The 56,484-nt window shown below is 74.8% G+C and carries 50 protein-coding genes, 1 tRNA gene and 2 pseudogenes (1 of these 53 cut by a window edge); 22 read left to right on the top strand and 31 right to left on the bottom strand.

All coding sequences use genetic code 11. The features are described from left to right. Positions 1-23 precede the first annotated feature (23 nt). Both C5N14_RS03760 and C5N14_RS03755 read left to right on the top strand, forming a co-directional pair. Entirely contained in the window at positions 24-713 is a 690-nt protein-coding gene (locus C5N14_RS03760) for a winged helix-turn-helix domain-containing protein (RefSeq protein ID WP_117665481.1), read from the top strand. A 104-nt stretch (positions 714-817) separates the two neighbouring features. Further along, a tRNA-Arg gene (locus C5N14_RS03755) sits at positions 818-892 on the top strand. A gap of 100 nt (positions 893-992) precedes the next feature. Here the strand turns inward: C5N14_RS03755 and C5N14_RS03750 are convergent. Then, positions 993-1,709, bottom strand: a complete 717-nt coding sequence (locus tag C5N14_RS03750; RefSeq protein WP_117665479.1) for a TetR/AcrR family transcriptional regulator — start codon at positions 1,707-1,709, stop codon at positions 993-995. Between the two features lie 110 nt (positions 1,710-1,819). Between C5N14_RS03750 and C5N14_RS03745 the strand changes: the two genes are divergently transcribed. Then, on the top strand, positions 1,820-2,803 hold the full coding sequence (locus C5N14_RS03745) for an NAD(P)-dependent alcohol dehydrogenase (RefSeq protein WP_117665477.1): 984 nt from the start codon (positions 1,820-1,822) through the stop codon (positions 2,801-2,803). A gap of 148 nt (positions 2,804-2,951) precedes the next feature. Continuing rightward, positions 2,952-3,668, top strand: a complete 717-nt coding sequence (locus tag C5N14_RS03740; RefSeq protein ID WP_117665475.1) for a DUF2306 domain-containing protein — start codon at positions 2,952-2,954, stop codon at positions 3,666-3,668. Positions 3,669-3,714: 46 nt separating this feature from the next. Here the strand turns inward: C5N14_RS03740 and C5N14_RS03735 are convergent, their stop codons facing one another. The 5 genes and pseudogenes from C5N14_RS03735 to C5N14_RS03715 form a co-directional block, all read right to left on the bottom strand. After that, a complete protein-coding gene (locus C5N14_RS03735; protein WP_207892600.1) occupies positions 3,715-6,102 on the bottom strand; it encodes an excinuclease ABC subunit UvrA in 2,388 nt (795 codons plus the stop codon). 360 nt (positions 6,103-6,462) lie between these two features. Further along, the gene (locus C5N14_RS03730) at positions 6,463-6,873 is read right to left on the bottom strand and encodes a VOC family protein (RefSeq protein ID WP_117665553.1); all 411 of its coding nucleotides are present in this window, start codon (positions 6,871-6,873) and stop codon (positions 6,463-6,465) included. A 10-nt stretch (positions 6,874-6,883) separates the two neighbouring features. After that, positions 6,884-7,327 (bottom strand): helix-turn-helix transcriptional regulator, encoded by a 444-nt coding sequence (locus C5N14_RS03725; protein ID WP_243639117.1) that lies wholly within the window; start codon positions 7,325-7,327, stop codon positions 6,884-6,886. A gap of 192 nt (positions 7,328-7,519) precedes the next feature. Continuing rightward, positions 7,520-8,473, bottom strand: a pseudogene (ligD, locus tag C5N14_RS03720) (non-homologous end-joining DNA ligase); the annotation flags it as partial. A gap of 69 nt (positions 8,474-8,542) precedes the next feature. Beyond that, positions 8,543-9,337 carry an isocitrate lyase/phosphoenolpyruvate mutase family protein gene (locus C5N14_RS03715; RefSeq protein ID WP_117665467.1) on the bottom strand — a complete coding sequence of 265 codons (795 nt, stop codon included), beginning with the start codon at positions 9,335-9,337 and terminating at the stop codon, positions 8,543-8,545. A gap of 165 nt (positions 9,338-9,502) precedes the next feature. On the opposite strand from C5N14_RS03715, the gene C5N14_RS03710 reads away from it, so the two are divergent. From C5N14_RS03710 to C5N14_RS03700, 3 genes are all read left to right on the top strand, one after another. Then, a complete protein-coding gene (locus C5N14_RS03710; RefSeq protein WP_117665465.1) occupies positions 9,503-9,895 on the top strand; it encodes a helix-turn-helix domain-containing protein in 393 nt (130 codons plus the stop codon). Between the two features lie 94 nt (positions 9,896-9,989). Beyond that, on the top strand, positions 9,990-10,535 hold the full coding sequence (locus tag C5N14_RS03705) for a TetR/AcrR family transcriptional regulator (RefSeq protein ID WP_117665551.1): 546 nt from the start codon (positions 9,990-9,992) through the stop codon (positions 10,533-10,535). Between the two features lie 43 nt (positions 10,536-10,578). Further along, on the top strand, positions 10,579-12,780 hold the full coding sequence (locus tag C5N14_RS03700) for an MMPL family transporter (RefSeq protein WP_117665463.1): 2,202 nt from the start codon (positions 10,579-10,581) through the stop codon (positions 12,778-12,780). Positions 12,781-12,838: 58 nt separating this feature from the next. Here the strand turns inward: C5N14_RS03700 and C5N14_RS03695 are convergent, their stop codons facing one another. After that, positions 12,839-14,095, bottom strand: coding sequence for an erythromycin esterase family protein (locus C5N14_RS03695; RefSeq protein ID WP_117665461.1), 1,257 nt, complete (start codon positions 14,093-14,095; stop codon positions 12,839-12,841). 96 nt (positions 14,096-14,191) lie between these two features. On the opposite strand from C5N14_RS03695, the gene C5N14_RS03690 reads away from it, so the two are divergent. Further along, entirely contained in the window at positions 14,192-14,383 is a 192-nt protein-coding gene (locus tag C5N14_RS03690) for a DUF2795 domain-containing protein (RefSeq protein ID WP_117665549.1), read from the top strand. Positions 14,384-14,558: 175 nt separating this feature from the next. Here the strand turns inward: C5N14_RS03690 and C5N14_RS03685 are convergent, their stop codons facing one another. After that, positions 14,559-15,464, bottom strand: a complete 906-nt coding sequence (locus C5N14_RS03685; protein ID WP_207892599.1) for a Gfo/Idh/MocA family protein — start codon at positions 15,462-15,464, stop codon at positions 14,559-14,561. Between the two features lie 219 nt (positions 15,465-15,683). Here C5N14_RS03685 and C5N14_RS03680 point away from each other — a divergent pair, with 219 nt between their 5' ends. Together C5N14_RS03680 and C5N14_RS03675 are read left to right on the top strand one after the other, a co-directional pair. Next, entirely contained in the window at positions 15,684-16,079 is a 396-nt protein-coding gene (locus tag C5N14_RS03680) for a hypothetical protein (RefSeq protein ID WP_117665545.1), read from the top strand. After that, entirely contained in the window at positions 16,072-16,488 is a 417-nt protein-coding gene (locus C5N14_RS03675; protein ID WP_117665459.1) for a hypothetical protein, read from the top strand. Before C5N14_RS03680 ends, C5N14_RS03675 begins: the two co-directional genes overlap by 8 nt. A 132-nt stretch (positions 16,489-16,620) precedes the next feature. Here the strand turns inward: C5N14_RS03675 and fabG are convergent, their stop codons facing one another. Further along, entirely contained in the window at positions 16,621-17,379 is a 759-nt protein-coding gene (gene fabG, locus C5N14_RS03670; protein WP_117665457.1) for a 3-oxoacyl-ACP reductase FabG, read from the bottom strand. A 53-nt stretch (positions 17,380-17,432) separates the two neighbouring features. Next, positions 17,433-19,085: an alpha-amylase family protein gene (locus C5N14_RS03665; protein WP_117665455.1), complete on the bottom strand. Its 1,653-nt coding sequence runs from the start codon at positions 19,083-19,085 to the stop codon at positions 17,433-17,435. Positions 19,086-19,205: 120 nt separating this feature from the next. Between C5N14_RS03665 and C5N14_RS03660 the strand changes: the two genes are divergently transcribed. After that, positions 19,206-19,820 (top strand): DUF1349 domain-containing protein, encoded by a 615-nt coding sequence (locus C5N14_RS03660; protein ID WP_117665543.1) that lies wholly within the window; start codon positions 19,206-19,208, stop codon positions 19,818-19,820. 95 nt (positions 19,821-19,915) lie between these two features. Continuing rightward, entirely contained in the window at positions 19,916-20,587 is a 672-nt protein-coding gene (locus tag C5N14_RS03655) for a DedA family protein (RefSeq protein ID WP_117665453.1), read from the top strand. Positions 20,588-20,603: 16 nt separating this feature from the next. Here the strand turns inward: C5N14_RS03655 and C5N14_RS03650 are convergent, their stop codons facing one another. The 7 genes from C5N14_RS03650 to lysX form a co-directional block, all read right to left on the bottom strand. Next, positions 20,604-22,166, bottom strand: a complete 1,563-nt coding sequence (locus C5N14_RS03650) for a cellulose binding domain-containing protein (RefSeq protein WP_117665451.1) — start codon at positions 22,164-22,166, stop codon at positions 20,604-20,606. A gap of 156 nt (positions 22,167-22,322) precedes the next feature. Continuing rightward, positions 22,323-23,753 (bottom strand): chitinase, encoded by a 1,431-nt coding sequence (locus C5N14_RS03645; RefSeq protein ID WP_117665449.1) that lies wholly within the window; start codon positions 23,751-23,753, stop codon positions 22,323-22,325. Between the two features lie 158 nt (positions 23,754-23,911). Then, positions 23,912-24,658, bottom strand: a complete 747-nt coding sequence (locus C5N14_RS03640; protein ID WP_117665447.1) for a membrane protein insertase YidC — start codon at positions 24,656-24,658, stop codon at positions 23,912-23,914. 168 nt (positions 24,659-24,826) lie between these two features. Next, positions 24,827-25,126: a DUF6412 domain-containing protein gene (locus tag C5N14_RS03635; RefSeq protein ID WP_243639115.1), complete on the bottom strand. Its 300-nt coding sequence runs from the start codon at positions 25,124-25,126 to the stop codon at positions 24,827-24,829. Positions 25,127-25,136: 10 nt separating this feature from the next. Further along, entirely contained in the window at positions 25,137-26,063 is a 927-nt protein-coding gene (locus tag C5N14_RS03630) for an alpha/beta fold hydrolase (protein WP_117665443.1), read from the bottom strand. Then, a complete protein-coding gene (locus C5N14_RS03625; protein WP_117665441.1) occupies positions 26,060-26,764 on the bottom strand; it encodes a DUF998 domain-containing protein in 705 nt (234 codons plus the stop codon). Before C5N14_RS03625 ends, C5N14_RS03630 begins: the two co-directional genes overlap by 4 nt. A gap of 67 nt (positions 26,765-26,831) precedes the next feature. Next, positions 26,832-30,152: a bifunctional lysylphosphatidylglycerol synthetase/lysine--tRNA ligase LysX gene (gene lysX, locus C5N14_RS03620; protein ID WP_117665541.1), complete on the bottom strand. Its 3,321-nt coding sequence runs from the start codon at positions 30,150-30,152 to the stop codon at positions 26,832-26,834. 179 nt (positions 30,153-30,331) lie between these two features. Here lysX and C5N14_RS03615 point away from each other — a divergent pair, with 179 nt between their 5' ends. From C5N14_RS03615 to C5N14_RS03600, 4 genes are all read left to right on the top strand, one after another. Beyond that, positions 30,332-31,480 (top strand): glutamate--cysteine ligase, encoded by a 1,149-nt coding sequence (locus C5N14_RS03615; protein ID WP_117665439.1) that lies wholly within the window; start codon positions 30,332-30,334, stop codon positions 31,478-31,480. A gap of 72 nt (positions 31,481-31,552) precedes the next feature. Continuing rightward, positions 31,553-32,932 carry an FAD-dependent oxidoreductase gene (locus tag C5N14_RS03610; protein ID WP_117665539.1) on the top strand — a complete coding sequence of 460 codons (1,380 nt, stop codon included), beginning with the start codon at positions 31,553-31,555 and terminating at the stop codon, positions 32,930-32,932. A gap of 86 nt (positions 32,933-33,018) precedes the next feature. Next, on the top strand, positions 33,019-34,440 hold the full coding sequence (locus C5N14_RS03605; RefSeq protein ID WP_117665437.1) for a WGR domain-containing protein: 1,422 nt from the start codon (positions 33,019-33,021) through the stop codon (positions 34,438-34,440). A gap of 67 nt (positions 34,441-34,507) precedes the next feature. Then, entirely contained in the window at positions 34,508-35,386 is an 879-nt protein-coding gene (locus C5N14_RS03600) for an aminoglycoside phosphotransferase family protein (protein ID WP_117665435.1), read from the top strand. An 18-nt stretch (positions 35,387-35,404) separates the two neighbouring features. On the opposite strand, the gene C5N14_RS03595 is transcribed toward C5N14_RS03600, so the two are convergent. The 3 genes from C5N14_RS03595 to C5N14_RS03585 form a co-directional block, all read right to left on the bottom strand. Beyond that, the gene (locus C5N14_RS03595; RefSeq protein WP_117665433.1) at positions 35,405-36,211 is read right to left on the bottom strand and encodes an Fpg/Nei family DNA glycosylase; all 807 of its coding nucleotides are present in this window, start codon (positions 36,209-36,211) and stop codon (positions 35,405-35,407) included. A 66-nt stretch (positions 36,212-36,277) separates the two neighbouring features. After that, the gene (locus tag C5N14_RS03590) at positions 36,278-36,466 is read right to left on the bottom strand and encodes a DUF397 domain-containing protein (RefSeq protein ID WP_117665431.1); all 189 of its coding nucleotides are present in this window, start codon (positions 36,464-36,466) and stop codon (positions 36,278-36,280) included. Positions 36,467-36,512: 46 nt separating this feature from the next. After that, positions 36,513-36,839: a Scr1 family TA system antitoxin-like transcriptional regulator gene (locus tag C5N14_RS03585; RefSeq protein WP_117665429.1), complete on the bottom strand. Its 327-nt coding sequence runs from the start codon at positions 36,837-36,839 to the stop codon at positions 36,513-36,515. Positions 36,840-37,098: 259 nt separating this feature from the next. Between C5N14_RS03585 and C5N14_RS03580 the strand changes: the two genes are divergently transcribed. The 3 genes from C5N14_RS03580 to rocD all read left to right on the top strand — a co-directional run bounded on the left by C5N14_RS03580 (position 37,099) and on the right by rocD (position 40,019). After that, positions 37,099-37,746, top strand: a complete 648-nt coding sequence (locus C5N14_RS03580) for a DUF308 domain-containing protein (RefSeq protein ID WP_243639112.1) — start codon at positions 37,099-37,101, stop codon at positions 37,744-37,746. 243 nt (positions 37,747-37,989) lie between these two features. Continuing rightward, positions 37,990-38,805 (top strand): dimethylargininase, encoded by an 816-nt coding sequence (ddaH, locus tag C5N14_RS03575; protein ID WP_207892606.1) that lies wholly within the window; start codon positions 37,990-37,992, stop codon positions 38,803-38,805. Next, on the top strand, positions 38,805-40,019 hold the full coding sequence (gene rocD / locus C5N14_RS03570; RefSeq protein ID WP_207892605.1) for an ornithine--oxo-acid transaminase: 1,215 nt from the start codon (positions 38,805-38,807) through the stop codon (positions 40,017-40,019). The genes ddaH and rocD overlap by 1 nt, the downstream gene beginning before the upstream one ends. 80 nt (positions 40,020-40,099) lie before the next feature. On the opposite strand, the gene C5N14_RS03565 is transcribed toward rocD, so the two are convergent. After that, the gene (locus C5N14_RS03565) at positions 40,100-41,251 is read right to left on the bottom strand and encodes an FHA domain-containing protein (protein ID WP_117665425.1); all 1,152 of its coding nucleotides are present in this window, start codon (positions 41,249-41,251) and stop codon (positions 40,100-40,102) included. Further along, the gene (locus tag C5N14_RS03560; protein ID WP_117665423.1) at positions 41,248-41,541 is read right to left on the bottom strand and encodes a 4a-hydroxytetrahydrobiopterin dehydratase; all 294 of its coding nucleotides are present in this window, start codon (positions 41,539-41,541) and stop codon (positions 41,248-41,250) included. The genes C5N14_RS03565 and C5N14_RS03560 overlap by 4 nt, the downstream gene beginning before the upstream one ends. A gap of 216 nt (positions 41,542-41,757) precedes the next feature. On the opposite strand from C5N14_RS03560, the gene C5N14_RS03555 reads away from it, so the two are divergent. Further along, entirely contained in the window at positions 41,758-42,177 is a 420-nt protein-coding gene (locus C5N14_RS03555; protein ID WP_117665421.1) for a hypothetical protein, read from the top strand. Beyond that, the gene (locus C5N14_RS03550; RefSeq protein ID WP_117665419.1) at positions 42,141-42,533 is read left to right on the top strand and encodes a hypothetical protein; all 393 of its coding nucleotides are present in this window, start codon (positions 42,141-42,143) and stop codon (positions 42,531-42,533) included. The genes C5N14_RS03555 and C5N14_RS03550 overlap by 37 nt, the downstream gene beginning before the upstream one ends. 59 nt (positions 42,534-42,592) lie before the next feature. Here C5N14_RS03550 and C5N14_RS03545 read toward each other — a convergent pair whose 3' ends face one another. The 5 genes from C5N14_RS03545 to C5N14_RS03525 all read right to left on the bottom strand — a co-directional run bounded on the left by C5N14_RS03545 (position 42,593) and on the right by C5N14_RS03525 (position 50,018). After that, entirely contained in the window at positions 42,593-43,642 is a 1,050-nt protein-coding gene (locus C5N14_RS03545; RefSeq protein WP_117665417.1) for an acyl-CoA desaturase, read from the bottom strand. 345 nt (positions 43,643-43,987) lie between these two features. Continuing rightward, positions 43,988-47,785, bottom strand: a complete 3,798-nt coding sequence (locus tag C5N14_RS31980; protein WP_165878024.1) for an SCO7613 C-terminal domain-containing membrane protein — start codon at positions 47,783-47,785, stop codon at positions 43,988-43,990. Positions 47,786-47,832: 47 nt separating this feature from the next. Next, a complete protein-coding gene (cutA, locus tag C5N14_RS03535) occupies positions 47,833-48,153 on the bottom strand; it encodes a divalent-cation tolerance protein CutA (RefSeq protein ID WP_117665415.1) in 321 nt (106 codons plus the stop codon). Positions 48,154-48,162: 9 nt separating this feature from the next. Continuing rightward, entirely contained in the window at positions 48,163-49,185 is a 1,023-nt protein-coding gene (locus C5N14_RS03530; protein WP_117665413.1) for a 1-acyl-sn-glycerol-3-phosphate acyltransferase, read from the bottom strand. Next, entirely contained in the window at positions 49,185-50,018 is an 834-nt protein-coding gene (locus C5N14_RS03525) for a patatin-like phospholipase family protein (protein WP_117665534.1), read from the bottom strand. Before C5N14_RS03525 ends, C5N14_RS03530 begins: the two co-directional genes overlap by 1 nt. Positions 50,019-50,172: 154 nt before the next feature. Here C5N14_RS03525 and C5N14_RS03520 point away from each other — a divergent pair, with 154 nt between their 5' ends. Then, positions 50,173-51,711, top strand: coding sequence for a serine/threonine-protein kinase (locus C5N14_RS03520; RefSeq protein ID WP_117665411.1), 1,539 nt, complete (start codon positions 50,173-50,175; stop codon positions 51,709-51,711). Between the two features lie 15 nt (positions 51,712-51,726). On the opposite strand, the gene C5N14_RS03515 is transcribed toward C5N14_RS03520, so the two are convergent. The 4 genes and pseudogenes from C5N14_RS03515 to C5N14_RS03500 all read right to left on the bottom strand — a co-directional run. Beyond that, a complete protein-coding gene (locus C5N14_RS03515) occupies positions 51,727-52,785 on the bottom strand; it encodes a glycosyltransferase family 4 protein (protein WP_117665532.1) in 1,059 nt (352 codons plus the stop codon). A gap of 192 nt (positions 52,786-52,977) precedes the next feature. Further along, complete coding sequence (locus C5N14_RS03510; protein WP_117665409.1) at positions 52,978-53,646, bottom strand: BON domain-containing protein; 669 nt, start codon at positions 53,644-53,646, stop codon at positions 52,978-52,980. 217 nt (positions 53,647-53,863) lie between these two features. Beyond that, positions 53,864-55,420 carry a trypsin-like peptidase domain-containing protein gene (locus C5N14_RS03505; RefSeq protein ID WP_117665407.1) on the bottom strand — a complete coding sequence of 519 codons (1,557 nt, stop codon included), beginning with the start codon at positions 55,418-55,420 and terminating at the stop codon, positions 53,864-53,866. A gap of 62 nt (positions 55,421-55,482) precedes the next feature. Continuing rightward, positions 55,483-56,484 (bottom strand): annotated as a pseudogene (locus tag C5N14_RS03500) (sensor histidine kinase); its annotated part runs 243 nt beyond the window's last position; the annotation flags it as partial.

Below are 56,484 nucleotides of genomic sequence, written 5' to 3'. Positions count from 1 at the left end.
GATTCGGGCTCGTTGCGCAGGACGTGGGGGTTGCACTCAGAGACGCAGGGCGTTCGGTCACCAGCTGGTGCCGGCGCCACACGATCGGCGGTGACGGAACGGTGGCAGCCGTCCGTCGCGGACAGCGGCAGGGCGAGCCGGGAACGCTCAGCCGCGAACAGGAGCTGGAACTGATCGACGTCCTGCGGGGCGTCCACCCCGACGAGTTCGGCCTGGACGAGGAACTGTGGACGCGGCAGAGCCTCGCCACGCTCGTCCAGCGGCGGTTCGACCCGACCATGGACGCCAGCGCCGTCGGGGCGTACCTGCGGGCCTGGGGGCTGGGGCCGCGCGAACCGCGCGAGCGCGCCTGCGGCCTCTGCGTCGGCGCGGTCGAGCGCTGGGTACGGCTGGAGTACCCGGCGATCACCCGGGCCGCCCAGGAGCACCTGGCCGAGGTCTACTGGATCGGCCGGGTGCGGCTGCGCGGGACGATGCCGGCGGCCGACGTGGTCTCCGCCGTCTCGTCCCGGGGCCGGGTCCGGTTCATGGTGACCACGCCGTCGGTCGACCCGCCGCTGCCCCGGGACTTCGTGCTGCGGCTCAGCGGGGCCGAGGAGCGGCCCGTGCACCTCATCGTCGACGGCTCCTGGCCGAAGAACGAGTGGCCGCGCCGGCTGCCCCGGCGGATCGCGCTGCACCCGCTGCCGAGCTGCGGGCGCGCCGCCGCCTGACGGCCGGGCGGCCCGACACCGCCCACGCCGGCAACACGAAGGCGGTCACCGGATACCGATTCGGCGATCGCCGGGGGCGTTTGCTAGTCTTCTCCAGTCGCTGAGCCCCCGTAGCTCAGGGGATAGAGCACCGCCCTCCGGAGGCGGGGGCGCAGGTTCGAATCCTGCCGGGGGCACCAGAGCAGACCAGCACGAAAAGGCCCTTGACCAGGGGAAGCCCGGTCAGGGGCCTTAGTCGTGTGTCCGGCCACCCGCCCTGACGCGCGTCAGGGCACCGTCTCACCTGGCTGGGCGCGACGACGTCCAGCCCTGTTGGCGCAGCCGTTCGATGCCGTCCAGCATCAGGTCCAGAGCGAACTCGAACTCGAACTGGTCGTCGCAGCCCTGGCCAACGACCGACGTGTCGTCGTGTGACGCCGCGGTGGCGATCGCCGCGAGGTGCGGGAACTGGGCGGCGGCCTCCGCCGGAAACGCCGCCGGCGGGTCGGGCTCGGCCGTGCCGGACCGACCGGCGCGCCGGGAGGCGTCGAACAACTCCTGGCTGAAGCCCAGTATGCGACTGCCCATCGCGTGCATCACGTGGTGGGCGAGGTCCGTGGAGAAGCCGCCCTCCCGGAGCGTCCCGACCATCGAGTCGAGGTAGCCGAGGAGGGCCGGCGTCGCCTCGTTCCGCGACTCGATCGCGAGCGCTGCCCAGGGGTGGCGCAGCAGCACCTGCCGCGCCGAGAGGATGCGCTCGCGGATCACGCGCTTCCAGTCGGCGTCGGGCACCGGCGGATCGATCTCGCCGACGACCACGTCGATCATGCCGTCGAGCAGTTCGTCCTTGTTCGCCACGTGCTTGTAGAGGGCCATCGGGACGACGCCCAGATCCTGGGCGAGGTTGCGCATGCTGAGGGACTCGATCCCAGCCTCGTCGGCGAGCGTGACGGCGGCGCGCAGGACGCGCTCTCTGCTCAGCGGCGCCCGGCGCAGCGTCTCAGCCTGCTCAGCCATCACGGTCCTCAACCTCCTACGGCGATCAACCCTAGCCACCTTGACAGGTGTACGGCGTACACCTACCTTGTTCGTAGGAGGTGTACGGCGTACACCTGGGGAGGGGAGAGATGAAAGCGATCGTCCAGGATCGGTACGGCCCGCCGGAGACGCTCACGCTCGCGGACGTCGACGCCCCGGTGCCGGCGGCCGACGAGGTGCTCGTGCGGGTCGAGGCCGCCGCGCTCAACGCGTACGACTGGCATGTCATGCGCGGCGATCCACGGCTGGCGCGGCTGTCGCTGGGCCGGTCGGGGCCGCGGGCGCGAATCCGTGGCCGCGACTTCGCCGGCCGGGTCGAAGCCGTCGGCCCCGACGTCCGGCAGGTGCGACCGGGCGACGCCGTCTTCGGCGACCTGGGCGACGCCAACGGCGCGTTCGCCGAGTACGCATGCGTGCCCGAGACCCTGGTCGCGCGCAAGCCCGGGAACCTGACGCCGCAGCAGGCGGCCGTCCTGCCGCTGGCCGGCGTCACCGCACTCATGGGACTGTGCGACGTCGGGCAGGTCGAGCCCGGCCACCGCGTCCTCGTCAACGGCGCGTCCGGCGGCGTCGGCACCCTGGCCGTCCAGCTGGCCAAGGCGCTCGGCGCGAGCGTGACGGGGGTGTGCAGCACCCGCAACGTCGACCTGGTGCGCTCCCTCGGCGCCGATCACGTCGTCGACTACACCCGCGACGACTTCACCCACGACGTCGGCCGCCACGACGTCGTGTTCGACCTGGTCGGCAACCGTTCCCTCACCGCGCTCCGGCGAGCGCTGACCCCGACCGGGACGCTCGTGCTCTCCGGCGGCGGCGTCTACCGCGGTGGCAGTCTCGTCGGGCCGGTCTGGCTCATCGCACGCGGGCGCCTGCTGGCGCCCTTCGTGCGGCAGCGCATCGCCATTCTCACCACCGCGCCCAGCCGGCAACACCTCGACACGCTCCGCACCCACGCCGAGGCCGGCCGCCTCACCCCGGTCATCGACCGGACGTATCAGCTGCCCGAGGTTCCCGAAGCCATCCGGTACCTGGAAGGCGAACACGCGCGGGCAAAAGTGGTCATCACCATCTGACTCCGACTGATGCACGCCTGCTGCCCTTCCTGGTCCTACCGAAAGGCATCGCCATGATCGGACTCGCCCGTTCGCTCTCGCGCACCGCACCTACCGGCTGCACGGCCCCGCTCGACGGTCCGCGCGTGGCCACGACGGCGGGTGTCGAATGACCAGGCACACCGTCCCGGTCACCCGACCGGCAGCACGGCGCCCGCCGGTCGACCGGGACGGGTCGGGCTGGCACCTCCCCGTAGCGCTGGTGGTCCTCAGCCTCGTCCCGGTCGTCGCCGGTTCACTGCGGCTTCTCGAACTCGCCGGTGGCCCGCAACTGCTACCCGCCAACCCGCGCATCGACGCCTCCCCGGCGCCCGTCGTGGTGCACGTGCTCACCGCGGCCCTCTACGCCTTCCTCGGCGCGTTCCAGTTCTCCGCCCGGCTGCGTCGCCGCCATCCAGGCTGGCACCGGCGGTCCGGCCGGATACTGATCGCGGCCGGCCTGATCGTGGCCGCCTCCGGGACCTGGATGACGCTGTTCTACCCCGACGCCCCGGGCGGTGACCTGCTGTGGGGCATCCGGCTCCTGGTCGGGTCGGCAATGGCCGCCAGCATCGTTCTGGGGTTCACCGCGATTCGGCGTCGCCGTATCGCCGCCCACCGCGCCTGGATGATCCGTGCCTACGCCCTCGCCGTCAGCGCCGGCACCCAGGCACTCACCCAACCCATCGGTGAGACCCTGTTCGGCACGAGCGACCTGAGCACCGCCCTCTCCGTAGGGTCCGGCTGGATCATCAACGTGGCCGTCGCCGAATGGGTCATCCGACGCCCGGCTGGCCTCTGGGCCCGGCGCCGCCGGGCCCCCGCGACTTCGGTCCGACCGCTGTGAACCCCGCCCGGCCGCACGAGACTGCCGCCTTCGGGCCGTTCGTCGGTCAGGTGCCGACGTAGGCCGAGAGGTGCTCGCCGGTGAGGGTACGGCGGGCGGCGACGAGGTCGGCGGGGGTGCCCTCGAAGACGATCCGCCCGCCGTCGTGACCGGCGCCGGGGCCGAGGTCGATGATCCAGTCGGCGTGCGCCATGACCGCCTGGTGGTGCTCGATGACGATGACCGACTTGCCGGAGTCGACGAGCCGGTCGAGCAGGCCGAGCAGATGCTCGACGTCGGCGAGGTGGAGGCCGGTGGTCGGCTCGTCGAGGACGTAGACGCCGCCCTTCTCGGCCATGTGGGTGGCCAGCTTGAGCCGCTGCCGCTCGCCGCCGGACAGCGTGGTGAGCGGCTGGCCGAGGCTGAGGTAGCCGAGCCCGACGTCGGCGAGCCGGTCGAGGATGGCGTGCGCGGCCGGCGTACGCGCCTCGCCGGCGCCGAAGAACTCCTCGGCCTCGGCCACCGACATCGCGAGCACCTCGCTGATGTCGCGGCCACCGAGGTGGTATTCCAGCACCGCTGCCTGGAACCGCTTCCCCTCGCACTCCTCGCAGGTGGTGGCTACGCCGGCCATCATCGCCAGGTCGGTGTAGATGACGCCGGCGCCGTTGCAGTTGGGGCAGGCGCCCTCGGAGTTGGCGCTGAACAGCGCCGGCTTCACGCCGTTGGCCTTCGCGAACGCCCTGCGGATCGGGTCGAGCAGTCCGGTGTACGTCGCCGGGTTGCTCCGTCGCGAGCCGCGGATCGCGGTCTGGTCGACCGACACCACCCCGTCCCGTCCCGCCACCGAGCCGTGGATCAGTGAGCTCTTTCCCGACCCGGCCACGCCGGTCACCACGACCAGCACGCCGAGCGGTATGTCGACATCGACGTCCCGCAGGTTGTGGGTGCTGGCGCCGCGCACCTCCAGCAGTCCCGACGGCGTCCGCACCGACGGCTTCAGGGAGGCCCGGTCGTCCAGGTGCCGCCCGGTCAGCGTGCCACTGGCCCGCAGCCCCTCGACGGTCCCCTCGAACACCACCTCGCCGCCCTCGGTGCCGGCGCCCGGGCCGAGGTCGACGACGTGGTCGGCGATCGCGATCGCCTCCGGCTTGTGCTCCACGACCAGCACGGTGTTGCCCTTGTCCCGCAGCCGCAGCAGCAGGGTGTTCATCCGCTGGATGTCGTGGGGGTGCAGCCCGATCGTCGGCTCGTCGAACACGTAGGTGACGTCGGTGAGCGACGACCCGAGGTGGCGGATCATCTTGGTCCGCTGGGCCTCGCCGCCCGACAGCGTCCCGGACGACCGGTCGAGGCTGAGATAGCCCAGCCCGATCTCCACGAACGAGTCGAGGGTGTGCCGCAGCTTCGCCAGCAGCGGCGCGACGGCCGGCTTGTCCAGACCGCGCACCCACTCGGCGAGGTCGCTGATCTGCATCGCGCACGCGTCGGCGATGTTGATCCTGTCGATCTTCGACGATCGCGCCGCCTCGCTGAGCCGGGTGCCGTCGCACTCGGGGCAGGTGGTGAACGTCACCGCCCGCTCCACGAAGGCGCGGATGTGCGGCTGTAGCGTGTCGACGTCCTTGGCCAGGAACGACTTCTGGATCTTCGGGATCAGGCCCTCGTAGGTGAGGTTCACGCCCTCGACCTTCACCTTGGTCGGCTCCCGGTAGAGGAAGTCGTGCATCTCCTTCTTGGTGAACCTGCGGATCGGCTTGTTCGGGTCGAGGAAGCCCGACTCGGCGTAGGTCCGCACCGTCCACCAGCTGTCCGACTTCCAGCCGGGGATGGTGAACGCGCCCTCGGCGATCGACTTGGAGTCGTCGTAGAGCTGGGTGAGGTCGATGTCGGAGACCGCGCCCCGGCCTTCGCAGCGGGGACACATTCCGCCGGTGATGCTGAAGTTGCGACGCTCCTTCACGGTCCGCCCGGCGCGCTCCAGGGTGACCGCACCCGCTCCGCTGATCGAGGCGACGTTGAAGGAGAATGCCTGGGGCGAGCCGATGTGCGGCTTCCCGAGCCGGCTGAAGAGGATGCGCAGCATGGCGTTGGCGTCGGTGGCGGTGCCGACCGTGGAGCGGGTATCGGCACCCATCCGCTGCTGGTCGACGATGATCGCGGTGGTCAGCCCGTCGAGCACGTCGACCTCGGGCCGCGCCAGCGTCGGCATGAAACCCTGCACGAAGGCGCTGTAGGTCTCGTTGATCATCCGCTGCGACTCCGCGGCGATCGTGCCGAACACCAGCGAACTCTTGCCCGAGCCGGAGACGCCGGTGAACACCGTCAGCCGGCGCTTCGGGAGCTCGACGCTGACGTCCTTGAGGTTGTTCACGCGCGCGCCGTGCACCCGGATCAGGTCGTGGCTGTCCGCAAGGTGTGCCGCAGGCGACTGCGGGGCCGTCCTCGTGGCCATGATCATCGTGTCTCCATCTGTTGGGCGGGGCTGCCTTCGCGGTCTCCGCCGGCGTCGCCTGGCTCGATCTGCCAGCTTCGAGCGGTACGTCTGGTTCTGCTACGTCGGTGCGGTCGCGGCAACGGTCCGCTGTTCACCTGATCGGCGGTGTCGGCCGGGGCGGCCCGACGCCCGTCCGGCCAGCGCTGGCCGGGTCGCGCTCGGCGCAAGATCCGCGCCGCTTCGGCCCGTGGGGCCTCGGGCTCCGGCCGGGCGGTGCGCCCGGCCGGGGCGTCAGTGCAACCGGCGGCCGTCGCCGGCATCGTGCGCGGGCTCCTCCACGGTGTGGTCTCGTCAGGTCTCGGCTGGATCGCCGGACGGCTAGCGCAGCTCCTGGATGCGGATCAGGTTGCCGGCCGGATCGCGGAAGGCGCAGTCGCGTACCCCGTACGGCTGCTCGGTCGGCTCCTGGACGACCTCGGCGTCGCCGGCCTGGAGCCGCTCGAAGGTGCCGTCGAGGTCGGGGGTGGCCAGCATGATCCAGCCGTACGTGCCCTTGGCCATCATCTCGACGATGGTGCGACGCTCCTCGTCGGTGACGCCCGGGTCGGCGGCCGGCGGTGCCAGGAGGATGGACGTGTCGGGCTGGCCGGCGGGACCGACGGTGATCCAGCGCATCTTGCCGCTACCGACGTCGTTGCGGACCTCGAAGCCGAGGGTGTCGCGGTAGAAGGCCAGCGAGGCGTCCGGGTTGTCATGCGGAAGGAAGCTCGTGTGAATGGTGATGTCCATACCGGCCACGCTAGGTGCGCCCCGGGGCCGGCGCTTCTCGATTCCTGATCGGTCTGCTCACCTGTTTCGCCAGGCAGGACGGCATCTCCGCCGCCGCGCGAGCGGTCCGGTCCCGATAGGTGCTGGGCGGCACACCGACCAACTCGGTGAAGCGCGTGCTGAAGGTACCCAGCGACGCGCAGCCGACCGCGAAACAGACCTCGGTGACGCTGAGGTCGCCACGACGCAGCAGCGCCATCGCGCGCTCGATGCGCCGCGTCATCAGATAGGCGTACGGCGACTCACCGTAGGCACGCCGGAACTCGCGGCCGAGGTGCCCGGCCGACATGTGCACGCCACGGGCGAGCGCCTCGACGTTCAGCGGCTGCGCGTACTCCCGGTCGATCCGGTCGCGGACGCGGCGCAGCCGCGCCAGGTCGCGCAGGTGCTGCGCGGCGGCGGATCTGCTGGTCACCCGCGAAATCGTGCCACGTCGCGCCGGAGTTGCCCAGTGCCTCGGCGCCCGTGCCGAGCTCGCCGGCATCCCAGGAGAACCCGCCGGAGGGAACAGACCATGCCATCGCCGCCGTACCGCCGGTCAGCCCGCCCCGCCGCCCGTGGCCGGATCGGCGGGGCGGCCGGGCGGGCCGGACACGGCATCCTGCTCGGCGGCGCGCCGGACGCGGGCCCGGCGCTTGCCCTCGTGCATGGCCTGCACCCGGGCGACCGGGATGCCCCGGCCCTGCTCCACCAGGTCGGCGGGAAGACGCTGGGGCGGCGGCATCGACCCGGCCCACGGATCATCGTCGGCGACCAGGGCGGGGACGGTCCGCACGGTGAAGTCGGCCGGCGCGACCGCGTCGAGGTCGTCCCAGCCGACCGGGAAGGACACCGGCAGTCCCGGGCGCAGCCGGGGGCTGTACGCGGCCACCACGGTCGCCCCGCCCGCCCGGGTGGAGTCGACGAAGACCCTCCCGGCCCGGTCCTCGCGGATGAAGGCGGTGGTGGCGAGCGCCGGGTCCAGCCGTTCGGCCCGGACGGCCAGGGCCCGGGTGGCAGCGGCCAGGTCCTCGGCGCTCGCGCCCGGCTCGACCGGGACGAACACGTGCAGCCCCTTCGCCCCGCTGGTCTTGACCGCCCCGGCGAGCCCGGCGTCGACGAGCGCCTGCCGGACCAGCCGGGCGGCGGCCACGACCGTGCCGAAGGCGGCCCCCTCCGGCGGGTCGAGGTCCAGCACCAGGTGGGTCGGGTGGCCCGGGCGGTCCACCGTGGCCAGGGTCGGGTGGTACTCCACCGCCCGCTGGTTGGCGAACCACAGCAGCGTGCGCCGGTCGTCGCAGAGGGCGTACGACACCTCGCGGTGCGACGCCTCGGCCCAGACCGACACCCGGCGCACCCAGGCCGGGGTGTACCTCGGCAGGTTCTTCTGCATGAACGGGGGCTGCCCGCGCAGCACCCGCACCACCGACAGCGGCCGGTCCCGCAGGTGCGGGACCAGCCGCCCGTGCACCGCGTCGAGGTAGTCCACCAGCTCCCGCTTGGTGGCTCCGGTCTCCGGGGCCAGCGGTTGGTCGAGGTTGGTCAGCGACACCCCGCCCCGGTTCTGCTCCGCGTCGCTCATCACCCCACCCTGGCGGTCCGGCCGCCCGGAGGCAACCGGAACCACGGAGGCGACGTCGACCGGACGTCCCTACGCCGAGGGCGGGGCGTACGGGTTCCCGCCCGCCCGGAGCGCGTCGAGCAGCGCCACGGTCCGCCCCTTGCTGACGTGGTACGGGCCGGGACCGAAGCTGACCCGGGCGGCGCCCAGCCGGGCCAACTCGGCCAGGCTCGACACGCCGGGCTTGAAGCCCAGGTTCACCGGGGCTTCCGCGCCGGCCACGAGCTCCGCGATCTGCCCCGGGTCGGCCAGGGCGATCGGGTAGACGCAGTCCGCCCCCGCCTCTCGGTAGCGCCGGGCCCGGCGGACCGCGTCGGCGGTGCGGTGGGCCGGATCGCCGGCCCCGCGGAGGTACAGGTCGATCCGGGCGTTGAGCACCAGCGGCACGCCGGCCGCGCCGGCGGCGGCCCGGACGGCGGCGAGCAGTTCGGCCTGCTCCTCGGCGTCGTACAGCGCGCCGGTGCGCGGGTCGGAGTCCTCCAGGTTGCAGCCGACCACGCCTGCGGCGAGCATCCGCTCGACCAGCTCGGTCGGGCTCAGCCCGTACCCCCGTTCCAGGTCGGCGGTGACCGGGACCGGCACGGCGCGGACGATCCGGGCGACGGCGGCGAACATCTCGTCGGCCGGGGTGTCCTCGCCGTCGGCGTACCCGAGGGAATCGGCGACGGCGGCGCTGCTGGTGGCGACGACCGGAAAGCCGGCCGCGACGACGGCCCGGGCGGACCCGGCGTCCCACGCGTTGGGCAGCACCAGCGGGTCGCCGGTCTTGTGCAGGGCGCGCAGCGCGTCCGCGCGCTCGACGAGAGTCGATGGGGTTTCGGTCATCACCGCATCATGGCAGCCCGCGGGGCGGTGCCTGTTCTTCGAAAGAGCCGTGTCGGCATTTCGACCGCCCGGCGGGCCGGACCCGCCGCCCGCCCCCGCCCCCGCCGCGCTGGTGACCAGGGCCACCGTCTGTGACCATCAGGCGGAACGAAAGGAGGGCGGCCGATGCCCCAGGGGAACAGCGAGATGCCCTGCGCCCCCGGCCAGGTTCGGGCGTGCACGGTCCGGGAGGTGCTGGACCGGGTGGGCGGCAAGTGGAGCATCGGCATCCTGGTGGCCACCGCCCAGGGGCCGGTCCGCTTCACCGAGCTGGAACGGCGGGTCGAGGGGATCAGCCGGCGGATGCTCACCCTCACCCTGCGCAACCTGGAGCGGGACGGGCTGCTGCGCCGCACGGTCCATCCGACGGTGCCGCCGAGAGTCGAGTACGCGGCCACCGGGATGGCCCTGGAGCTGTACGAGTCCCTGGTCGCGCTGACCACCTGGGCCGAGCGGCACCGCACCGCCATCACCGACGCCCGGGCCGAGTACGACCGGGAGCACGGCATCCCGGGCTGAGCCGGGCTGTGGCGAACGCCACCCGACCGCCCTGACCGATCGGTCAGGGTCTGACCGATCGGTCAGGCATGCTGGTGGGCGGGAGGTGGCCGGCATGGCGCGAGTGGCACCGGAGACGCACGCCGAGATCCTGGCGGCGGCGGGACGGCGGTTCGCCGTGACCGGGTACAAGGGCACCTCGTTGCAGGACATCGCCCGCGAGGTCGGCGTCTCGAAGGCGACCGTGCTCTACCACTTCGCCAGCAAGGAGGCCCTGCTCGGCGAGCTGATGGCCCCGGCGATCGCGGTGCTGCACGAACTGGACGACCGGTTCGCCGGGCTGACCGGCGCGGACGCCCAGCGGGTCGCCGGCGAGGGCTTCGTGGGCCTCGCGGTGCGCTTCCGGCGGCAGATCGCGCTGCTCCGTGGGGAGTTTCCCGAGTTGCTCCAGCAGCCGGCGTTCGCGGATGTGCAGCAGATCTCCGAGCGGCTGATCGCGGCGTTCGCCGGCCACTCGGCGCGCCCGGCGGCCCGGATCGCGGCGCTGGTCGTCCTCGCCGGGATCGCCGAGACGTGCGGCGAGTTCGGCGACGTCCCCGACGACGAGCTGCGGGAGGCCCTGCTCGGCCTGGTCCGGCGCGCGCTGGAACCCCTCGACTGACCCACCACCGTCCAGTTCACCAACGACCGAGGACAAGGATCTGATGGCGACCCTGTTGTACCGGCTCGGCCGAGCCTCGCTGCGCCGCCGACGGCTCGTCGCCGTCGTCTGGCTCGTCGTGCTCGTCGGCCTCGGCCTCGCCGCGGCGACGCTGCGCGGCCCGACGGCGAGCAACTTCAGCATGCCCGGCACCGAGTCGCAGCAAGCGCTCGACCTGCTCGCCGAACGCTTCCCGGCCGCCAGCGGGGCCACCGGCACCATCGCCGTGAAGGCTCCGGCGGACGGCCAGCTCGCCACGCCCGAGGGGCAGGCCCTGGTCAAGCAGGTGACCCAGGAGGCGGCCACCCTGCCCGGCGTGGTCGGCGCGGTCGACCCGTACCAGGCCCAGGCGATCTCCCCGAACGGCCGGTACGCGCTGATCCAGGTGCAGTTCGCCGGCCGCGCGGACGACGTCACCGACGCCCAGCGCGACGCGTACGAGGCGGTGGGCGCGCAGGCCGAGGCGCGGGGCTGGCAGGTCGCCCCGGGCGGCGAGGTGCTGGGCGGCGAGCCGGAGATCGGCTCGACCGAGGCGCTGGGCGTCCTGGTGGCGGCGATCGTCCTGGTCATCACCTTCGGCTCGCTGGTCGCGGCCGGGATGACCATGCTCAACGCGCTGATCGGCGTCGGCGTCGGCATGGCCGGCCTGTACGCGCTCAGCGGCGCCATCGAGCTGACCAGCACCGCGCCGATCCTGGCCCTGATGCTCGGCCTGGCGGTCGGCATCGACTACTCGCTGTTCATCACCTCCCGGCACCGGCAGAACCTGCTGGAAGGGCTGTCCCCGGAGGAAGCCGTCGGCCGGGCGGTCGGCACGGCCGGCTCGGCGGTGGTCTTCGCCGGCGCCACGGTGGTCATCGCGCTGGCCGGCCTGGCGGTGGTGCAGATCCCGTTCCTGACCGTGATGGGCCTGGCCGCCGCCGGCACGGTGACCGTCGCCGTGCTGGTCGCGATCACCCTCGCCCCGGCCCTGCTCGGCTTCGCCGGCAGCCGGGTGCTGCCCCGCAAGCTGCGCAAGGCCGCGGCGGTCGCCGCCGGGGCCGGACCCGCCGGGACCCCCGAGCCGGCCGCCGAGGACCGGTCCGGCTTCGGCTTCCGCTGGGCACGCCTGGTCACCCGGCTGCGCGTACCGGTGATCCTGGCCGCCCTGGTCGGCCTGGGCCTGCTCGCGCTGCCCGCCCCCGACATGCGGCTGGCCCTGCCGGACGCCAGCACCGCCACGGCCGGCTCACCGGCCCGGGTGAACAACGAACTGGTCCGGGAGGGCTTCGGCCCGGGCTTCACCGGCCGGCTCGCGGTGCTCGTCACGGCCGACTCGCCGCAGGCCACGGAGGCCGCCGTCCAGCAGGTCGCCCAGCAGGTCCAGCAGGCGGACGGGGTGCTCGCGGTGGCCCCGCCGCAGACCGACCCGACGGGGCGCACCGCGCTGCTCGGGGTCATCCCCAAGGGTGGCCCGACCGACGAGGCCACCGAGAGCCTGGTGCACGACATCCGCCGGCAGGTCTCCGGCGTCACCGGCGCGGACGTGCTGCTGACCGGCGCGACCGCGATCGGCATCGACGTGTCGGAGAAGCTCTCCGACGCGCTGCCGGTCTACCTGCTGCTCGTCGTCGGCCTGTCGATCCTGCTGCTGATGCTGGTGTTCCGGTCGATCCTGGTGCCGGTCAAGGCCGCCCTGGGCTTCCTGCTCACGGTCGCCGCGACGTTCGGCATCACCGTCGCGATCTTCCAGCAGGGGCACCTGGCCGACCTGGTCGGCCTGGACACCCCGGGCCCGCTGGTCAGCTTCCTGCCGATCCTGCTCATCGGCATCCTGTTCGGCCTCGCCATGGACTACGAGGTCTTCCTGGTCTCCCGGATGCGGGAGGACTTCGTGCACGGCGACACGGCGCAGCAGGCCACCATCAACGGCATGGGGCACGGCGCCCGGGTGGTCACCGCCGCCGCACTGATCATGATGTCGGTGTTCGGCGGCTTCGTCTTCCTGGACGACCCGATCATCAAGTCGATGGGCTTCGCGCTGGCCATCGGCGTGGCCATCGACGCCTTCGTGGTCCGGATGACCATCGTCCCGGCGGTGATGTCGCTGCTCGGCAAGGCGGCCTGGTGGATCCCCCGCTGGCTCGACCGGCTGCTGCCCAACGTGGACATCGAGGGCGAGGGGCTGCGTGCCCACCTCGCCGAGAAGGTGCCGGCCGACGCCTGACCGGCCCGGCCCCGGGGCCCCGTCCCGCCGCTCACCCGGCGGGGCGGGGCCCGTCCGCTCAGACCCCCGCCGGGTACGTCTCCATCTCGCCGAACGCGGTGAGCGTGGGCAGCGGGTGCAGCGCGGTGGTGTCGTCGCACCAGACGAAGGCGTCGTAGCGCTCGCCCAGCCGGGTCGGCACGTAGTTGCCCCACGACTCGAAGGTCGGGTCGTACACCACGCCGATCGCCCGGTGGTCGTGCTCGGCGGTGACCCAGCCGGGCTGGTCCGGGCCGCCGAAGACCAGCACCGCCCGCTCCGGCATCAGCTCGTGCAGCCGCCGCTCGACCGATCCGGGCCGGGCCGGCGGCACCACCATCGCCTCGGCGGGCGACCCCCACCGGGGAGCCGCCACCGCCGTCCCCCGGTAGCTGCCGAAGCCGACCAGCACCACGTCGTCCGCCCCGTGCCGCTCCCGGGCGAGCTGGCCGATGTTGACCAGCCCGCCGGCGGCCATGTCGGTGGCCCGGGCGTCGCCGACGTGGGTGTTGTGCGCCCACACGACGCCCCGGGCGTCCGGGCCATAGAAGTCCAGCAGCCGGTCCAGGGTGTCCGCCATGTGGATGTCCCGCACGTTCCACGACTCCGGGCCGCCGGCCACCATCGCCCGGTAGTAGCGCTCCGCGCCGGCCACCACCTCCGCGTTCTGCCAGGCGGAGAAGCGGTCCGGGCCGTCCGAGGCGGCCCGTTCCCGGGTACGCGCCAGCAGCTCGACCACCTCCTCCTCGCAGCGGGCCGAGACGAATCGGCTGGCCGCGCCGTACTCCTCGACCCGCCGCCCGTACGGCTCGAAGCACCGGTACGCCTCCTGCGCGACCTCCAGCGAGGCCGGCTCCTCCTCGCCCAGGTAGTCGAAGATCGCCTGCATGGACTCCCAGAGGCTGTAGACGTCCAGGCCGTGGAAGCCGGCCCGATCCTGGACCGGCCGCTCCAGGTTCCACGCCCGCAGCCAGCGGCAGAACCGGGCCACCTCGGCGTTGGCCCACATCCAGGTCGGCCAGCGCTCGAAACGCTCCAGGGCGGCCTGCGGGTCGGCGAGGCCGCCCGGCGCGGCGGTGACCGACCGGTGCACCCGCTCGCAGTCCGGCCAGTCCCCCTCCACGGCGACGAAGGAGAAGCCCCGCTCGGCGATGAGCCGCCGGGTGAGCTGCTCGCGCAGCCGGTAGTAGTCGTGGGTGCCGTGCGTCGCCTCGCCGATCATGACGATCCGGGCGTCCCGGACCCGCTCCAGCAACGGGTCGAAGTCGCTCGGCGCGCCGAGCCGCTGTACCAGCATGTCCGCGGCTACCCGGCCCCCGCCGCACCAAACCGTCGACCGCCCTCCCCCGGCCCAGGGGTGGTGTGGTTCTTGGGGCAGCGGGTAGCCGGGGGTATGACGGTCGGTGGGGTGGAGTTGCAGGAGTACCTAACCGGGCTCGACTACCCGGTCTCCCGGGAGGACCTGGTCCGCTGGGGGCAGGAGAACGGCGCCAGCACGGAGGTGTTGCAGATGCTCCACGCCCTGCCGGTTGAGGAGTTCACCTCTCCCACCGAGCTGAGCCAGGCGCTGAGCGGTCTCGCCTGAGACCGAGCCGTGGCACCCGGCGGTGCTCCCCCCACGCGTGGCCTGCCGTGGACCCTGGGCCCTGTGAGGCGCAATGTCCGCCGGCGTGGCGAGCCGCCGTCAGCCCGATCGAGGCAACCTTGATCATGACCTCGGCGGGTGCGGGAGACCACGTCGAGGTGTCACCACGCTCTTCTCAGGCGGGGAGGGCGACGGTGCGGCCCTCGGCGCGGGCGGTCTCGGCGGCGGCCAGGACCGCCACCACCTCCCGGCCGAACCGGACGTCGCAGCGGTGGTCCCGGGTGCCGGCGTCGATCTCCTCGACGAGCTGGTCGATCGCGGTGGAGAGCGCGGTCAGCGCGTTGCCGTCGCCGGGCGGGACGGCCTGCACGCCGTTCTCCCCGAAGAAGACGAAGTCGCGGGTGACGGCCTCGGTCGGCGCGTCGAGGGTCAGCGACACGGTGCTGGTCGGTCCGCCGTCGTGGGTGAGCAGCAGGTGGACCAGGCCGCTCGGGCCGTCGGCCGCCGCGACCCGGGTGACCCGGCCGAGCACCGGCAGAATGATCGACAGGGCGTGCGGGCCGATGTCCCACAGCGCGCCCCGGTCCCGCCGCCACTGCGACCCGCTGTACGGGTTGCCGGGCTGGAAGATCGAGGCGAACATCGTCGCCCGGGCGTGCTGCCAGCCGCCGGCCGCCGCCGTCGAGGCGAGGAAACCGGTGATGTTCGGGTGGAACCGCTGGGTGAAGAAGACCACCGAGGCGACGCCGGACTGCCCGGCGGCGGCCACCACCCGGTCGGCGTCGGGGAGGGTGAGCGCCAGCGGCTTGTCCAGCAGCAGGTGCCGGCCGGCCGTGGCGGCCCGGACGGCGATGTCCGCCTGCACGTCCGGGGGCAGGGCCACGGCGACCGCGTCGCAGGCGTCGACCAGGGCGTCGACCTCGGTGAAGGCGGGCACCCCGTGCCGCCGCGCCAGCTCGGCCGCCTTGTCGGGGTTGCGGCCCCAGACCCCGGCCAGCTCGGCGCGGGGGTGCGCGCCGATCGCCGCCGCGTGCGTCTCCGCGGCCCAGTGACCGGTGCCGAACAAGCCGAACCGCAGCACGTGTACTCCCGGTGTCGTCGCTGGCCACGGCGATCCCGCGGCCGTGATCCACGCTAGTCGCCCGGCCGGTCCGACGCAGCCGACGGGGCCGGACCGGCCCCGGGCGGGACCAGCGGTAGGCGTGGCGGCGGTGGGCGTGGCGGCGGACCGGGCCGGGGGCCAGTACTACACGGGTTAGTAGGCTGTCCCGGTGACCGAGACTCCGACGGGGTGCCGTCGATGACCAGCGCAGCCGCGGCCGGCTCGCCGGTGGACGGAATCCTCGCGACGGCGACGATCGTGCTGTCGCTCGTACTCGCGGTGTGGGCGCTGGTGGCGGCGGTGCGCGACCGGCCGCCGGACCGGGTGCAGTTCGCCGGCCTGGCCGTGCTGGAGCTGGGCCTGCTCGCGCTGGCGGTCGCGGCGCTGGTGGCGCTCGGCGGCGGCGAACGGCCGGGCGAGCCCGGCGCGTTCTTCGGGTACCTGGTGACGCTGGTCTGCCTGCCGCCGCTGGCCTGGGTGCTGGCCCGGATGGAGCCGACCCGGTGGGGGTCGGCGATCATCTGCGCGATCTGCCTGGTGACCCCGATCGTGGTGGTCCGGCTGCAACAGACCTGGGCGGTGCTCGGTGGTTGAGACCCAGGTTTCACGGCGGGCCACGAACTCCGGGCCGGGCCGGCTGCTGATCGCCGTGTACCTGCTGTTCGCCATCGCCGCGACCTCCCGGGCGGGGTTGCAGATCGCCACGAGGTTCGACGAGGCGCCGGTGGCGTACCTGCTCTCGGCCCTGGCCGCGCTGATCTACATCGTGGCCGCGGTGGGGCTGGCCCGGGCCGGCCACGCGGGCCGGCGGGTCGCGCTGGCCTGCTGTTCGGTGGAGCTGGTCGGGGTGGTCGGCGTCGGGGTGCTCAGCCTCGTCGACGCCGACCTGTTCCCGGACGAGACGGTCTGGTCGCAGTTCGGCAGCGGGTACGGCTACGTCCCGCTGGTGCTGCCGGTGCTCGGCCTGTTCTGGCTCTGGCGCACCCGCCCCACCGCCCCCTGACACTCCCCCCACACAAGCCGAGCGTCCCCGCACTTTCACGGAAAGAGGGGGGATGGGACGCCGAATAGCCACACTTTCCGTGAAAGTGCGGGGCGGAGTGGCGGGGGTGGGGGCGGCGGGGGTGGGGTGGGGTCAGGCCCTGGGGCCGCCGGCCACGTAGAGGACCTGGCCGGAGACGAAGGATGCGCCCTCGCTGGCCAGGAACGAGATGGTGTGCGCGACGTCCTCCGGGCGGCCCACCCGGCGCACCGGGATCTCCGACTCGGCGTGCTTCTGGAGCGCCTCGAAGTCCACCTTCATCCGGGCGGCGGTCGCGGCGGTCATGTCGGTGACGATGAACCCGGGCGCGACCGCGTTGACGGTGACGCCGAACGGCCCCAGCTCGATGGCGAGGGTCTTGGTGAAGCCCTGCATGCCCGCCTTCGCCGCCGCGTAGTTGGCCTGGCCCCGGTTGCCCAGCGCGGAGGTGCTGGACAGGTTGACGATCCGACCCCACTTCCGCTCGACCATGTGCTTCTGCGCGGCCTGGCTGAACAGGAACGCGCCCCGCAGGTGCACGCCCAGGACCGTGTCCCAGTCGGCGTCGGTCATCTTGAACAGCAGGTTGTCCCGGAGCACCCCGGCGTTGTTGACCAGCACGGTCGGCGCGCCCAGCTCGGCGGCGATTCGCTCGACGGCCGCCTCGACCTGCTCCCGGACGGCGACGTCCGCGCCGACGCCGAGGGCCCGGCCGCCGGCCGCCACGATCGCGTCCACGGTGTCCTTGGTGGCCGACTCCTCGATGTCGACCACGGCGACCGCCAGACCGTCGGCGGCCAGCCGGCGGGCGGTGGCCGCCCCGATCCCCCGCGCGGCCCCCGTGACGATCGCGACCCGCTGCTCCTCGGACATGCCTACCTCCCGGTAACTTATGGCGACCACCGGAGCCTAACCCACCCCGGGGGTCACCAGGCGGCCCCGCGACGGAGGCGGATCCAGCGGTAGCCGTACCCGGCGAGCTTGAGCGAGTCGAGCTTGCCCACCTCGCCGTAGCCGCGGTCGGCGAGGACGTCCGTCGGCAGGTCCGCCTCGCCGGCGAGCGTGCCGAGGTCGACCTCGACGTCCTCGGTGCCGAGGTTGTGCAGGAAGACCATCGTCCCGGTCGGGCCGTCGGCGCGGTGGGCGAGCACCCCGGGCGGCGTCGGCACGTCGATGTGGCTGGTCGAACCGGAACCGATCTCCGGCGCCTCGCGCAGCGTCCGGATCATCCGCTCGAACCAGGACAGCAGCGACTTCTGGTCGCCGCGCTGGGCGGTGACGTTGACCTTCTCGTACGAGAAGTCACCGGAGTCGATCACCGGGCGGACCAGCTTCTCCGGGTCGGCCGTGGAGAAGCCGGCGTTCGGCTTGTACGACCACTGCATCGGGGTACGGATCGCCTCCCGGCCGGGCAGCGAGAGGTCCTCGCCCATCCCGATCTCCTCGCCGTAGCGCAGCACCGGCGTGCCGCGCAGCGAGAACTGGAGCGCGTACGCCAGCTCGACGCGCCGCCGGTCGTTGCCGAGCATCGGGGCGAGCCGGCGGCGGATGCCCCGGTCGTAGATGCGCATGCCCTCGTCGGGGCCGAACTCGGCGTACACCTGGTTGCGCTGCTCGGCGGTGAGCCGGGACAGGTCGATCTCGTCGTGGTTGCGCAGGAAGGTGGCCCACTGCCCGCCGGCGGGCAGGGCCGGGGTGTCCCGCAGCGCCTCGATCACCGGCTCCGGGTCCTGACGGGCCAGGGCGAGCATGAGCCGGCCGTTGAGCATGAAGTCGAACAGCATGTGGATGCGGTTGCCGGAGCCGCTGCCGTCGCCGAAGAAGACGGGAAGCTGGTCGGGCTCCACGTTGGCCTCGGCGAGCAGGACGGCGTCCCCCCGGCGCCACTGCACGTGCTGGCGCAGCTCGGTGAGGAACTCGAAGTCCTTGGGCGAGTTCGGGTTGCCCGGCTCGGTCAGCTCGATGATGAACGGCACGGCGTCCATCCGGAACCCGGAGACGCCGAGCTGGAGCCAGAACGAGACGATCTTCTTGACCTCCTCGCGCACCTTCGGGTTCGCGAAGTTGAGGTCCGGTTGGTACTTGTAGAACCGGTGGTAGTACCAGGCCCTGGCGGTCCGGTCGTAGCTCCACGTCTCCTTCTGCTCGCCCGGGAAGACCATGCCCTGGTGCCGGTCGTCCGGCTCGTGGTCGGACCAGACGAACCAGTCCCGGTACGGCGAGTCGGGCGAGGAGCGGGCGGACTGGAACCAGGGGTGCTCGTCCGAGGTGTGGTTGACCACCAGGTCGATGATCACCCGAATGCCCCGGTTCTGCGCCTGGTGCAGCAGCTCCGCGAAGTCGCCGAGGGTGCCGAAGCGGGGGTCCACGTTGTAGAAGTCGGTGACGTCGTAGCCGTCGTCCCTGTTCGGCGACGGGTGGATCGGGTGCAGCCACAGGCAGGTCACCCCCAGCCGGGCAAGGTAGTCGAGCCGGCCGATGAGGCCCCGGATGTCGCCGACCCCGTCGCCGTCGGAGTCCGCGTACGTGTCGATGTCGAGGCAGTAGACGACCGCCTCCGAGTACCACCTGTCACCCATGCCGGCGTACCTTCTCCGATTCCGGCTCCCGGCAAACGCGAACACCGCCCGCGCCGGGCCGGGGCCGGGGCCGGGGCCGGGAGGACCGGGGCCGGGCCGGCGGGCGGTAGCGTGCCGGTCATGAGCGTGGGATCGGATGCCGGGGACCGGGACGTCGGCTGGGCCGAGGGCGGGTGGCTGCACCAGCCGGTACGGGCCGAACCGACCCCCGACGGCGGGCTGGTCGTCGAGCCGGCCGAGGGCAGCGACTTCTGGCGGCACACCAGCTACGGATTCGTGCACGACGACGGTCCGGCCCTGCTCGCCCCGCTGCCCGCCGGCACCGCCGTGGAGGTCGCCTTCCGGCTCGACTTCGCCGGGCAGTTCGACCAGGCCGGCGTGCTGGTCCGGGTGGACGAGCGGAACTGGGTCAAGGCCGGGGTGGAGTTCAGCGACGGGCAGCCGCAGGTCGGCGCGGTGGTCACCCGCGAGGTCTCCGACTGGTCGGTCGCACCGGTGCCGGAGTGGTTCGGGCGGGAGGTGACGGTCCGGGTCAGCCGGGCCGGGGACGCGCTGACCGTCCGGGCCCGGGCGGGCGACGAGCCGTGGCGGCTGGTCCGGCTGGCCCCGCTCGCCCCGGCCGCCGAGGCGTCGGCCGGGCCGTTCTGCTGCTCGCCGAGCCGGGGCGGGCTGGCCGTCCGGTTCCTCGGCTGGCGGCAGGGCCCGGCGGACGCGGCGCTGCACCCGCAGGACTGACCGCGGGGCCCGGGGTCCGGTCAGGGGCAGGTGTGGTCGCCGCCGGACTGGGTACCACCTTCTGATCCCCCCGGCGGCTCCGCGGAAGGACACCCATGGCCCTCGCCCAGAACGTCGATCCGTCGCGGTTCACCGGGCTGACCGGGTGGGTCGCCAGCGTGATCGACTCGCTCGGCGCGGTGGGGGTGGCCGCGCTGGTCGCCCTGGAGAGCATCATCCCGCCGATCCCGAGCGAGATCGTGCTGGCCATGGCCGGCTACCTCGCGGCCGAGGGCCGGTTCAACCTCGTGCTCATCGTGGTCGCCGCGACGGTCGGCTCGGTGGTCGGCGCGCTGGTGCTCTACTGGCTCGGCGCGGCCGTCGGCGAGGACCGGCTGAAGCGGTGGCTGGACCACATCCCGCTGGTCGACCGGGACGACCTGGAGAAGGCCGACCGGTGGTTCGAGCGGCACGGCCGGTGGGCCGTGCTGATCGGCCGGCTGGTGCCGGTGGTGCGCAGCCTGGTCTCCGTCCCCGCCGGGGCGAACCGGATGCCGTTGGGCGAGTTCCTCCTGCTCACCACGCTGGGCAGCGGGGTGTGGAACGCGCTGATCGTCGGGGCCGGCTTCGCGCTCGGGTCGCGCTGGGAGGAGGTGGACCGGTACAGCAGTTGGTTCAACTACGCGATCTTCGCGATCTTCGGGGCGATGATCCTGAGCTGGGCGGTGAAGAGGGTGCGCCGCCGCCGCGCGCGGCGCGACCGGCAGTCCGTGACCACCGGTCGCTGACCGCGCGCCCGCCCGGCTAGCTGTACTGGGCGGTGATGCTGGTGAACTCCCAGGTGTTCTGGGCGATGCCGGAGCAGTTGGCCACCACTCCCCCACCGGGGCAGGGGCGGTCGCGGTTGACGGCCCAGAAGGTGAACCGGGACAGCCCGCGGGCCTTCGCCCAGTCGCGGATCTGCGTCCAGGTCGCCGGGGTGGTCAGCTCCTGCTGGTCGGACAGGCCGTTCATGCCGGAGATGCCCATGTGCGTGTACGCGGTGGCGTCGGACCAGCCGAAGGCGCTCTTCAGCGCGTTCTTCAGCCCCTCGGCCGCGTTGACGGTGCTCTGGTACATGTTCGCGCCGCCGGCGAAGTCGAACGGCATGATCGTGAACGTGTCGATGTTCGCCCCGAGCGCGGCGGCCTGGTTGATCAGCCGGGTGCCGTAGTACGACGGCCCGGTGGTCGTGGTGCCGAAGGTGACGATCGTCTTGATCCCCGGGTTGTTCTGCTTGACGATCTTCAGCGCGCCGAGGATCCGGTCCTGCACCGCCTCGTTCTCGAACTCGTCGCTGTTCTCGATGTCGATGTCGATCGCCTTCAGCCCGTACGCGTTGATCACCTGCTGGTACGCCCCGGCCAGGGCGCTGGCCGACGAGCAGTTCGGGCCGAGCTTGTTGCCGCTCCACCCGCCGAAGGACGGGATGACGTCGCCCCCGGCGGCCCGGATCGCGGCGATGGTGCTGGCGTGCGCGCCGCCGGTGAGCGGACCGCTGCCGTCCCAGGCCGGGGTGCAGCCGCCACCGGAGAGGACGAACGCGATGGTGAACCACTTGATCCCGGTCGCGCCCATCACCGTGGCGGGCGCGGGCGGATCGCCCCAGCCCGGGTAGAGGTACGGGGCGGCGGCCATCGGGGCGTTCCCGCCGCCGGTGCAGCCGGTGGTGGTGGCGGAGACGGCCGGCGACTTCGCCGACTCGCCCGAGGAGTTGTACGCCGCCACGGTGTAGCTGTGCGCGGAGCAGGCGGCCAGCCCGGACACCGTCGTCGAGGTGCCGGTGACGGTGGCCTTGACGGTGCCGCCCTCGTACACCCGGTAGCCGGTGACCGTGCCGGACACGGCGTTCCAGGCCAGCGAGACCGAGGCGCCGGTGGTGCCGGTGACCCGCAGCCCGCCCGGGGTGGCCGGGCCGGACGGGTTGCCGCCGCCGGTGCAGGAGCCACCGTTGACGGTGCAGTTGGTCGGGTCGCCGGTGCCGGCGACGACGAACCCGAACGACGTGCTGGCGCCCGGGGCGAGCGCGCCGTTCCAGGACTTGTTGACGGCGGTCACGTGCTGGCCGGCGCTGGTCATCGTGGCGTCCCAGAAGGTGCCGAGCGAACTGCCGGCGGGCAGGTCGAACTGGACGTCCCAGGAGCCGATGCTGGCCGAGGTGTTGTTGGTGACGGTGAACTTCGCCTCGTACCCGCTGCTCCAGCTTGAGGTGCGGACGAAGGCTGCGGTGGCCGCCGACGCGGCCGGCGGGGCCACGAGGGTGGCCGCCACGACGGCGGCGCCGAGCGCGGCGGCGAACGTCGCCGCGCGGGGGAAGCGGAGTTTCACGGTGGCCTCCAGGGACCGGTGGTGGGGGTTACCGCCCGAGGGGGTGGGCGGGGCCGCCGGCCCGCGCGGGGCGGGCCGGCGGTGGTGCGGGGGTGCTGGTACGGGCTGGTGCTGGTGCCGGGTGTGCTGGTGCTGGTGCCGGGTGGTGCGGTCGGGTCAGGGCAGGGTGGCCAGGTGCGGCTTGACGGTGCGGGCGAAGCCGTTGCCGTTGCTGACGTCCCAGTTGACCGACCAGGTCATCGCGCCCCGGATGCCCGGGTAGGTGCGCGGCGGCCGGAAGCTTCCGCAGTTGGTGCCCTTCGCCAGGCAGTCGAGGGCGGCGTTGACCACGCTCGGGGCGACGATGCCGCCACCGGCCGCGCCGGGGCCGGCGGGCAGGCCCAGCCCGACCTGGTCGGGGCGCAGCCCGGCTTCGAGCTGGATGCAGGCGAGCGCGACGATGAAGTTCACCGTGCCCTGGCCGTACGCGGCGTTCTGGTCGCAGCCGAGCATCGCCCCGGAGTTGTAGAACTGGGTGTTGACCACGGTGAGGATGTCCCGGATGTCCAGGGCGAGCTTGAAGTAGCCGGCGGCCGGGGACTGCATGTCGATGGTCTGCGGGGCCATCGCGATGATCAGGCCGGCCCCGACCTTGGCCCGCAGGGCGCGCAGCGCCTGGGCCATGTACGTCGGGTTGAGCCCGTTCTCTAGGTCGATGTCGACGCCGTCGAAGCCGTACCGCTGGATCAGCGCGTACGTGGTGTCGGCGAACGCGGTGGCCGAGGTGGCGTCGTTGACCGCGACCCGGCCGGTCTCGCCGCCGACCGAGAGGATGACCTTCTTGCCGCGCGAGTGCAGGGTCCGCAGGTCGGCGGTGAAGTCGGCGTCGGTGTAGCCGCCGAGGGCGGCGGACAGGCCGGGGTCGATGCCGAAGGTGACCGCGCCGGGGGTCGTGGTGGCCTCGCCGAAGGCGACCGCGACGAGGTCGTACTCGGCGGGGACGTCGCGCAGCCGCAGCTCGACCGCCGGATTGTCGAAGTTGTGCCAGTAGCCGGTGAGCAGGTGCCTCGGCAGGCCGCCGGGCGGGGTGGTGGTCGGCGGCGGGGTGGTCGGCGGGGTGGTCGTCGGCGGGGTGGTCGTTGGCGGAGCAGTGGTCGGCGGGGCGGTCGTCGGTGGGGCGGTGGTGGGCGGGGCGGTCGTCGGGGTGCTGCCGCCGCCGCAGGAGGCGCCGTTGAGCTGGCAGTTGGTCGGGCTGCCGGAGCCGGTGGCGAGGAAGCCGAACGACACCGACGCGCCCGGGGCGACGGTGCCGTTCCAGGACCGGTTCGTGAAGGTGTACCGCTGGCCGGAGGAGGTCAGCAGCGCGTCCCAGTAGCTGCCGACGGCGGTGCCGGCGGGCAGGTCGAAGGTGACGGTCCAGCCGGAGATGGCGGTGGCCCCGCCGTTGGTGATCGTGTACTTCCCCTCCCAGCCGGTCCCCCAGTCGGAGGTCTTCACGAAGCCGGCGGTGGCCCCGGCGGCGAACGCCGGCAGCGCCACCCAGGCCGCCCCGACGGTCGCGGCCAGCGCCGTCGCCAGGGCCAGGACAAGTGATCGGGAACGCTTCATGCAACCCTCCACGCCCGGGACGGGCATCCACATTCGTCAACGTTGGCGCTTATTATTAGGACTGTTAACTGTTTCTGTCCAGAGGATGACGACGAGATGGCGGGAGAGGGGTCCCCTCCGCGACCGGGGGCGTCGACCGGGGACCCCTCCTCACCCCCTCAGCGGGCGTCGGCGGCGGGCACCGGTTGGGGGCGGCGCAGCGCCGCCTGCTCCAGCGCCGTCCACGCCGTGGTGGTGACCAGGTAGAGCACCGCCGCCAGCGGCACCACCAGCGCCGCCAGCACGGTCAGGTACGGCAGCAGCGGGATCAGCCGGGCCAGGGTGGCCGCCCCCGGGGCCCCGGTCGGCGTACCGGCGGCGGTGCCGGTGACCGCCGCCGCACGCCGCGCCCGCCGGGACGACCACCAGGCCAGCGCCAGCAGCGCCGCGAGCAGCGCCCCGAACAGCGGGCCGGCCGCCCCGCCGAGCCCGTCGGAGACGTGCCAGCCCAGCGGCACCCCGGCCAGCCGCTCGTCGAGCAGCCCGGTGCCGCCCTCGTCGGTGCTGAACAGCCGGTACATGATCAGGAAGAACGGGGCCTGGAGCAGGGCCGGCAGGCAGCCGGCGACCGGGCTCGCCCCGGCCGACCGGTAGAGCCCGAACAGCTCGCTCTGCAACCGGGCCGGGTCGTCGGCGTACCGGCGTTGCAGGTCGCGGACCTGCGGGGCGAGGGCCGCGCGGCGCCGCTCACCGCGCACCTGGGCCAGGGTGAGCGGCGAGATCAGCAGGCGGACGGCGACGGTGAACAGGACTATGGCGGCGGCCGTGGCGGCCCCGCCGGCCAGCGGGTGCAGCGTGTCGGCGAGCCAGGTGACGGCGGCGGCGGCGACGCCGACCGGGCCGTGCAGCGGTGCGAAGGCGAGCATGGGTGACCCCTCGGTCCGATTCCGGATGCCCCGGCCGGGCCCGGGCGCGGGCGGCGGGGGCGACGACGGCGGAATCGGCCGGACGGCGACATCGACGCGACGGGGCATGGACCGCCCGCCGCGCCCCGGCGACCGACGCCGGCGCGGGCCGGCGTGGCCCGGGGAGCGCTACCCGGCCGAGGGACGCAGGCCCGGCGCGCGGGGCCGGGGGCGGCCGGCGGCGTCCGGGTCGACCTGCCGGGGGATACCCCGGCGGCGGGCGCGGGCGCGCAGGGCGGCACCGTGCCCCGCGGACCGGGCCGGCGGGCCGGCGGTCGCGCCGGGACGACCGGCCAGCAGCACCGCGAGCAGCACGGCGGCGGCCACCGCCGCCCCGGCGATCAGCTCCGCCGGGCGGTCCGCGAGCACGGTGAGGTGGGTGAGCGCGTACGCCCACAGCCCCGTCACCGTCAGCAGCAATCCCGCCACGCCGGTCAGCCTAGGGCCCGGTGTCCACCGTCACGGCGACGATCGCGACGGCCACCTCGCCGGGCAGCTCCCGGTGCAGCAGGTGCCGGGCGTCGCGGAGCACCACCTGCCGCCCGGCCGGGAAGGCGGCGGCCAGCGCCGCGTGCCCGGACCGCCAGGCCCGCCGGGCGCGGGAGCCGGGCAGGTCACCGAGGGCGGTCAGCACCCGCACCGGCAGGGCCGGCGGCGGGACGTGCCGGCGCAGCTCGACCAGGTCGGCGGCCACCGCCGGGTGCGCGAGCCACTCGACCAGCACGGCGGTCAGCACCGCGCCGTCGCCGTACGCGCGCCGGGCCGCGGCCCGCCACGCCGGGTCGGGGGGCGCGGCGGCCAGCCGGCGTACCGCCCGCTCCCACCCCCACGGGCCGACCCGGCGGGCCAGCCCGGTCCGGTCCAGCAGCACGGCGAGCCCCGGCCCGGCGACGCCGGCCAGCCAGGCGGCCCCGGCGGCGACCGCCGCGAGCCCGGCCGGGGGCGGGCCGGCCACGCTCGGGTCGACCAGCACCAGGCCGGCCAGCCGGTCCGGACGCAGCCGGGCGTACGCCTCGGCGGGCAACGCCGCCGCCGAGTGCGCCACCAGCACCACCCGGCCCGGCCCGGCCGCCCCGACCACGGCCGCGATCCGGGCCACCTCCCCGGCCAGGGTCGGCGGGCACCGCCCCGCCGGCAGCGTGCCGAGGCCGGGCCGGTCGAACCGGAGCACCCGGTGCCGGCCGGCGAGCAGCGGCACCAGCCGGTCCCAGGCCCCGGAGTCCTCGGCCATCCCGGCGCAGAGCAGCACCGCCGGCTCGCCGGAGCCGTCAACCCGCACCCCGGGCGGCAGCCGCCCGGGCACCGGGTCCCCGGGAGCCGGAGTCCGCCCGGGGCCGCCGACCGGCCCGCCGGGCCGGCCGGTCACCGGCCCCGCCCCGGGTCGCCGCCGTCGCGCCCGGCCGGTCGGCCGGTCACGGCGCCCGGGCCGGGGACGGCCGCCCCGGCGGCGAGCAGCAGCCAACCGGACAGGCCCGCGAGTTGGACCCGCTGCCAGAGACCGAGCAGCTCACCCGGGCGGGCCACCTCGACCAGGGTGCCGGCCGTCCCGACCAGCAGCACGCCGGCCACCAGCAGCGCCCACCGGTGCCGGGAACCGGTCGCCCCCCGGGTGGCCGCCAGGAACGCCAGCAGGGAGAACAGGGCGGCGGCCACCGCCACCGACGAGGTGACCGTGTGCGTCTGGTGGCGCAGCGACACCTCGCCCAGTTCCTCCAACCGGGCGCACGCGGCGTCCCGCGACGGGGAGCAGTCCATCGTCGCCACGCCGCCGTCCAGGGCGGTCGCCGCCCCGAACAGCGCCACCCCCGCCCAGGCCGCCCGGGGCCAGCCCCGGGCGCGCCGCGTCAGCGCCGTCCCGGCGGCCGCGGCCAGCAGGCCGGTGGACAGGTCACCCAGGCCGAAGACCAGGTGGTACGGCTGGTCGCGGGCGGCCAGCTCGCTGGCGTACCCGGTGAGCGGGCCGAGCGCCGGGTTGAGCAGCGGCCCCAGCAGCCAGGACGCGTAGAGCACGGCGGCCAGCCCCAGCGCCGCCACCGGCCACGCGCGGCCGGCCCGGACCGGCCTCACGCCGCCCCGCGCTTCCCGCCCGGCGCCGGCATCCGCGCGCCCCGCGTCCCCGCCCCGGCCGGCGTCGTCACGACGACTCGCGGACCAGCGGGAAGGGCAGCGTCTCCCGGATCGACCGCCCGGTCAGCAGCATCACCAGCCGGTCCACGCCGAGGCCGAGGCCCCCGGTGGGCGGCATCGCGTACTCCAGGGCGGTGAGGAAGTCCTCGTCCAGTTCCATCGCCTCCGGGTCGCCGCCGGCCGCCCGCAGCGACTGCTCGGTCAGCCGCCGCCGCTGCTCGGTCGGGTCGACCAGCTCCGAGTACGCGGTGCCCAGCTCCATCCCGAACGCCACCAGGTCCCACCGCTCGGCCAGCCGGGGGTCGTCCCGGTGCTGCCGGGTCAGCGGCGAGACGTCGGTCGGGAAGTCCAGGTAGAACGTGGGCACGTCGGTGCGCGCCTCGACCAGCCGCTCGTACAGCTCCAGCAGCACCGCGCCGCGCCCCCACCCCGGGTCGTACGGCACGCCGGCGGCGTCGCAGAGCTTGCGCAGGGCCGCCACGCCGGTGTCGGCGGTGACCTCCTCGCCGAGCGCGGCGGAGACCGCCTCGTTGACCGTGCGCACCGGCCACCCGCCGCCGATGTCGACCGGCTCGCCGGTGCCGGGCCGGCGGGCCGTCGGCGCGCCGTGCACCGCCACCGCCGCCGCGACGATCAGCTCCCGGGCCAGCTCCCGCATGGTGTGGTAGTCGCCGTACGCCTGGTACGCCTCCAGCACCGTGAACTCCGGGTTGTGGGTGGCGTCGACGCCCTCGTTGCGGAACGCCCGGCCCAGCTCGTACACCCGCTCGACGCCGCCCACGGCGAGCCGCTTGAGGTACAGCTCGGGGGCGATGCGCAGGCTCAGCCGCAGGTCGTAGGCGTTGCTGTGGGTGACGAACGGGCGGGCGTTCGCGCCGCCGTGCACCCGTTGCAGGATCGGCGTCTCCACCTCCAGGTAGCCCCGGTCCACCAGGGACCGCCGCAGGCTGCCCAGCGTCGCGCCCCGGGCCCGCAGCAGCTCCCGGGCGCCCGGGTTGACCGCCAGGTCCAGGTACCGTTGGCGGACCCGGGCCTCCGGGTCGGCCAGCCCCCGGTGCTTGTCCGGCAGCGGGCGCAGGCACTTGGCGGTGAGCCGCCAGTCGGCGACCCGGACCGACACCTCGCCGCGCCGCGTCGCGTACACCTCGCCGGTCGCGCCGACGTGGTCGCCGATGTCGACGGCGGCCCGCCACCGGCCCAGGTCGCGCTCCACCAGCAGTTGCAGGTCGCCGCTGCCGTCCCGGACCGTGGCGAACAGCACGCCGCCGTGGTCGCGGACCAGCAGCACCCGCCCGGCCACCGCCACCGTCTCCCCGGTTCCGGTGTCCGGGGCCAGCCCGGCGTGCCGGGCCCGCACCGCCGCACAGTCGTCGGTGCGGGCGAACCCCGCCGGGTACGGGTCGACCCCGGACGCGCGCAGCCGGTCCAGCTTCGCCAGCCGCACCCGCACCTGCTCGGAGCGCTGCTGCGGCCGGTGCTCCCCGGCGGCCTCGGGAGCGACCGCGTGCACCGCGCCCGCCTCCGGCGGCACGAAGCCCACCCCGCCACCGGCTGGCGGCACCCCGTGCAGCGGGGCGGGCCGGCCGCCGGGCAGCGCGACGAAGCCCTCGGCGACGGCCGCCGCCAGCCCCACCCGGGCCAGCTCCCGGCGCTCGGCGAAGCAGAGGTAGCGGGGCGCCCAGTGCGGCTGGTACTTGGCGTTGGACAGGTACAGCGACTCCAACTGCCACCAGCGGGAGAAGAACAGCAGGGTGTGCCGCCAGAGCCGGATCACCGGGCCGGCCCCGATCCGGGCGCCCTGCTCGAAGACCGACCGGAACACCGCGAAGTTGAGCGAGACCCGCTCGACGCCGAGCCTCGGCGCCGCCCCGAGCAGCGCCGCCACCAGGAACTCGGTGACCCCGTTCTCGGCGACGCGGTCGCGGCGCATCAGGTCCAGGGAGAGCCCGTCGGCGCCCCACGGGGTCAGCGACAGCAGGGCGCGTACCCGGCCGTCGCCGTCGCGCGCCTCGACCAGCGCGCAGTCGCCGTCGGCCGGGTCACCGAGCCGGCCCAACGCCATCGAGAAGCCGCGCTCGTGGTCGGTGTCCCGCCAGGCGGTGGCGAGCCGGGCCAGCTCGGCCAGCTCACCGGCGGGGATCTCGGCGTGCCGGCGCACCCGGGCGGTGTAACCGGCCCGCTCCACCCGGTGCACCGCCTGCCGGACCGGGCGCATGTCCCGCCCGTCCAGGTCGAACTCGCGGGCCAGCAGGATCGCCTCGTCGCCCAGGTGCAGCACCTTCAGCCCGTGCCGCTGGTACGCCCGCGCGCCGGCCTCGCCCGCGCCCATCACCGCCGGCGTCCAGGCGTACGCGCGGGCCTGGTCGAGCCACGCCTCGATGGCCGGGCCCCACGCCTCCGGGTCGCCCAGCGGGTCGCCGCTGGCCAGGCTGACCCCGTTGACCACCCGGTAGGTGACGGCCGCCTTGCCGCTGGGCGAGAAGACCGCCGCCTTGTCCCGGCGGGTGGCGAAGTAGCCGAGCGAGTCCCGCCCGCCGTGCCGGGCCAGCAACTCCCGGATCCGCTGCTCCTCGTCGGCGTGCAGCACGGCGGCAGCGCGCTGCGACCGCAACAGGGTGAACAGGCCGGCCACGAAGGCCACCGCGCCCAACCCGCCGAGCAGCAGGTTCACCCAGCCGGGGGCCTGCCCCTGCCGGGTGACGTCCAGGCTGATCGCGCCGCCGAAGACCTTCTCGATGGCGTACCCGAGCCGGTCCAGCCAGCTACGCAGGCTGCCGGGGACGGCGGTGAGCAGCAGGTAGCCGACCCCCACCGAGGCGACGGCCAGCCCGAAGAACACGGCCAGGGCGCGGCGCGTGCTCCCGCTGCGCACCCGGGCGTAGAACTCCCGGCGGGCGGCGACCAGCAGGGCCAGCGCCCCGGCGGCGAAGCCGATGCCGACCCAGACGCCGACGGTCTCCACGGCGCTGAACAGCCGCCGGCCGGCGTCGTCGGTGAGCCGGTTCGCCCCGACCAGCAGCAACAGCCCGCCGGCCAGCACGCCGACGGCGAGGCTGAGGGTGAAGTAGACGACCAGCACCCAGTACGCCAGCCGCTTGCGGCGCAGCACCGCCGAGGCGAGGGTGCCGAGGAAGACCGCGTAGGCCAGGTTGGCCGGCGCGGGCAGCAGCAGCGTGTCGACGGCGGTGCGGACCGGCTGAATGTCGGAGCGGACGGCGCTGCTCACCGCAGCCAGCGCGCAGACCGTGGCGATCACCCAGAGCAGGGTGGCGAAGGCCCGGGGCACCTGGCGGCGCCAGTCCCGGTGCACCCGCCGGGCGTCGGTCACCGCCCCATGGTAGTCCCGCCGGCGCTCCCGCACCTGGTGGGGAATGCTCCGCCGGCCCGGTAACGCGAACGGCGCGGCGGCGGGCGACACGCGGGCGGCGGCGTTTCCCCGCCCCGACACTGTGGGTAATGGCCGGTCGACGTCGCGGCACGGCGCCGCGACGGCTGCGGAAACGGACGGTGAGGGCGATGAGCGGTTCAGTGGCGCAGCGGGAACGGGACGCGGCCCCGGGCGGCACCGACCTGCTCACCGTCGGCGTGGAGGAGGAGTTCCTGCTCGTCGACCCGCACACCGGTACCGCCGTGCCGGCCGTGGACCTGGTGCTGGAGCAGGTGCCGGCCGAGCTGCGCGGGCAGGTGGAGCGCGAGTTCCAGACCAGCCAGATCGAGATCGGCAGCCCGCCGGGGCTGGAGCTGTCGTCGATCCGGCACTCACTGGGGGTGCTGCGCCGGGCGCTGTCCGAGGCGGCCGAACAGGCCGGCGTACGGGTGCTGGCCATCGGCACCGGCCCGGTCGACGGCCCGGTGCCGCCGGTGGTCGACAAGCCCCGCTTCGACCGGATGATCGAGCGGTTCCGGCTCCTGGTGCCCGGCCCCGGCAACAACGGCATGCACGTGCACGTCGGGGTGCCGGACGCCGAGACCGGCGTGCAGTTGCTCAACCACGTCCGGCCCTGGTTGCCGATCCTGCACGCGGTGACGGTCAACTCCCCGTTCTCGGCCGGCGTGGACACCGGCTACGCGAGCTGGCGCTCGGTGGAGTGGGAGCGGTGGCCGTCGGTGGCGCCGACGCCGTTCCTGGAGTCGCACGAGCACTATCAGCGGCTGATCCGGCAGCTCATCGCCAGCGGCGTGATGCTCGACGAGGGGATGCTCTACTGGTACGCCCGGCTGTCGGCCAGGTACCCGACGGTGGAGCTGCGGATCGGCGACGTCTGCCCGTCGGTGGACGACGCGGTGCTGGTCGCCGCCCTGGTCCGGGCCCTGGTGGCCACCGCGATGACCGACCTCGCCGAGGGCCGGCCGCCGGTCCGCACCGACCACCACCTGCTGGTCGCCGCGCACTGGCGGGCCGCCCACGACGGCCTGGAGGGCGACGGCGTCGACCTCGCCGACGGTGAGCTGCGCCCGGCGTGGGAGCTGCTGGACCGGCTGGTCGACCGGCTGCGCCCGGAGCTGGAGCGGCACGGCGACCTGGCCGAGGTGACCGACCTGCTGGGCGGGCTGCGCCGGCACGGCACCGGGGCGGCCCGGCAGCGGGCGGTCTTCGCCCGCACCGGGAACCTGGTCGACGTGGTGCGCGACGTGGCCTGCCAGACCCGTGGCTGAGCGCGTCGACCGGCCGGCCGGTGCGCGGCGGGACGGGCTCCACGGCGAGCGGAGCGTGACAGGATGGTCAGCGTGACGCAACGGTTGGTCGTCATCGGCGGGGACGCCGCCGGGATGGCGGCGGCCTCCCAGGCGCGGCGCCGCCGGGACCGGTCGGACCTGGAGATCGTGGCCTTCGAGCGGGGGCACCACACCTCGTACTCGGCGTGCGGCATCCCGTACTGGATCAGCGGGCTGGTCCCGGACCGGGACCTGCTCGTCGCCCGCGCCCCGGCCACCTTCCGCGACGAGTTCGACATCGACGTCCGGGTGCGGCACGAGGTGACCGCGATCGACCTGGACCGCCGGGAGGTGGTGGCCCTCGACCTCGACCGCGGCGGCGAGGTCCGCGAGCGGTTCGACGACCTGGTGTACGCCACCGGCGCGGTGCCGACGAAGCCCGCCTGGGCCGACCCGGACATGGACGGCGTCTTCGGCGTGCAGACCCTCGACGACGCCGGAGCCCTGCGTGACTGGCTGGACGCCGATCCGGCGCCCCGACGGGCGGTGGTGGTCGGCGGCGGCTACATCGGGGTGGAGATGGCCGAGGCGCTGGTCCAGCGCGGGCTGTCGGTCACCCTGGTCGAGAGGGCCGACCAGCCGATGTCGACCGTCGACCCGGACATGGCCGCGCTCGTCGCGACGGCCATGCGCGGCATCGGCATCGACATCCGTACCGGCGTGGGGGTGACCGGGCTCGACCGGCGCGACGGGCGGGTGTCCGCCGTGGTCACCGACGACGGGCCGGTGCCGGCCGACGTCGTGGTCCTGGGCCTGGGGGTACGCCCCGACACCGCCCTCGCCGAGGCCGCCGGCCTGCCGGTCGGCCCCACCGGCGGGATCCGGGTGGACCGGCGGATGCGGGTGGCCGGGGTGCCCGGGGTGTGGGCGGCCGGCGACTGCGTGGAGAGCCTGCACCTGGTCAGCGGCCTGCCGGTGCACGTGCCGCTGGGCACCCACGCCAACAAGCAGGGCCGGGTCGCCGGGATCAACCTCGGCGGCGGGTACGCGACCTTCCCCGGCGTGATCGGCACGGCCGTGACCAAGGTCTGCGAGCTGGAGGTGGGTCGCACCGGCCTGCGCGAGCGGGAGGCCACGGCCAGCGGCTTCGAGTTCGTCTCGGTGGTGGCCGAGTCGACGAACCGGGCCGGCTACTACCCGGGGGCGCGGCCGATGACGGTGAAGCTGATCGCCGAGCGCCCCAGCGGGCGGCTGCTCGGCGCGCAGATCGTCGGCTGGTCGGAGGCGGCCAAGCGGATCGACACCCTGGCCGTGGCGCTGTGGAACGGCATGACGGTGGACGAGATGACCGCCCTCGACCTCGGCTACGCCCCGCCGTACGCCCCGGTCTGGGACCCGGTGCTGATCGCGGCCCGCAAGGCCGTCGACGCCCTCGACCGCGGCCGGGGATAGACCGTTCCTTGTCGGGGGTCGCGGTTAGCGTGTGCGCGCTGTCGCGGTGCCGGGTCCGGCGCCCCTCCCCCTCGAAAGGCATCCCCATGTCGCAGGAGACGACCTACCTCGAACTGTCCGAAGTGGACGGTGCGGCGCACAAGTTCTACGAGGTGGTGGTGGACGACACGACGATGACCGTTCGCTACGGCCGGATCGGCGACCAGGGGCAGGTGAAGACCACGGCCTTCCCGGACAACGCCCGTGCCCGCGCCGCCGCCGCGAAGAAGATCGGCGACAAGGTCCGCAAGGGGTACGCCCCGGCGGTGCCCGGCGCCCGCCAGAAGCGGCCGGTCTCCCGCCGGCAGATCGTCAGCACCCGCTCGACCGCCCGGACCGCCCCGGTGCTGTGGCGGTACGCCTCGGGCGCGCCCGCGTTCGGCATCTTCGTCGACGGGCAGCACTGCATGGTCGGCAACGAGCACGGGGTGATCACCACCCTCGACCACGACGCCCGGGTGCTGAACCAGGTCCGGCTCCCCGAGGGGGTGAAGTGCATCGTCGCCGACGACGCCTGGATCTACGCGGGCTGCGACGACGGCAACGTCTACGACCTCTCCGGCAAGGTGCCCCGGGTGGCGTACGCGATCACCCCGGAGATCGACATCTACTGGCTGGACATCCACGACGGGGTGCTGGGCGTCTCCGACGCCGACGGCGGGATCGCCGCGATCGACCACGAGGACGAGTTCCTCTGGCGGCGGCCGGGGCGCGGCCGGTCCGCGTGGATGGTGCGCTGCGACGCCGACGCGCTCTACCACGGCCACTCCCAGGGGGTGACCGGCTACGACTGGCGCACCGGGCGGGAGCTGTGGCACACCCGCACCGGGTCGGTGCTCTTCGGCTGGCAGGAGCGGGACGCCGTGTTCGCCGGCACCGGCACCCGCGAGGTGGTGCGGCTGCGCAAGGACGGGCACACCGAGCGGTCGTACCGCTGTGACGCCCCGGTCTTCTCCTGCGCCACCGCCGAGGACGGACGGTACGTCTTCGCCGGCGACAACCAGTCCTCGATCTACTGCTTCGACGCGGCCGGCAACCGGCTGTGGAAGCTCGGCACCGGCTGCGGCTCGGCGTTCTCCATGCAGTACCACGACCAGCGGCTCTACGTGGTCACCACCGCGGGCTACCTGGCCTGCGTCGACGCGAGCGAGCCGGCGATCCGGGCCGCCGAGCAGGGCAGCGTGCCGGAGGTGGTGGACGTCAAGGCCCCGGCGCGGCTGCCCGAGCCGGCGGCCTGGACCACGGTGGAGGTCGCCACCGACGACCAGGGTGGCGTGGTGGTGCAGTGCGTCGACGAGGGCGGCCGGCTGCGCGTCCACGTGCTCTCCGCCGGCTACCAGCGCGACTGGTCGGTGCAGTTCCCCAAGGGCATCCGCGAGGCGGGGGCGCGCTACCTGGTCACCGAGGTCCGCCAGGCGGGCCGGGGCGGCTTCTACCGGGCGTACGGCGACATCCGCCGGTTGCGCTGAGCGCCGGGCGGCGGCCCGCTGCCCGGGCTGCCTCCGGTCCCGCCGCGGCCTGGTTGATGATGGTCCGATGGAGACGGAGCTGGAGATCCCCGAAGGGCTGGGCTGGGTGCGGCGGACGCCCGCCGGCCGATCCTGGCTGTCGGCGCTGCCCGGCCTGCTGGCGGAGTGCGTCGAGCGGTGGGGGCTGCGGCTGGGGCGGCCGTTCCCGTACGCGTTCGCCTCGCTGGCGGTGCCGGTGGAGTTGCCCGACGGCACCCGGGCGGTGCTCAAGCTCCAGTACCCGGACCCGGACAGCGAGCACGAGGCCACGGCGCTGGCGCGCTGGGCCGGCGACGGGGCGGTCCGGCTGCTCGCGCACGCCCCGGCCCGGCGGGCGCTGCTGGTGGAGCGCTGCGACCCGGGCACGCCGCTGCACGCCGTGGCAGCCGACGAGGCGCTGGACGTGGTCGCCGGGCTGCTGCCCCGGCTCTGGCGGCCCGCCGGCTCGCCGTTCACCCCGCTGGCCGAGGAGGCCGCGGGCTGGCGGGAGCGGATGCCGGTCACGTGGGAGCGGCTCGGTCGCCCGTTCGAGCGCCGGCTGCTGGACACCGCGCTCGGGCGGCTCGCCGAGCTGACCGGGACGCAGGGCGAGCAGGTGCTGGTCAACCAGGACCTGCACGCCGGGAACATCCTGCGGGCCGGCCGCGAGCCCTGGCTGGTGATCGACCCGAAGCCGCTGGCGGGTGAGCGCGAATTCGGTGTGGTGGCGATCGTCCGCGGTCAGGAGCTGGGCCACTCCCCGGCGGCGGTGCGGCGCCGGCTGGACCGGCTCACCGCCGAGCTGGGCCTGGACCGGGAGCGGGTCCTGGGCTGGGCCGTCGGGCACACTCTGGCCTGGAGCATGGACGAGGACGTCGTCTTCGCCGACCAGGTCGAGACTGCCCGCTGGCTCGCCGGACTGCGCTGACTCACGGACCTGGGCCGGTCAGCGCTGGCAGGTGGGGCACCAGTAGAGGTTGCGGCCGGTCAGGGTGCCCCGGCGCACCTCGTCGCCGCAGACGTGACAGGGCTGGCCGGGGCGGCGGTAGACGTACACCTCGCCGCCGTGCCGGTCGACCCGGGGCGCCCGGCCGGTGGCCTCCGGCAGGTGGGCGTCCCGGACGGTGTCGATCCGGCCCACCTCGACGGCCCGGGTCATCAGCGCCACCAGGTCCGCCCACAGTTCCCGCCAGAGCACCGGGGTCAGCTCCCGGCCGGGCCGGGTCGGCGGCAGCCCGGCCCGGAACAGCGCCTCGGTGACGAAGATCAACCCCGTGCCGGCCACCACCGACTGGTCGAGCAGCAGCGCCGCGAGCGGGGTCGGGCTGCGGGAGATCCGGGCGTACGCGCGGGCCGGGTCGGCGTCGGCGCGCAGCGGGTCGGGGCCGAGCCGGTGGCGCAGCGCCGCCACATCGGGCGGGGTGAGCAGCTCGCAGGCGGTGGGGCCGCGCAGGTCCAGCCAGTGCGCGTCGCTGGTCAGTCGCAGCCGCACCTGACCGACGGGCGGCGGCGGCTCGCCCGGCCCGTCGGCGAACTTGCCGTACAGGCCGAGGTGCACGTGCAGGGTCAGCTCGTGCGCGTAGTGGTGCAGCAGGTGCTTGCCGTACGCCTCGGTGCCGTCCAGGACGGTGCCGGACAGCCGGGCGGCGCCCTCGGCGAAGCGGCCCTGCGGGCTGGCGGCCTGCACCTTGTCGCCGACGAACAGCTCGGCGTGCCGAGCGGCGAGCCGGTGAATGCTATGTCCCTCAGGCACGCCCGCCACGGTATCCCCCGACACCACCCACCCCCAGGGCCGGGCAGCTCGCGGGGTAGGCGGCCTTCAGACCGGCGACCAAGGACGACCAGGCGCGGCCACGGAACGCAGGACCGGGCCGGCGGCCTCCTTGCTGTTCCGGACGCCGACGATCGCGGGCAGGTTGTCGGCCACCTCGACGCCGTTGCCACCGCTGCCACCGCTGCCACCGCTGCGGATGCTCTCGCGCCAGGTGACGCGGGTCGGCTCGGTCATCGAGGCTTCTCCATGACCATCTTGATCATCCGTTCCGATTTCTGCCTCATCCAGGGCCCGCACCGCCGGGTCCGCCCAGACCTGGTCGCAGGCCGCCCAGCGCGGCCACGTCGCGCGGGTGGCCGAGCTGGGCGGCCATCGCGACCCGGTCCGGGATGGGGCGGCGCAGCACCACCTCGCTGAGCACCACCCGCAGCGCCGGCGCGGCGGGCAGCCGGCGGACCGGGATGCCCTGCCGCTGCCACCGGACCGCGATCAGCCGCTCCCGCTCGGCGGCGCCCAGGGCCGGGGTCTTCCGGCGGAACGGCTCGGCGGCGTACTCCCGGGTCTGGAACAGCCCTGGGATCAGCTCGCCCCCGTATCCGACGGCCACACCGCCCCCGCGCCGACCGCTGGACGGCCGATCCGTTCCCGACATCAGCTCCACAGGACACACGGCGGCCCCCGTCGACCGGGCGGTGCGGCGTCGGGGGTGGGCCGGGCCACCCGGACCGGTGACCGGGGTGTCGGCGGCTCGGCGGTTGGGTACCTCGGCGGTTGGGTACCTCGGCGGTTGGGTACCTCGGGGGTATGACCGCGTGGCTGCCCCTGGCGCTGCCCAGACTTCCATGCACTGATCAGGAGGTGACGAGGTGAAGATTCCTTCGCTGTTGTCGCGCCGGAGCGAGCCGGCGACGACATACGACAGCAACGGCGACGGCCGCGTCGACGGGTTCGCGGAGGCCGTCGCGACGGACACCAGCCCCCCGGTCGGCCAGCCGGTGCTCACCGACCGCGGCGACGAGCAGGCGACGTACCGCCTCGACCGGGACCACACCGCCGAGCGGCCGTCGCCGGCAGACCGCACCGCCGAGCGGCCGTCGCCGGCAGACCGCACCGCCGAGCGGCCGGTGCCGGCAGACCGCACCGACGCCGACGCCGAGACCCGGTCGGAGCTGACGCCGCAGCCGGAGCTGAAGCCGCGGGCCAGCCTGCTCGCCACCCTCGGCCTGGTCGCCGGCGTCGCCGGGGCGCTCGCCGTGCTCACCGGCACCCTCGCCGGATACGGCATCGCGGTCGGTGCGCTCGGCGCGGTGCTGTCCGTGTTCGGCCTGCTCGCCACCCGCCGCCGGCACATCGCCGGCAAGACCGACGCCCTGTTCGGCATGGCCTTCGGCCTCGCCGCCGTGGTCCTCGGCGTGCTGGCGATGACCGGCCAGTTCGACTGGCCGACCACCGACGGGGACTGGGTGCAGCGACTGCGGGAGTGGCTCGACTCACAGGTTGTCGATCGGTTCTGACGGCAGATTCCCGCTCGCCGGCGGTTCGCCGGGCGGGGTGGGGTGGGTGGGGCGCTGATCGACGACCGGGGCTGCGCAACGAATCGCCGGATGGTGCCTGCTATACGCAATGATCGGCCGGTCGACGCAAGTTCCACTGGTGGATGTCGTCGACGCCCGCCGCATACGGTTGGGCAACGGCGCCAGCCCCGTGGGCCGAAGGTGGCCGGGGCGCGCCCGAGCCCTGGGAGCAGGACAATGACGATGGACGCCACCAGCCAGCGCTTCCTGATGTGCCGGCCGACGTACTTCGCCGTCGACTACGCGATCAACCCGTGGATGGACCCGACCGCCCCGGTCGACACCGACCTGGCGATCCGGCAGTGGGAGGATCTGCGCGGGATCTACCGCGAGCTGGGCCACACGGTCGAGGAGATCGCCCCGCTGCCCGGCCTGCCCGACATGGTGTTCGCCGCCAACGGCGGCACCGTGATCGACGGCCGGGCGATGGCCGTGCAGTTCCGCGACCCGCAACGCGCCGACGAGGCCCCGGCCTACCAGGCCTGGTTCGAGGCCGCCGGCTTCGAGATGTACGACCCGAAGCACGTCAACGAGGGCGAGGGCGACATCCTGCTGGCGGGCGACGTGCTGCTGGCCGGCACCGGGTTCCGCACGGCACACGCCGCGCACGCCCAGTTGCAGGAGGTGTTCGGCTATCCGGTGATTACCATGCAGCTCGTCGACCCGCGCTTCTACCACCTGGACACCGCGCTGACCGTGCTCGACGAGCGGACCGTGGCGTACCTGCCGGAGGCGTTCTCCCCCGGCAGCCAGGCCGTGCTGCGCCGGCTGTTCCCGGACGCCGTCCACGCCACCATGGCCGACGCGGAGGTGCTCGGGCTGAACGCGGTCGGCGACGGCCGGCACGTGGTGCTGCCCGCGCAGGCCACCGGCCTGGCCGCGAAGCTGCGCGACCGGGGTTACGAGACCATCGGCGTCGACCTGTCCGAGCTGCGCAAGGCCGGCGGTGGACCGAAGTGCTGCACGTTGCGGCTCCGTCAGGGAAAGGCGAGCAAGTGATCGTGGACGACATGCTGCGGACGCCGGGCGAGGTCCGGGACGCGGAGCGCTACACCGCGCACAACTACCACCCGTTGCCGGTGGTGATCACCTCTGCCGAGGGCGTCTGGCTCACCGACGTGGACGGGCGGCGCTACCTGGACTGCCTCGCCGGCTACTCGGCGCTCAACTTCGGCCACCGGCACCCGCAGCTCGTCGCCGCCGCGCACGCGCAGCTCGACCGGCTGACCCTCACCAGCCGGGCGTTCATCCACGACCAGTTCGCCGACTTCTGCCGGGAACTGGCCGAGCTGTGCGGCAAGGACCTGGTGCTGCCGATGAACACCGGGGCCGAGGCGGTGGAGACCGGGATCAAGGTGGCCCGCAAGTGGGGCTACCAGGTCAAGGGGGTGCCGGCCGGGCAGGCGAACATCGTCGTCGCCGAGGGCAACTTCCACGGCCGTACCACCACCATCGTCAGCTTCTCCACCGACGAGGACGCGCGGGCGGACTTCGGGCCGTACACCCCGGGCTTCACCGTCGTCCCGTACGGCGACCTGGACGCGCTGGCCGCCGCGATCGACGAGAACACCGTCGCCGTGCTGCTGGAGCCGATCCAGGGCGAGCAGGGCGTCGTGGTGCCGCCGGCGGGCTACCTGCCGGGCGTACGCCGGGTCTGCACCGAGCGCAACGTGCTCCTCGTCGCCGACGAGATCCAGTCCGGCCTGGGCCGGACGGGGGCTACCTTCGCCTGCGAGCACGAAGGCGTGGTGCCGGACATGTACCTGCTGGGCAAGGCGCTCGGCGGCGGCATCGTGCCGGTCTCCGCGGTCGCCGCGAACGCCGACGTGCTGGGGGTGCTCAAGCCCGGCCAGCACGGCTCGACCTTCGGCGGGAACCCGCTGGCCTGTGCCGTCGCCACCGAGGTGGTCCGGCTGCTGGCCACCGGCGAGTTCCAGCGCCGCTCGGCCGAGCTGGGCGAGCGGTTGCACGCCGGCCTCCAGTCGCTGGTCGGCAAGGGGCTGGTCGCCGTCCGGGGCCGGGGCCTGTGGGCCGGCCTGGACATCGACCCGGCGCTGATGACCGGCCGGCAGGCCTGCGAGCGGCTGATGGAGCGGGGCGTCCTGGCCAAGGACACCCACGGCTCGACGATCCGGCTGGCCCCGCCGCTGGTGATCACCGCCGAGGAGATCGACCAGGCCGTCGCGCAGCTCGCCGCCGTGCTGGCCGGCTGATCCACCCGTACGCGAACGGCGGGCGTCGGGACCACGGTCCCGGCGCCCGCCGTCGTCGGCCCGCCCCCGGCGGCCCGGTCTCAGGGCCGGGGCAGGCGCATCGCCATGGTGGGGGCCTCGGCCATCACCGAGGTGGGGGTGAACGGGGCGCCCGTCGGCAGTTCGTCGGCGCGGCCGACCTGCACCCCCGGGTACAGCTCGACCATGTCGTTGGCGCTGAGCACCCGGGACTGCTGCGGCTTCAGCGGAATCCGGTCCGGCTCGGCCATCGAGCCGCCGGGACGCACCCCGGAGCCGTTGGTGCTGATGTCGGTGACGATCACCTCGCCGACCCGCAGCTCGAACCGGACGTGGGCGCGGCTGATCCAGCGCCGCGCCTCGTCGTTGAGCCACTGGCCGAGCACGATCCCGCCCTGCGGCTCCGGCGCGCGCCCGACCAGCACCGACTGCCCCTCGGTGAGCACGAACCGGCGGCGGATCAGCCCACCGATGCGTACCGCCAGCACCTCGGTACGCGGGCGCGGCCCGGCGTCGCCGAGCCGGGCGCCGTGCCGGGGACAGGTCGGCGCCCCGCCGCGCAGGGTGGGCGGGGGCTGGCCGGCCGGGGCCCGCTCCACCCGGGCCAGATCGGCGAAGGCGCCGCCGCCCCCACCGGCGCCGAACAGGGCGCAGCCCGGCTCGGGGCAGCGCCACTGCCGGGCGAGCAGCTTCGCGCCGGTGGCCGAACGGGTGCCGGCGACGGGCACGTTGCCGCCGCCGACGTGGCCGATGAACACGGGCCCGCCCGCGCCGGGCACCGGGGCCAGCACCCGGCCGGGCTGCTCGGCCACCCACGGGAACCGGCCGCGCAGGCCGTCGAAGCGGGCCCGGCTGAGCACCGGCAGCCCGAGCAGGTCGGCCACCTCCAGCATCCGGTCGCCGGGGTTGTCGAGCACCTCCACCAGGCCGTCGTCGGCCCAGCGGCGGACCACCATCCGCTCGTTGGACGTCAGGTCGGCGTCGGAGAGCAGCGCCCGGTGCACGATCGCGTAGACCGGGACGCTGTCCTCCTCCAGGTCGCGGGCGAGCGCGTCGATCACCATGCCGAGCCGCAGCAGGCTCGCCGGCCGGCCGCCGTCGAGGTCCTGGTACCGGATCACCTCGGCCAGGTCGAGCACGGCCCGGGCCAGTGACGGATCGGTGCAGACCCGCCCCTCGATGGCGTCGAGCACCTTGCTGATCTCGAATCTCATCGGGCACTCCGGACGATGTCGTCGATCCGCCGCGCCAGCTCCAGGTCACGGTGGGTGACCCCGCCGGCCGAGTGGGTGACGCAGCGGAAGGTGAGGGTCCGCCACCGGATGTCGATGTCGGGGTGGTGGTCCAACTCCTCGGCCACCACGGCGACCCGGTCGACCACCGCGACGGCCGCCGGGAAGCTGCCCAGCTCGGCGGTGCGGCTGATCCCGGTCGGGTCCCCCGTCCAGTCCGCCAGGCCGCCCGGCCCGTCTCGCACCGCCTGCGCGGTGAGCACGTCTGCCATGGCCCTGACCCTACCGGCAGGGCGGTGCGACCGGCTCTCCCCACCACCTCGTCCACCCCGCCGACCTGCGCGGACAGGCCGGGCAGGGCACGGGGGCCGGCGCAGGGGGCCGCTGACGGACCAGCAACTGTCGCCCCCGCCCGCTACGCTGGCCCGCGGCCCGGCCGGGTGGGCTACACCGCCGCCCGGCCCACCCTTCACTAGGAGTCATCCACAATGAACACTCGACGGCTGGCAACCACGGGGGTCGCGCTCGTCGCCACGTTCGGTCTCGGTCTCGGCCTCACCGGCTGCGGCAACCAGGACGGAGCGGACACTCCAGTCGCCAGCGGCAGCTCCGGCACCGGCTCGGCGCCCGCCAGCAGCGCCCCGGCCGACGCGCTCGCCGAGCTGACCGCCGCCGCGCTGAAGCTGAACGAGCAGAGCGTCCGGATGAACATCAAGTCCTCGATCCTGAGCGGCGGCGGCCTGATGGACCCGCGGAGCAAGTCCGCCGACATGACGCTGGACATGGGCGCCCAGGGCGGCAAGATCCGCGTGATCATCATCAGCGACGACGCGTGGCTCAAGGTGAACACGATCTCCACCAGTGGCTGCACATGGATGCCACCAAGCTCGGCGCCAACGGGCAGATGAACCTGATGCCCGACGGCGACCCGGGCGGCGCCATGAAGATCGTCGGCGGCGTGGTCGACGTGCAGAAGACCGGTGAGGGCGCCTTCTCCGGCACGCTGGACTACACCAAGGCCAACCCGGACAACAAGGCCATCGAGGCGCTCGGGGCGAAGGCCAAGGTCGTCCCCTTCACCGCCAAGACCGACGCCGAGGGCCGGCTCGTCGAGCTGGTCGTGGACACCAGTGTGCTGGTCGCGTCGCTGGGCAAGATGACCACCACGTACTCGGACTTCGGGGCCTCCGTGTCGCCGGAGAAGCCTGCGGCCGGCGAGACCGAGGAGGCGCCGGAGTCGCTGAAGAAGGCGTTCGGCGGCTGACCTGTGCGGAGCACCGCGACGGGGCGGCGCCGGCCGGCGCCGCCCCGTCGCGTCCGGGCTCAGCCGCGCAGCGGCCGGCCCACCTCGTGCAGGTGGGCGAGCGCCTGCCGGTACGACTCGACCAGCCCCGTCTCCGCGTACGGCAGGTCGAGCTCGGCGCAGTACGCCCGCACCAGCGGCCGGGCCCGGCGCAGGTTCCCCCGAGGCATGTTCGGGAACAGGTGGTGCTCGATCTGGTAGTTCAGCCCGCCGAGCGCGACGTCGACGAACCGGCTGCCCCGCACGTTGCGCGAGGTGAGCACCTGCTTGCGCAGGAAGTCGAGGTCGTCGTCGGCCGTCGGCATCGGCATGCCCTTGTGGTTCGGGGCGAACGCGCAGCCCATGTAGAGCCCCCACAGCCCTTGGTGCACGGCGACGAACGCCAGCGCCTTCCCCGGCGACAGCACCGCGAACAGCAGGCCGAGGTAGCCGACGGCGTGCGCCGCGAGCAGCAGCCCCTCGACGGCCCGGTGCCGCATCGGCGTGGCGTACCGGCCGTCCGGCCCCCGGGCGACCAGCGCCCGTACGCTCGCCACGTGCAGGGCCAGCCCCTCCAGCAGCAGCATCGGGAAGAACAGCCACGCCTGCCGACGGGCCAGCCGACGGCCGAACCCCCGGGTCGCGACGGCCTGCTCGTGCGTCCAGACCAGCGCCCCCGCCCCGACGTCCGGGTCCTCGTCGGTGTGGTTCGGGTTGGCGTGGTGCCGGTTGTGCTTGTCCACCCACCAGCCGTAGCTGAGCCCGACCGCGAGGTTGCCGGCGAGCAGCCCGGCCACCTCGCTGGGGCCTCGACGACGGAACATCTGCCGGTGCCCGGCGTCGTGCCCGAGGAACGCCACCTGGGTGGTGGCCACCGCCAGGCCGACCGCCACCACGAGCTGCCACCACGAGTCGCCGACCAGCGGCACCGCCACCCAGCCGGCGACGAAGACGGCCACGGTCAGCGCGATCCGGGCCGCGTACCCGCCGGGCCGACGGTCCAGCAGGCCCGCCCGGCTGATCCGCCGGGACAACTCCGCGTAGTCGCTGCCCCGCCTGGTAGGCCGATCCACTGTCGCTGCACGCACCATCTGGGCTCCCGCGTCTCGGCACCCGGTCACGCCGGACGGCGTGCCCTCCCGTTAAGTGTGCGCGAAACGGTTGCGCAGGGTAACCCGGGCAACCCCCGTCTCCAGGGTAGGGCACGCCCTACCCCCGCTCCGGCGGATCCGCCCCCTCGGGCCGCATCGGGTCGCCCCGACCCATCATGATCCACTCGGGATGCCGCGAACCGCGCCTTCCCGCCCGCCCGACACCTCGACATGCCGCACATCAGGTTGATCAAGGAACGGCCGGGCGCCGGAGCACCCGCGACCGAACCGCCGACCGCCGCCGCCCGCCTCGAACGCCGCCACGCCCCGCTCGGGGCACCGGGCTCAGCCCATCCGGCCCACCACTGACCGTAGCCGGGCCAGGTCGCGCCGGCGCCGCTCGTACGTGGTGGCCAGGCCGATCAGGGCCAGGCCGCCGACGGCCAGGAAGATCCAGCGGGGCAGCAGGTCCCAGCCACGCGCCAGCTCGTGCAGCGCGAGCAGGACCAGGGTGGTCCCGCCGAGCAGCACCGGCGCCTGCCAGCGACGCGCCGCACCGGCCAGCACCACGGCCAGGGCGCCGGCCCCGAGCAGCAGCCGCCGCCAGGGCTGCGGTTCCGGCGCGAACAGTACCGACACCAGGCCGGGCAGCAGCGCGGCGGCCAGCCCGGGTCCGAGCGCGAGCCAGCTGTTCAGGCCCGGCCGGGTGCGCAGCGCCACCGCCCCGGCGGCCAGCGCCACCCCGGCCGCCGGCAGGGTGTACGCCTCCAGCAGCACCACCCCGCCCGCGCCCAGCAGCAGCCAGGTGCCGAGCAGCTCGCTGCCCCCGGCGACGCCCGCGAACGCCCACCGCCGCCCGGTCGACTCGCCGCGACGCAGCAGCCGCAGCCCCACCGCCGCCCCCCAGAGCACGCAGACCGCGGCGGCGTGCCGGGGTGATCCGGCGGCCAGCAGCACCCCGAGCAGGGCGACGGACTGGGCGGCGACGTCCAGCACCGGACCCCGGGCCGGATCGCGCCCGGCCGGCAGGGCGGCGACGGCCAGGACCAGCACCGCGACCACCAGCACGGCGAACGAGACCGACCGCAGCGGCATGCTCGCCACCAGCGCGGCGGTGATCGCGAACCCGGTCGCCGCGCCGACCGCCACCAGGGCCCCGCCCAGCCGGACCGGGCCCACCCGGCCCCCGACGGCGACCACCGTGGCGGCCACCACCAGCGCGCCGAGGCCGATGAGGGTGCCGGCCCGGGTGGCGAGCAGCCCACCCAGCCCGAACACGGTGGCCACCAGCCCCACCGGCACGGTGACCGGGACGAGCAGCGGCCGGGCCCCGGCGAGCGCGGCGGCCAGCAGGGCGGCCAGCCCGGTGAGCAGGAGGACGGCCGGCACCACCGGCCACGGCGTACCGGCGGCGGTCAGCAGCACCGGCAGGGCCGCCGCAGCGAACGGCAGCGCAGCCCACCACGCGCCACCCCCCGCCACCGGCAAGACCCCCCCGCCGACCGCCACCCCGAAACGCTGCGCGCCGTCCGCCGCCCCGGCCGGCTCCCGGCCAACCCCCGCACTTTCACGGGAAGAGGGGACATGGGACGCCGAATGGCCACGCTTTCCGTGAAAGTGCGGGGACCGGCGCGCCAACCCCGCCGCCAGGGCGAGCACGAGCAGGGCCACGCCGACCGGGGTGGCCCCCGGGACCGTCCCGCCGGTCGGCGCGCCGGACCAGGGCAGGGCCGGCCCGCCGTGCGGGGCGACCAGCGCCGCCACGACCGCCGGGGCGGCGGCGAGAAGCGCGACCGTGAGCAGCCCGAGGCCGGCGACGAGGGGCGCGCCCCTGGGACGGGCGCCCGGCCCGGCGAGCACCGTCAGCAGCGCCACCAGGGCGGCGTAGAGCGGCACCGGCTCGTCGGCCCGGACGACCAGCGGCGCGAGCCCGACCAGCACTGACCCGACGGCGAAGGCGGTCGAGGCGTACCCGGTCAGCTCGGGCCACCAACGGCGGACGGCGAGCAGCCCGGCCAGCGCCAGACCGACGGCGACCAGGGCGGCCCGCGCCTGCCACCAGGGCGCCGCTCCGGCCGCGAAGGACGCGACGGCCACCGTGCCCGGGACGGCCAGCAGCGCGGCGGCCAGGGCCGCCCCGGCGACGCCCCGGCCGACCCCGGTGGCCCGCCGGCCACGGGCGGCGACCGCCGTCCCGACCAGCACGACCGCGCCGAGCAGCACCGCCTCCCCGGCCGGCGTGGCCAGCCCGACCAGCAGGGCGTGCCCGACCAGCGCCCCGCCGGCGACCGCCGCCGCCAGCGCCCCCCACCAGGGCCGGGCCCGGGTGACCGCGTACAGCAGCAGGGCCGCCCCGACGACCAGGTCGGCGGCGGGCACCGCCGGCCACGGCACCGGCCCGGCGCCCGCGAGGGAGAGGGTGCCGAACGCGACCGCGACCGCCCCGGTGACCGGCCACGCCACCCGGGGCAGCAGCGCCGCCAGCGCCACGGCCGACAGCACCACGGCGACCGGGACCTGCCACCCCCACGACAGGTCCGGACCGGCAGCGACGCCCCGCCACGGCGGCAGCACCCGACCCACCGCGACCGCGCCGAGCACGACGGCGAGCAGCGCGGCGACGTGGACTGCCCCGGTGGCCACCACCAGGCCCCCGCCCCGGGGGCCGGGCCCGACCCGGCGGGGCAGCAGCCGGACCGTGCCGGCCAGCACGAGGGCGATCAGCGCCGTCGCCACGGTCAGCAGGTTCGGCCGCAGCTCACCCACCGGCCGGAGCAGCGCCAGGGCGAGCACCGGAACCACCGCCCCGGCCGTGATCGCCCGGAACACCCGCCCGCCGGCCACCAGTGCCGCCCCGAGCAGCGTCAGGGCCACCAGCAGCAGCGGTCCCCCGGCCAGCAACGGCGTGCCGGCGGCCCGGCCCAGGGCGAGCGGCACCAGCGCGCACCCCGCCGCGACGGCCAGCGCCACCCCGTGGCCCAGCCAGGCCAGCACCCGCCCGGCGGCGACGGCCGGCCCCCCGCCGGCCGTCGCCGCCGGACCCTCGACCGACGGCCCCCCGACCGTCGGACCCTCGACCGACGGCCCCCCGACCGCCGGACCCTCGACCGACGCCGGAGCCGGACCGGTCACCGCGCCCGGCGTCCCCGGCGGGGCCGGGGCGCGGCTGGGCAGGGCGGCGACCACGGCCAGGTTCAGCGCCGCGACGCCGACGAACACCAGCGCCCACCCGGCCGCCGACAGGCGGGCCGGGGCGGCGAGCAGGGGCAGCACCGGCTGCGCGGTGAGCAGCGCCGCGAACCACGGCACCGCGAGACGGGTCAGCCGGCCGTAGCCGGCCGCCAGCGCCGCGCCGGCCCCCCCGACCAGCGCGGCGTAGCGGGCCACCGGCCAGTCGGTCACCCCGAACAGGTCGACCGACCAGGCGGCGTACCCGTCGAGCACCACCAGCAGCAGCCCCACCGCGGCGAAGGTCTCCGCGGTGCCGCGCAGCCCGCGCCGCGCCACAAACGGCGGGACGGCCAGGGCGAGCGCGGTGAAGGCGAGCAGGATCAGCGCCCGGCCGACGATGCCCACCGCGGCCCAGGCGACCGCCGTGAAGACCACCGCCGCGGTGCCGAGCAGCAGGCCGCCGAGCACGAAGAGCAGCCCCTGCACCGTCCGGGTGGAGGTCTCCGCCCCGCCGACCGACGCGGCCGGCGCGAATCGCTGCGGCGGCACCGGCCCGGGCGACACGGCCGGCAACACGGCCGGCACCGGCCCGGGCGACACGGCCGGCACCGGGCCGCGGGGCGCAGCCGGCACCGGGCCGGGCGACGCAGCCGGCACCGGACCAGGGAACGCAGCCGGCACCGGGCCGACCGGGTTCGGGATGCCGACCGGGTTCGGAACGCCGACCGGGTTCGCCGCCCGGACCCGGGCGGCCAGGTCCGCCCGGTGGGCCTGCGCCGACCGCACCGCCCCGGCCAGTTCGAGGTACGCCCGGCGGGCCTGCTCCGCCCGCCCGGTGAGCAGGACGATCTCCCGGTCGAGCCGGATCACCTCGGCGGCGGCCGGATCGGGTGCCCGGCCGCAGCGCCGGCAGCCGACGCTCAGGTCGGCGGGAGCGCCGCACCCCGGGCAGGGGTAGCCAGTGGAGTCCACCCGACCATCATGATGACCGTGATCCACCCCCGCCAGAGTGCGGGTACTCAGGGACGGGTCTGCTCGTGCACCCAGGCCGAGTAGTCGGGGTTGCCGCTCTCCGTCCGGGTCACCAGAATCTCCGGCACCTCGTACGGGTGGGTGGCGCGAATCTGGTCGACCAGCGCGTTCACCCGGTCCGGCGCGGTCTTGAACAGCACCGACCACTCCGAGCTGGTCTCCACCGCGGACCGCCACCAGTAGGTGCTGTCCACCTGGCCGCCCACCTGCGCGCAGGCGGCGAGCCGGCCGGCCACCGCGGCGGCCGCCAGAACGTCCGCGACGGAGCGGCTGTCCACCACCGTCGTCACCACGCTGATCTGCTCCACGACCGCACCCTACGCGGCGTCGGCCCCCTCGTGGTGCGCCGCGATCCATTCGTCGATCCGCGTCCACCAGTCGAAGAGCCAGTCGATGCGCTCCTGCTTCCCGGTGGGGACCTCGTCCGGCGGCACGGACCAGAACCGCATCACGATCCGCTTGTCCATCGGCAGCTCCCGCCAGACGTCGGCGACGGTGATCATCCGGTCCAGCCCGGTGTGCGCGACGAAGATCACCCCGGCGTCCGGAGCGGCGTCCAGGGCGGCGAGCAGCCCGCCGGGCTGCGGGGCGAGCACGTGCTGCATCCGCTCGGCGCGCAGCGCCATCCGCTCCAGCCCCAGGGACCGCAGCCGGGCGATGGCCCGCAGCCGGCGGCGCGGCGTGAAGTTACCCCCCTCCGGAAAGATCACGAAAGCGTCGTCGTCGTCCAGCCCGGTGGCGAGGTGGCCGATCTGCTCGGCCACCGACCCGTTCCGGTTCCAGGCCGGGGCCAGGAACCGGGACGGCAGCCGGTTGAGCAGCACGTCGATGGCCGGGTCCCACTGGAGGCTGTCCTTGAGCACGATCCGGGGCTCTCGGTGGAACCAGTTCACCAGCGCGTGGATCAGGATGAACGAGTCGCCGGGCCCGGCGTGCCGGCAGAGCACCAGCTCGGGCCGGCCGGGCAGCGCCGTGTCCGGGTCGGTGCCGACCACGTCGATGCTCAGCCGCAGCGTCCACCGGGCCTGCCAGAAGAGCACCCGCAGGAACCACCCGGCGAGCACGTAGTGCGCCCGCTGCATCGGCGGCGTCCGCTTCCACACCCCGAAGCCGGAGGCCAGCCAGAGCGCGAACAGGGCGAGCAGCGCCGCCGCGTCCCAGACCAGGTAGACGCAGCCGATCCAGAGCAGCCGCAGCGGCCGGAGCCGGCCCGGGACCAGCGGGGACAGCGCCAGCGCGGCGAACGCCCAGACCGGCAGGCTGGTCACGACCAGCACCGCGAGCAGCACCACGCCGGGTGCCAGCAGCAACCGGCGTACCCACCGGGGTGGCAGCGGCATCAGTCTTCCAGGTGGGTGGCCAGGTAGCGGCGGGAGGCGGTGTACGCGCGGCTGATCCGCCGCCCCACCGCCGCCATGTCCCGGTACGCCCACGGGCTGTCCTCACGCGGGCCCGGCCCCCCGGTCGGCAGCACGTGCACCTCCACCCCCTCGGGCAGCGCCGCCATCTCCCGGGCGAACCGGTGCCGGCGGGCGATCTCGAACGCCACCTGGGCGATCTCCCAGGGCCGCCGGGGCGGGGCCAGCTCCCGCTCGATCCGGCCCACCTGGAGGACGAAGATCCGCCGCGCCCCGGCGACGACCGCCTCGCCGATCGGGATGGAGTTGACGATCCCGCCGTCGATGAAGTGCTGCCCACCGATCTCGGCGGGCGGCAGCAGCCCCGGCACCGAGGCGGAGGCGAGCACCGCGGGCACCAGCGGTCCGCTGTCGAACCAGTGCTCGGCGGCCCGCTCGATGTTGGCCGCGCAGCACCGGAACGGCACCCGCAGGTCGGCGAACGTGGTCTCCTCACCCAACTCCGCCTCCAGCAGCCGGCGCAGCGGCCGGGGCGAGTGCAGGTGGGTACGGGCGGCGAAGCGGCGTAGCTGCCGGGCCACCGAGTCGCCGTACACCTCGCTGGCCTCCGGCGAGGCCCAGAGCCGGACCAGCCGGTCGGTGACCGCCTCGGTCGGGTCGGCGGCGACCAGCGCGCCGTTCACCGCGCCGATCGAGGTGCCGAGCACCAGGTCGGGCCGGATGTCGGCGCGGAACAGGGCACGCAGCATGCCCACCTCGACCGCGCCGAGAACTCCCCCACCGCCGAGCACGAATGCCACCGGACCGCCGACCATGCCGTTCATCCTGGCACGGCCCGTCCCGTCGGCCATCCGCCGCCCGACCTGCCACCGGCCACGGGCCGGACGGGTGGAACCGGACGGCCGTTGACACCCCGGACACATTCGCGCAACCTGATACCGCCCCGACCCCAGGCAGGTGCGTTCCGCGATGGCAACACTGCACGCCGGCAGGCTGCTGGCCCGCAGGTACCGGCTCGTTGACCAGATCGGCGCCGGCGGCATGTCGGTCATCTGGCGCGCCCGGGACGAGGTGCTGGACCGCACGGTGGCGCTGAAGGTGCTCGCCCCCTCGCTGGCGGCGGACGCCCGGTTCCGGGACATGGTCCGCGAGGAGGCGCGCAGCGCCGCCCAGCTCGTCCACCCGCACGTGACTTCGGTGCACGACTACGGCGAGACGCTCGCTCCGGACGGCAGCATCACCTCGTTCGTGGTGATGGAACTGCTCGCCGGGGAGGAGCTGGAGTACCGGCTGACCGAGGGCCCGTTGCCCTGGCCGGACGCGGTCGAGATCGGTGCCCAGGTGGCGGAGGCGCTGGCCGCGGCGCACCGGCTCGGCATCGTGCACCGGGACATCACCCCGGCCAACGTGATGATGACGCCGGTCGGCGCCAAGGTGCTGGACTTCGGCATCGCCACCCACATCGGCGCGCCGGACGAGGACGAGGACGGCGGCACCTTCGGCACCCCGGCGTACGTCGCCCCGGAACGGCTGGACGGGGCACCGGCGCAGCCCGCCACCGACATCTACTCCCTCGGGGTGCTGCTGTACGAGATGCTGACCGGGCGGGTGCCGTACCCGGCGGACACCTGGGAGCAGCTCGGCGTGGCGCTGGAGTCCGGCGGGGCCCCGCCCCCGCTGGAGGCGCCGGGGCTGCCGTCCGAGGTGGCCCGTACCTGCCTGCGGTGCCTGTCCCGCGAGCCGCGGGACCGGCCGACCGCGCACCAGGTCGCCCTCGTGCTGCGCGACCAACTCCTGCCGGCCGACCCGCAGGCCGCCACCATGCTCGCCCCGACCGTGACCCTGCCGTCGATCGTCGGCCCGCCCGAGCCGCCGCCCGCCCCGGTCACCGGGCCCGCCGGGTCGCCGGACGCCGCCGGACCGGTCGCGTCCACTCGGGACTCGCCACCGGCCGGGGGCGGGCGACGGCGCGCCCGGCCCGATCGTCGCCGCCGGCCGGCCCCGGTGCCGGTGATCGCGGTGGGCGTCGTGCTGGTCACCGGGCTGGCGCTGCTCCTGCCGACGCTGACCCGGGACGCGGACCCGCCGCCCGGGGCGGCCCCGACGAACGCCCCGACCGGGGCGGCGTCGACACCCGCCCCGGAGCCGTCCCCGAGCGTCCCGACCGCCACGCCCGGGACACCCAGCCGGACGCGGCCCGCCCCCTCGGCGGCGGCGACGAGCACGCCGCCGGCGCCGTCCGGCGACAGCCTGACCGAGACGGCCAACCGGATCGACCAGCTCATCGAGGCGGGGGTGGCCGACGGCGGGATCCGCATCGACGTCGGCACGGACCTGCGCAACCTGCTCGGCCACGCCACCGCCGCGAGCGGCCGGGGCGACCTGGCCGCCGCGGTGCGGCGGGCCCGGGACAAGGTCGCCGATCGGCAGCGCGAGGGCAGCATCACCCCCGCGTACGCCCGCCAGCTCGACATGGCGTTCCAGCAGCTCGGCGCGGCCCGGGTCTGACCCGTCGGGGTCCGGTCAGCGGGCGGCGACGGGGACCGGCCGGCGGGTCGAGGCGTGCCCGGAGGCGCCGAGGAAGTCCCGGTACACCGCCTCGTAGCCCAGGGCCATCCGGGAGGTGGAGAAGCTCTCCGCCACGTGCGCCACGCACATCGCCGGGTCCAGCCGGCCGGCCTGCCGCAGCGCGTCCGGCAGGTCCTCGGGGCGGTCGCAGACCAGGCCGGTCACGCCGGGGCGGACCAGCTCCGGCACGGCCCCCCGGCGCAGCGCCACCACCGGCGTGCCGGTCGCCATCGCCTCCAGGATCACCATGCCGAACGGCTCCTCCCACTGGATCGGCATGATCAGGCAGCGGGCGTCGACGAGCATCCGCAGGGCGTCGTCCCGGTCGGCGTTGAGCACCACGGTCACGTCCTCGGCGAGCGCCGGCTCGACCACCTGCTCGTAGTACCGGCGCTCGGCGGGCTCGTTGCACTTGCCGGCGAGCACCAGCGGCAGGCCCGCCGCCCGGCAGGCCCGGATCGCCAGGTCCGGGCCTTTGTCCGGGCTGAACCGGGCCAGCCAGAGCACCGGCCCACGGCCCGAAACGGTCTTGTGCGGCACGTCTGCGATGTCGAGCGCGTTGTGCACGGTGCCGACCCACGGCAGCCCCGGGTTCAGCCGGCGCTGGGTGTGTGAGATGGCCACCAGCCCGACTCCGTGGTCGGTGTTGCCGAGCACGGTGCCGTACTCGCCCACCGGGTTGCCGTGCACGGTGGCCACGGTGGGCACCGCCCGGCGGCCGGCGACCAGCGGCCCGATGGTGGTGTGGTCGTGCACGAGGTCGAACTGGTCCGGCCCGACAAGGCGGTCGACGTGGGCCAGGTGGGCCAGCTCCGGCAGCGACTCGCCGAGCCGGTCGTACTGGAGGTTCTCGCAGGTGGGGACGTATCCGGCGCGGGTCCCGTGGTCCGGGCCGGCCCCGAAGACGGTCACCGCGTGCCCCAGGTCGACCAGCGCCTCCACCAGCCCGGCGACCACCTGTTCCAACCCGCCATAACCGGGCGGCGGCACGGACAGCCACGGCGGAACCACCATCGCGATCCTCAGCGGACGCTCCCCCGAGTGGTCGGACGGCAGGTCGGTCACGGCCACGAGTCCTCCCCGTTGGTCCCAATGCGCGTGATCGGCAGCGCTTTCCCGCCAGGGGTGATGGTCAAACGACCGCACGGCGGCCCCACGCGGCCGGCAACGGCCGGCCCACCAGCCGATCCCCCCGCAGGCGCGCCCCTAACCGGCCACCACGAGCCGGTCGTCGACGGCCCCCACCCCCGGGGTCGACCAGGCGATCCGTTCCGCCTCGTCCCGTTCCCACCAGGAGCGGACCACGCCGCTGAGGACCACGGTGTCGCCGTGCACCCGGGCCCGTACCCGCTCGGTGCCGAGGATCCGGGACACGGCCCGCTGCACCTCGTGCCGGGCGCGTTCGCCGGCCGGCCGCCGCGCGGGGACCTCGACCAGGTTGGTCACCCCGCGCACGCCCCGCAGCCGGCGCAGCTCCCGTTCGGCGGTGCGCCGCTGCCAGCCGAACTCCACCTCGCCCCGCAGGACCAGCCACCCGTTGGCGGCGGTCACGTCCAGCCGTTCGGCCGGCACGAAGCTGTCCCACTCCAGGGCCCGGCCGGCCGCGAGGGCCAGTTCGGTGTCGGTCTGCCCGGGAACGTCCGGCGGGCGTACCTCGATGTCGTCGGCGACCGCGCGGACGCCGCGGATCCGCTGGGCGCACCGCACGGCCGCCCAGCGGTGGGCGTAGCTGTCCACCGAGCCGGTGAGGGTGACCACGCCGTGCAGTACGGCCACCCCGACCACGGTCGGCGGGACCTGGGGGTCCCAGTCCAGCTCCGCGAGGACGTCGTGGTGGATCTCCGGGTCGGTCCGGGTGCTCGTCGCCGTGTCCATGGTTCCCCCTCCCGCGCCACCGGGCGCGTGGTCACCGTGCCCGGTGTGGGGGTGAGACCGGCTCACCCGGATCGGGTGAGGGACGCGCGGCGACCCGCCGAGGATCCGGCAGGCGGCCCCGCCGCCCCGGGCCGGAACAGGGAGGAGGCGGCGGGTGGCGAAGCCAACCCCCTTGGCTCCGCCACCCACCGCCCCGGAGGAGGTAGGTCTGTTGGTGTTACGACGTCTCGGAGAGCGTGACGGTTGCCGTCGCCGCCGATCCATTTCGCTGGTACTGCACCTCGACCCGGTCGCCGACCTTGCCGGCCTGGACGGCGCCCACCAGGTCGTTGGAGTCGTTGACCACCGTGTCGCCGAACTTGGTGATCACGTCGCCCCGCTGGAGGCCGGCCTTCTCGGCCGCGCTGCCCGGGGTGACGGACGCGACCACCGCACCGCCGGCCTCGGCCGGGCTCACGCTCACCCCGAGCGAGGGGTGGCTGACCTTCTCGCCGCGCTGGAGCTTCCCGGCGACGTCCTTGGCCTTGTTGCTGGGGATGGCGAAGCCGACGCCGATGTTGCCGGTGCTCTGCCCGGAGGTGGCGATGGCGGTGTTGATGCCGATCACCTCACCCCGGGTGTTGACCAGGGCGCCGCCGGAGTTGCCCGGGTTGATCGGGGCGTCGGTCTGGAGCAGCCCGGAGATCGAGCTGGCCCCCTGACGTGGGTCCTGCTGCTGCTGGTTCTCGCCGGCCTGGATGGTGCGGTCCCGGGCGCTGATGATGCCCGAGGTGACCGAGCCCTGCAGGCCCAGCGGGCTGCCCAGGGCCAGCACCTGGTCGCCGACCTGCATGCCGTCGCTGTCGCCGAACTTGGCGGCCTTGAGGCCGCTGACCCCGGTGGCCTTCACCACGGCCAGGTCGGTCTTCGGGTCGGTGCCGACGATCTTCGCCTCGGCGGACTTGCCGTTGGCGAAGACCACCCGCACGGTGTCGCCGCCGGCGGAGGCCACCACGTGGTTGTTGGTGAGCACGTAGCCGTCGGCGCTGAGGATGACGCCGGAGCCCTCGCCGCTGCCGGTGGTGATCGAGACCACGCTGTCCTGCACGGCGGCGGCGATCTTGGGCAGGTCGGCGCCGTTGATCACCGGCGCGGCGGAGTAGGTGCGGGTGATCCCGCCCGAGTCGCCGTCCACGGCGAGCGCGAGCGCGCCACCGGCGACACCGGAGCCGAGCATCAGCGCGAACACCGCGACGCCCGCGCCGGCCAGCTTGGCGATCCGGCTCGGCTTGGGGGCCGGGCCCTGCGCCCACTGCGGGACCTGCTGGCCGGGGTACTGCGGCGGCACCGGGCCGCCCGGGTACGCGGGACCCCCGGCGTGCGGGGCGTATCCGGGGGCCGCCGGTCCGTGCTGGCCCCCCGCGGCCCAGCCGGACTGCTGCCCGGGCTGCCAGGGGCTCGTCGGGTACTGCCCGGCCGGCTGCTGCTGCCCGGCGACCGGGTACGGCGGGGCCGACGGGGTGCCGGCCGGCGGGGCGTAACCGCCGTACGGGTGCTGGCCGGAGACCGGGGCGGCAGGGCCGGGCCCGGTGCCCGGAGCGTGGGCGGCCACGGGGGCGGTCGGCGCGTCAGCCGTGGGGGTCGTGGGGGCGGTCGGCGCGGCCGGCGCGGGCGGCTCGACGGCCGGGGAGTCGGACTGCCCGGGCGCGACGCGGGACAGCTCGGCGGTGGGGTGCGACGGCTCGGCGTCGGAGGGCGCCGGCCGCCGCTGCGGGTCGGTCTCGTACTCGGTCATGTGTCCACCCTCTCCCCTGCCACTGCGACCAGCCTGGAACCAGCCTGGAAGTTGCCTGAAAGTCACTCGCCCGGATCGTCGATGTCCGGCAGCAGCGGCAGCCGGACCCGGAAGGTCGCGCCCCCGCCGGGAGTCTCGGCGACCTCGACGGCGCCGTGGTGGGCGGCCACCAGCGCCGCCACGATGGCCAGGCCCAGCCCGGTCCCGGTGGCCCCGCCGGCCCGGCGGGTGCGGGCGGCGTCGGCCCGGTAGAAGCGCTCGAAGACCCGCTCGGCCTGCTCCGGGGAGAGCCCGGGGCCGGTGTCGGCGACCTCGACCACCGCCAGGTTGCCCGGCTCGGTACGCAGCCGCAGGGTCACCGAGGCGTCCGGCGGGGTGTGGGTCAGCGCGTTGGTCATCAGGTTGCCGATCACCTGGCGCAGCCGGGCATCGTCGCCGAGCACCACCAGCGGCCCGGAGCCGGGTTCGATCTCCAGCTCGATCCGCCGGTCCGGGGCCACCACCCGGGCGGCCTGCACGGCGTCGCCGGCCAGCAGCGGCAGCTCCACCGGGGCGAGCGAGAGCGGGCGCTCCCGGTCCAACCGGGCGAGCAGCAGCAGGTCCTCCACCAGCAGCCCCATCCGGGACGCCTCGTCCTCGATCCGGCGCAGCAGGCCGGCGGTCTCCTCGGGGGCCCGGGCGGCGCCCTGCCGGTACAGCTCGGCGAAGCCCCGGATGGTGGTCAGCGGCGTACGCAGCTCGTGCGAGGCGTCGGCGACGAACTGCCGCATCCGCTCCTCCGAGCGCCGGGCCCGCGCCTCGGACGCCTGGGCGGCGGCGGCCGCGTCCCGCGCGCCGGCCTCGGCCGACCGGGCGGCGATCTCCGAGGCGGCGCGGGCGGTGAACGCGGCCTCGATCTGGGCCAGCATCGCGTTCAGCGCCCGGGACAGCCGCCCCAGCTCCGACGTGGGGAAGGGCTGCCCCTCCTCTGGGTCGGGCACCCGCCGGGTCAGGTCGCCACCGGCGATGGCCCCGGCGGTGCGTTCGATGTCCAGCAGCGGCTTGAGGCTGGTCCGCACGATCGC

This window comes from Micromonospora sp. MW-13 (assembly GCF_003434305.1).
In the GTDB taxonomy this organism is placed as follows: Bacteria; Actinomycetota; Actinomycetes; order Mycobacteriales; family Micromonosporaceae; genus Micromonospora.
The sequence above is the reverse complement of the archived record's forward strand: the minus strand, read 5'-3'. Positions and strand labels throughout refer to the sequence as shown.

Bases quoted from the DNA above. Each gene is read 5' to 3' on its own strand.
- C5N14_RS03750 (WP_117665479.1), bottom strand. From the start codon at position 1,709: ATGGCTGAGCAGGCTGAGACGCTGCGCCGGGCGCCGCTGAGCAGAGAG.
- C5N14_RS03745 (WP_117665477.1), top strand. From the start codon at position 1,820: ATGAAAGCGATCGTCCAGGATCGGTACGGCCCGCCGGAGACGCTCACG.
- C5N14_RS03740 (WP_117665475.1), top strand. From the start codon at position 2,952: ATGACCAGGCACACCGTCCCGGTCACCCGACCGGCAGCACGGCGCCCG.
- C5N14_RS03735 (WP_207892600.1), bottom strand. From the start codon at position 6,102: ATGGCCACGAGGACGGCCCCGCAGTCGCCTGCGGCACACCTTGCGGAC.
- C5N14_RS03730 (WP_117665553.1), bottom strand. From the start codon at position 6,873: ATGGACATCACCATTCACACGAGCTTCCTTCCGCATGACAACCCGGAC.
- C5N14_RS03715 (WP_117665467.1), bottom strand. From the start codon at position 9,337: ATGACCGAAACCCCATCGACTCTCGTCGAGCGCGCGGACGCGCTGCGC.
- C5N14_RS03710 (WP_117665465.1), top strand. From the start codon at position 9,503: ATGCCCCAGGGGAACAGCGAGATGCCCTGCGCCCCCGGCCAGGTTCGG.
- C5N14_RS03705 (WP_117665551.1), top strand. From the start codon at position 9,990: ATGGCGCGAGTGGCACCGGAGACGCACGCCGAGATCCTGGCGGCGGCG.
- C5N14_RS03700 (WP_117665463.1), top strand. From the start codon at position 10,579: ATGGCGACCCTGTTGTACCGGCTCGGCCGAGCCTCGCTGCGCCGCCGA.
- C5N14_RS03695 (WP_117665461.1), bottom strand. From the start codon at position 14,095: ATGCTGGTACAGCGGCTCGGCGCGCCGAGCGACTTCGACCCGTTGCTG.
- C5N14_RS03690 (WP_117665549.1), top strand. From the start codon at position 14,192: ATGACGGTCGGTGGGGTGGAGTTGCAGGAGTACCTAACCGGGCTCGAC.
- C5N14_RS03680 (WP_117665545.1), top strand. From the start codon at position 15,684: ATGACCAGCGCAGCCGCGGCCGGCTCGCCGGTGGACGGAATCCTCGCG.
- fabG (WP_117665457.1), bottom strand. From the start codon at position 17,379: ATGTCCGAGGAGCAGCGGGTCGCGATCGTCACGGGGGCCGCGCGGGGG.
- C5N14_RS03665 (WP_117665455.1), bottom strand. From the start codon at position 19,085: ATGGGTGACAGGTGGTACTCGGAGGCGGTCGTCTACTGCCTCGACATC.
- C5N14_RS03660 (WP_117665543.1), top strand. From the start codon at position 19,206: ATGAGCGTGGGATCGGATGCCGGGGACCGGGACGTCGGCTGGGCCGAG.
- C5N14_RS03655 (WP_117665453.1), top strand. From the start codon at position 19,916: ATGGCCCTCGCCCAGAACGTCGATCCGTCGCGGTTCACCGGGCTGACC.
- C5N14_RS03645 (WP_117665449.1), bottom strand. From the start codon at position 23,753: ATGAAGCGTTCCCGATCACTTGTCCTGGCCCTGGCGACGGCGCTGGCC.
- C5N14_RS03640 (WP_117665447.1), bottom strand. From the start codon at position 24,658: ATGCTCGCCTTCGCACCGCTGCACGGCCCGGTCGGCGTCGCCGCCGCC.
- C5N14_RS03605 (WP_117665437.1), top strand. From the start codon at position 33,019: ATGTCGCAGGAGACGACCTACCTCGAACTGTCCGAAGTGGACGGTGCG.
- C5N14_RS03600 (WP_117665435.1), top strand. From the start codon at position 34,508: ATGGAGACGGAGCTGGAGATCCCCGAAGGGCTGGGCTGGGTGCGGCGG.
- C5N14_RS03590 (WP_117665431.1), bottom strand. From the start codon at position 36,466: ATGACCGAGCCGACCCGCGTCACCTGGCGCGAGAGCATCCGCAGCGGT.
- ddaH (WP_207892606.1), top strand. From the start codon at position 37,990: ATGGACGCCACCAGCCAGCGCTTCCTGATGTGCCGGCCGACGTACTTC.
- C5N14_RS03565 (WP_117665425.1), bottom strand. From the start codon at position 41,251: ATGAGATTCGAGATCAGCAAGGTGCTCGACGCCATCGAGGGGCGGGTC.
- C5N14_RS03560 (WP_117665423.1), bottom strand. From the start codon at position 41,541: ATGGCAGACGTGCTCACCGCGCAGGCGGTGCGAGACGGGCCGGGCGGC.
- C5N14_RS03555 (WP_117665421.1), top strand. From the start codon at position 41,758: ATGAACACTCGACGGCTGGCAACCACGGGGGTCGCGCTCGTCGCCACG.
- C5N14_RS03550 (WP_117665419.1), top strand. From the start codon at position 42,141: ATGGATGCCACCAAGCTCGGCGCCAACGGGCAGATGAACCTGATGCCC.
- C5N14_RS03545 (WP_117665417.1), bottom strand. From the start codon at position 43,642: ATGGTGCGTGCAGCGACAGTGGATCGGCCTACCAGGCGGGGCAGCGAC.
- C5N14_RS03530 (WP_117665413.1), bottom strand. From the start codon at position 49,185: ATGCCGCTGCCACCCCGGTGGGTACGCCGGTTGCTGCTGGCACCCGGC.
- C5N14_RS03525 (WP_117665534.1), bottom strand. From the start codon at position 50,018: ATGGTCGGCGGTCCGGTGGCATTCGTGCTCGGCGGTGGGGGAGTTCTC.
- C5N14_RS03520 (WP_117665411.1), top strand. From the start codon at position 50,173: ATGGCAACACTGCACGCCGGCAGGCTGCTGGCCCGCAGGTACCGGCTC.
- C5N14_RS03515 (WP_117665532.1), bottom strand. From the start codon at position 52,785: ATGGTGGTTCCGCCGTGGCTGTCCGTGCCGCCGCCCGGTTATGGCGGG.
- C5N14_RS03510 (WP_117665409.1), bottom strand. From the start codon at position 53,646: ATGGACACGGCGACGAGCACCCGGACCGACCCGGAGATCCACCACGAC.
- C5N14_RS03505 (WP_117665407.1), bottom strand. From the start codon at position 55,420: ATGACCGAGTACGAGACCGACCCGCAGCGGCGGCCGGCGCCCTCCGAC.